At 68.4% G+C, this 56,622-nt stretch carries 53 protein-coding genes, 1 pseudogene and 1 riboswitch; of the genes and pseudogenes, 37 read left to right on the plus strand and 17 right to left on the minus strand.

Going from position 1 to position 56,622, the window contains the following annotated elements:
- Positions 1-219 precede the first annotated feature (219 nt).
- Positions 220-633: a DUF5319 domain-containing protein gene (locus AB0H71_RS29870; RefSeq protein WP_011207424.1), complete on the minus strand. Its 414-nt coding sequence runs from the start codon at positions 631-633 to the stop codon at positions 220-222.
- A 276-nt stretch (positions 634-909) separates the two neighbouring features.
- Between AB0H71_RS29870 and guaB the strand changes: the two genes are divergently transcribed.
- Positions 910-2,454: an IMP dehydrogenase gene (gene guaB / locus AB0H71_RS29875; RefSeq protein ID WP_084505111.1), complete on the plus strand. Its 1,545-nt coding sequence runs from the start codon at positions 910-912 to the stop codon at positions 2,452-2,454.
- A 253-nt stretch (positions 2,455-2,707) separates the two neighbouring features.
- Positions 2,708-3,868 (plus strand): GuaB3 family IMP dehydrogenase-related protein, encoded by a 1,161-nt coding sequence (locus tag AB0H71_RS29880; protein ID WP_357027440.1) that lies wholly within the window; start codon positions 2,708-2,710, stop codon positions 3,866-3,868.
- Here AB0H71_RS29880 and AB0H71_RS29885 read toward each other — a convergent pair.
- Complete coding sequence (locus AB0H71_RS29885) at positions 3,828-4,652, minus strand: alpha/beta hydrolase (protein ID WP_357027443.1); 825 nt, start codon at positions 4,650-4,652, stop codon at positions 3,828-3,830. The genes AB0H71_RS29880 and AB0H71_RS29885 overlap by 41 nt on opposite strands.
- Positions 4,653-4,718: 66 nt before the next feature.
- Here AB0H71_RS29885 and guaA point away from each other — a divergent pair, with 66 nt between their 5' ends.
- A complete protein-coding gene (gene guaA, locus AB0H71_RS29890; protein WP_357027446.1) occupies positions 4,719-6,275 on the plus strand; it encodes a glutamine-hydrolyzing GMP synthase in 1,557 nt (518 codons plus the stop codon).
- 52 nt (positions 6,276-6,327) lie between these two features.
- Here guaA and AB0H71_RS29895 read toward each other — a convergent pair whose 3' ends face one another.
- Both AB0H71_RS29895 and AB0H71_RS29900 read right to left on the minus strand, forming a co-directional pair.
- Complete coding sequence (locus tag AB0H71_RS29895; protein ID WP_357027449.1) at positions 6,328-6,555, minus strand: hypothetical protein; 228 nt, start codon at positions 6,553-6,555, stop codon at positions 6,328-6,330.
- Complete coding sequence (locus tag AB0H71_RS29900) at positions 6,548-8,083, minus strand: PspC domain-containing protein (protein ID WP_357027452.1); 1,536 nt, start codon at positions 8,081-8,083, stop codon at positions 6,548-6,550. Before AB0H71_RS29900 ends, AB0H71_RS29895 begins: the two co-directional genes overlap by 8 nt.
- A 116-nt stretch (positions 8,084-8,199) precedes the next feature.
- Here AB0H71_RS29900 and AB0H71_RS29905 point away from each other — a divergent pair.
- Positions 8,200-9,429, plus strand: a pseudogene (locus AB0H71_RS29905) (PspC domain-containing protein); the annotation flags it as partial.
- A 376-nt stretch (positions 9,430-9,805) separates the two neighbouring features.
- Positions 9,806-10,441: a response regulator transcription factor gene (locus tag AB0H71_RS29910; protein WP_357027905.1), complete on the plus strand. Its 636-nt coding sequence runs from the start codon at positions 9,806-9,808 to the stop codon at positions 10,439-10,441.
- 3 nt (positions 10,442-10,444) lie between these two features.
- On the opposite strand, the gene AB0H71_RS29915 is transcribed toward AB0H71_RS29910, so the two are convergent.
- Positions 10,445-11,593 (minus strand): serine/threonine-protein kinase, encoded by a 1,149-nt coding sequence (locus tag AB0H71_RS29915; RefSeq protein WP_357027454.1) that lies wholly within the window; start codon positions 11,591-11,593, stop codon positions 10,445-10,447.
- Between the two features lie 335 nt (positions 11,594-11,928).
- Here AB0H71_RS29915 and AB0H71_RS29920 point away from each other — a divergent pair, with 335 nt between their 5' ends.
- Positions 11,929-13,491 (plus strand): DNA polymerase Y family protein, encoded by a 1,563-nt coding sequence (locus AB0H71_RS29920; protein WP_357027457.1) that lies wholly within the window; start codon positions 11,929-11,931, stop codon positions 13,489-13,491.
- A 26-nt stretch (positions 13,492-13,517) separates the two neighbouring features.
- Here the strand turns inward: AB0H71_RS29920 and AB0H71_RS29925 are convergent, their stop codons facing one another.
- Positions 13,518-14,438 (minus strand): SDR family NAD(P)-dependent oxidoreductase, encoded by a 921-nt coding sequence (locus tag AB0H71_RS29925; protein WP_357027459.1) that lies wholly within the window; start codon positions 14,436-14,438, stop codon positions 13,518-13,520.
- An 85-nt stretch (positions 14,439-14,523) separates the two neighbouring features.
- On the opposite strand from AB0H71_RS29925, the gene AB0H71_RS29930 reads away from it, so the two are divergent.
- The 6 genes from AB0H71_RS29930 (at position 14,524) to AB0H71_RS29955 (ending at position 21,433) form a co-directional block, all read left to right on the plus strand.
- Entirely contained in the window at positions 14,524-14,958 is a 435-nt protein-coding gene (locus AB0H71_RS29930) for a MarR family transcriptional regulator (protein WP_357027462.1), read from the plus strand.
- Positions 14,958-16,148, plus strand: coding sequence for an epoxide hydrolase family protein (locus tag AB0H71_RS29935; RefSeq protein ID WP_357027465.1), 1,191 nt, complete (start codon positions 14,958-14,960; stop codon positions 16,146-16,148). Before AB0H71_RS29930 ends, AB0H71_RS29935 begins: the two co-directional genes overlap by 1 nt.
- Before the next feature lie 79 nt (positions 16,149-16,227).
- On the plus strand, positions 16,228-16,680 hold the full coding sequence (locus AB0H71_RS29940; RefSeq protein WP_357027468.1) for a hypothetical protein: 453 nt from the start codon (positions 16,228-16,230) through the stop codon (positions 16,678-16,680).
- A 3-nt stretch (positions 16,681-16,683) separates the two neighbouring features.
- Positions 16,684-20,148: an error-prone DNA polymerase gene (locus tag AB0H71_RS29945; protein WP_357027471.1), complete on the plus strand. Its 3,465-nt coding sequence runs from the start codon at positions 16,684-16,686 to the stop codon at positions 20,146-20,148.
- 21 nt (positions 20,149-20,169) lie between these two features.
- On the plus strand, positions 20,170-21,249 hold the full coding sequence (locus AB0H71_RS29950; protein WP_357027474.1) for a DUF4349 domain-containing protein: 1,080 nt from the start codon (positions 20,170-20,172) through the stop codon (positions 21,247-21,249).
- Positions 21,209-21,433 carry a DUF167 domain-containing protein gene (locus AB0H71_RS29955; protein WP_357027477.1) on the plus strand — a complete coding sequence of 75 codons (225 nt, stop codon included), beginning with the start codon at positions 21,209-21,211 and terminating at the stop codon, positions 21,431-21,433. Before AB0H71_RS29950 ends, AB0H71_RS29955 begins: the two co-directional genes overlap by 41 nt.
- On the opposite strand, the gene AB0H71_RS29960 is transcribed toward AB0H71_RS29955, so the two are convergent.
- Positions 21,430-21,894 carry a tRNA (cytidine(34)-2'-O)-methyltransferase gene (locus tag AB0H71_RS29960; RefSeq protein ID WP_357027480.1) on the minus strand — a complete coding sequence of 155 codons (465 nt, stop codon included), beginning with the start codon at positions 21,892-21,894 and terminating at the stop codon, positions 21,430-21,432. The genes AB0H71_RS29955 and AB0H71_RS29960 overlap by 4 nt on opposite strands.
- Before the next feature lie 22 nt (positions 21,895-21,916).
- Between AB0H71_RS29960 and AB0H71_RS29965 the strand changes: the two genes are divergently transcribed.
- From AB0H71_RS29965 to AB0H71_RS30000, 8 genes are all read left to right on the plus strand, one after another.
- A complete protein-coding gene (locus tag AB0H71_RS29965) occupies positions 21,917-23,554 on the plus strand; it encodes a recombinase family protein (RefSeq protein ID WP_357027483.1) in 1,638 nt (545 codons plus the stop codon).
- 90 nt (positions 23,555-23,644) lie between these two features.
- On the plus strand, positions 23,645-23,917 hold the full coding sequence (locus tag AB0H71_RS29970) for a hypothetical protein (protein ID WP_357027486.1): 273 nt from the start codon (positions 23,645-23,647) through the stop codon (positions 23,915-23,917).
- Between the two features lie 230 nt (positions 23,918-24,147).
- Positions 24,148-25,005: a hypothetical protein gene (locus tag AB0H71_RS29975; protein WP_357027489.1), complete on the plus strand. Its 858-nt coding sequence runs from the start codon at positions 24,148-24,150 to the stop codon at positions 25,003-25,005.
- Positions 25,006-25,609: 604 nt separating this feature from the next.
- Positions 25,610-26,455: a hypothetical protein gene (locus tag AB0H71_RS29980; protein ID WP_357027492.1), complete on the plus strand. Its 846-nt coding sequence runs from the start codon at positions 25,610-25,612 to the stop codon at positions 26,453-26,455.
- Between the two features lie 1,244 nt (positions 26,456-27,699).
- Positions 27,700-27,912 carry a helix-turn-helix transcriptional regulator gene (locus AB0H71_RS29985; RefSeq protein ID WP_357027495.1) on the plus strand — a complete coding sequence of 71 codons (213 nt, stop codon included), beginning with the start codon at positions 27,700-27,702 and terminating at the stop codon, positions 27,910-27,912.
- A gap of 1,544 nt (positions 27,913-29,456) precedes the next feature.
- Positions 29,457-29,621, plus strand: coding sequence for a hypothetical protein (locus AB0H71_RS29990; protein ID WP_357027498.1), 165 nt, complete (start codon positions 29,457-29,459; stop codon positions 29,619-29,621).
- Between the two features lie 606 nt (positions 29,622-30,227).
- Entirely contained in the window at positions 30,228-30,749 is a 522-nt protein-coding gene (locus AB0H71_RS29995) for a hypothetical protein (RefSeq protein WP_357027501.1), read from the plus strand.
- A 195-nt stretch (positions 30,750-30,944) separates the two neighbouring features.
- Complete coding sequence (locus AB0H71_RS30000; protein ID WP_357027504.1) at positions 30,945-31,112, plus strand: hypothetical protein; 168 nt, start codon at positions 30,945-30,947, stop codon at positions 31,110-31,112.
- A gap of 8 nt (positions 31,113-31,120) precedes the next feature.
- Here AB0H71_RS30000 and AB0H71_RS30005 read toward each other — a convergent pair whose 3' ends face one another.
- From AB0H71_RS30005 to AB0H71_RS30030, 6 genes are all read right to left on the minus strand, one after another.
- Positions 31,121-32,191: an LPO_1073/Vpar_1526 family protein gene (locus AB0H71_RS30005; protein ID WP_357027507.1), complete on the minus strand. Its 1,071-nt coding sequence runs from the start codon at positions 32,189-32,191 to the stop codon at positions 31,121-31,123.
- Positions 32,192-32,222: 31 nt separating this feature from the next.
- Positions 32,223-33,263: an LPO_1073/Vpar_1526 family protein gene (locus AB0H71_RS30010; protein WP_357027510.1), complete on the minus strand. Its 1,041-nt coding sequence runs from the start codon at positions 33,261-33,263 to the stop codon at positions 32,223-32,225.
- A gap of 45 nt (positions 33,264-33,308) precedes the next feature.
- Positions 33,309-34,388, minus strand: coding sequence for an LPO_1073/Vpar_1526 family protein (locus AB0H71_RS30015; RefSeq protein WP_357027513.1), 1,080 nt, complete (start codon positions 34,386-34,388; stop codon positions 33,309-33,311).
- Positions 34,389-34,533: 145 nt separating this feature from the next.
- On the minus strand, positions 34,534-34,827 hold the full coding sequence (locus AB0H71_RS30020) for a hypothetical protein (RefSeq protein ID WP_357027516.1): 294 nt from the start codon (positions 34,825-34,827) through the stop codon (positions 34,534-34,536).
- A 911-nt stretch (positions 34,828-35,738) separates the two neighbouring features.
- Entirely contained in the window at positions 35,739-36,251 is a 513-nt protein-coding gene (locus AB0H71_RS30025) for an endo-1,4-beta-xylanase (protein WP_357027519.1), read from the minus strand.
- Positions 36,244-37,407 (minus strand): hypothetical protein, encoded by a 1,164-nt coding sequence (locus AB0H71_RS30030; protein ID WP_357027522.1) that lies wholly within the window; start codon positions 37,405-37,407, stop codon positions 36,244-36,246. Before AB0H71_RS30030 ends, AB0H71_RS30025 begins: the two co-directional genes overlap by 8 nt.
- Before the next feature lie 209 nt (positions 37,408-37,616).
- Here AB0H71_RS30030 and AB0H71_RS30035 point away from each other — a divergent pair, with 209 nt between their 5' ends.
- The 3 genes from AB0H71_RS30035 (at position 37,617) to AB0H71_RS30045 (ending at position 39,205) form a co-directional block, all read left to right on the plus strand.
- Positions 37,617-38,399 carry a helix-turn-helix domain-containing protein gene (locus tag AB0H71_RS30035; protein WP_357027525.1) on the plus strand — a complete coding sequence of 261 codons (783 nt, stop codon included), beginning with the start codon at positions 37,617-37,619 and terminating at the stop codon, positions 38,397-38,399.
- Between the two features lie 129 nt (positions 38,400-38,528).
- On the plus strand, positions 38,529-38,885 hold the full coding sequence (locus tag AB0H71_RS30040) for a VOC family protein (RefSeq protein ID WP_357027528.1): 357 nt from the start codon (positions 38,529-38,531) through the stop codon (positions 38,883-38,885).
- Between the two features lie 74 nt (positions 38,886-38,959).
- Entirely contained in the window at positions 38,960-39,205 is a 246-nt protein-coding gene (locus AB0H71_RS30045) for a DUF3017 domain-containing protein (protein WP_084505157.1), read from the plus strand.
- On the opposite strand, the gene AB0H71_RS30050 is transcribed toward AB0H71_RS30045, so the two are convergent.
- Together AB0H71_RS30050 and AB0H71_RS30055 are read right to left on the minus strand one after the other, a co-directional pair.
- On the minus strand, positions 39,202-40,329 hold the full coding sequence (locus AB0H71_RS30050) for a homoserine O-acetyltransferase (RefSeq protein WP_357027531.1): 1,128 nt from the start codon (positions 40,327-40,329) through the stop codon (positions 39,202-39,204). The genes AB0H71_RS30045 and AB0H71_RS30050 overlap by 4 nt on opposite strands.
- Entirely contained in the window at positions 40,326-41,642 is a 1,317-nt protein-coding gene (locus tag AB0H71_RS30055; protein WP_357027533.1) for a bifunctional o-acetylhomoserine/o-acetylserine sulfhydrylase, read from the minus strand. The genes AB0H71_RS30050 and AB0H71_RS30055 overlap by 4 nt, the downstream gene beginning before the upstream one ends.
- A gap of 12 nt (positions 41,643-41,654) precedes the next feature.
- Positions 41,655-41,765: riboswitch (SAM riboswitch) on the minus strand.
- 401 nt (positions 41,766-42,166) lie between these two features.
- Between AB0H71_RS30055 and AB0H71_RS30060 the strand changes: the two genes are divergently transcribed.
- The 9 genes from AB0H71_RS30060 (at position 42,167) to AB0H71_RS30100 (ending at position 50,064) form a co-directional block, all read left to right on the plus strand.
- Positions 42,167-43,384, plus strand: coding sequence for an NADP-dependent isocitrate dehydrogenase (locus AB0H71_RS30060; protein WP_357027536.1), 1,218 nt, complete (start codon positions 42,167-42,169; stop codon positions 43,382-43,384).
- Between the two features lie 149 nt (positions 43,385-43,533).
- On the plus strand, positions 43,534-44,232 hold the full coding sequence (locus AB0H71_RS30065; protein WP_357027539.1) for a hypothetical protein: 699 nt from the start codon (positions 43,534-43,536) through the stop codon (positions 44,230-44,232).
- Positions 44,222-44,533: a hypothetical protein gene (locus AB0H71_RS30070; RefSeq protein WP_357027541.1), complete on the plus strand. Its 312-nt coding sequence runs from the start codon at positions 44,222-44,224 to the stop codon at positions 44,531-44,533. The genes AB0H71_RS30065 and AB0H71_RS30070 overlap by 11 nt, the downstream gene beginning before the upstream one ends.
- Positions 44,530-45,423 carry a hypothetical protein gene (locus tag AB0H71_RS30075; RefSeq protein ID WP_357027544.1) on the plus strand — a complete coding sequence of 298 codons (894 nt, stop codon included), beginning with the start codon at positions 44,530-44,532 and terminating at the stop codon, positions 45,421-45,423. Before AB0H71_RS30070 ends, AB0H71_RS30075 begins: the two co-directional genes overlap by 4 nt.
- Positions 45,424-45,443: 20 nt before the next feature.
- Positions 45,444-45,974, plus strand: coding sequence for a hypothetical protein (locus tag AB0H71_RS30080; RefSeq protein ID WP_357027547.1), 531 nt, complete (start codon positions 45,444-45,446; stop codon positions 45,972-45,974).
- 127 nt (positions 45,975-46,101) lie between these two features.
- The gene (locus AB0H71_RS30085) at positions 46,102-47,247 is read left to right on the plus strand and encodes an MFS transporter (protein WP_357027908.1); all 1,146 of its coding nucleotides are present in this window, start codon (positions 46,102-46,104) and stop codon (positions 47,245-47,247) included.
- Positions 47,248-47,256: 9 nt separating this feature from the next.
- Positions 47,257-47,889, plus strand: a complete 633-nt coding sequence (locus tag AB0H71_RS30090; RefSeq protein ID WP_357027550.1) for a TetR/AcrR family transcriptional regulator — start codon at positions 47,257-47,259, stop codon at positions 47,887-47,889.
- Positions 47,890-47,983: 94 nt separating this feature from the next.
- A complete protein-coding gene (locus tag AB0H71_RS30095) occupies positions 47,984-49,213 on the plus strand; it encodes an acyl-CoA dehydrogenase family protein (RefSeq protein WP_357027553.1) in 1,230 nt (409 codons plus the stop codon).
- An 11-nt stretch (positions 49,214-49,224) separates the two neighbouring features.
- The gene (locus tag AB0H71_RS30100) at positions 49,225-50,064 is read left to right on the plus strand and encodes an SDR family oxidoreductase (protein WP_357027556.1); all 840 of its coding nucleotides are present in this window, start codon (positions 49,225-49,227) and stop codon (positions 50,062-50,064) included.
- Here AB0H71_RS30100 and AB0H71_RS30105 read toward each other — a convergent pair whose 3' ends face one another.
- Positions 50,065-50,997, minus strand: a complete 933-nt coding sequence (locus tag AB0H71_RS30105; RefSeq protein ID WP_357027559.1) for an alpha/beta hydrolase — start codon at positions 50,995-50,997, stop codon at positions 50,065-50,067.
- Positions 50,998-51,462: 465 nt separating this feature from the next.
- On the opposite strand from AB0H71_RS30105, the gene AB0H71_RS30110 reads away from it, so the two are divergent.
- The 5 genes from AB0H71_RS30110 (at position 51,463) to AB0H71_RS30130 (ending at position 55,889) form a co-directional block, all read left to right on the plus strand.
- Positions 51,463-52,287 carry an exodeoxyribonuclease III gene (locus AB0H71_RS30110; protein WP_357027562.1) on the plus strand — a complete coding sequence of 275 codons (825 nt, stop codon included), beginning with the start codon at positions 51,463-51,465 and terminating at the stop codon, positions 52,285-52,287.
- 19 nt (positions 52,288-52,306) lie between these two features.
- A complete protein-coding gene (locus AB0H71_RS30115) occupies positions 52,307-52,780 on the plus strand; it encodes an NUDIX domain-containing protein (RefSeq protein WP_357027565.1) in 474 nt (157 codons plus the stop codon).
- A 593-nt stretch (positions 52,781-53,373) separates the two neighbouring features.
- Positions 53,374-54,594 (plus strand): helix-turn-helix domain-containing protein, encoded by a 1,221-nt coding sequence (locus tag AB0H71_RS30120; protein ID WP_357027567.1) that lies wholly within the window; start codon positions 53,374-53,376, stop codon positions 54,592-54,594.
- Between the two features lie 372 nt (positions 54,595-54,966).
- Positions 54,967-55,437 (plus strand): ribonuclease domain-containing protein, encoded by a 471-nt coding sequence (locus AB0H71_RS30125; RefSeq protein ID WP_357027570.1) that lies wholly within the window; start codon positions 54,967-54,969, stop codon positions 55,435-55,437.
- On the plus strand, positions 55,437-55,889 hold the full coding sequence (locus tag AB0H71_RS30130) for a barstar family protein (protein ID WP_357027573.1): 453 nt from the start codon (positions 55,437-55,439) through the stop codon (positions 55,887-55,889). The genes AB0H71_RS30125 and AB0H71_RS30130 overlap by 1 nt, the downstream gene beginning before the upstream one ends.
- Here AB0H71_RS30130 and AB0H71_RS30135 read toward each other — a convergent pair.
- Positions 55,879-56,517, minus strand: coding sequence for a TetR/AcrR family transcriptional regulator (locus AB0H71_RS30135; protein WP_357027576.1), 639 nt, complete (start codon positions 56,515-56,517; stop codon positions 55,879-55,881). The genes AB0H71_RS30130 and AB0H71_RS30135 overlap by 11 nt on opposite strands.
- Positions 56,518-56,622 lie beyond the last annotated feature (105 nt).

Raw genomic sequence — 56,622 nt, forward strand, 5'->3', positions numbered from 1 at the left:
TTTAACGCCCCGCGGGCGGGGGGGGGTTTTGGGGCACTTGGGGGTCCCGCGTCGGCCGCCCTCTCCCCCGTGCTCCCCCGCATTGCTTCGGCCGCCGGACGCGGGACGGGCCGCAAACCCGGTGTGGGCTCGTCTGCGACGTCGTGGAGTTAGGCGGGGTGTGCGTGGCCCGCTTCGGAGTCGGCGCGCTCGGTGGGCGCGCCGTTGGTGTTTCTCGTCTCAGCTGTCGAAGCCGTCGAACCCGTCGCCGTGGAAGGCCTCGTTCATCGAGGCGTCCGCGTATCCCCGGCAGTAATCCCAGGTGACGTAGGCCTCCGGGGTCGGGTCGTAGGCGGGCTCGTGCGGGCGGACGGTGCCGTCGACGAGCAGTTGCAGCAGATTCGCGCGGAGCATGTCCCAGTCGTGGTAGTGATCCTGCCTGCAATCCTCGCAGCTGACCACGAGTCCGCGGATCCCGCGGTGCGCCAGCAGGGCTTCGTAGACAGCGAGGTCGGCGAGATCTTCCTCGACCGCGAGGCGCTCATGGGGATCCAGCGGCTCGCCGGGCTCGATGGCATCGAGCGCGGCGGACGGGTCGGAGGGGTCTCCGGCGAAGGGATCCGGCGGCAAGCCAGGTGGTAGATGGTCACGCACATCCCCACGGTACGCAGAACAGGTGGGTCTGCGCCAGCGGTGCGCCGGGCAAGTTTCCCGGGCGGACCGACTGGAACATCGCGTTCACCCGACCGATACCATAGGCGAAAGGCACTGGCGAACCCCGCGCAGCTCGGCGTATTTACGGAAGCCGTCCGTATCGCCCGCCGCATCCGGGGCGTCCGGCGCCGCTACCGTCCATCCGCTTCACACCGCCGCGGCGCCGGTTCCGACCCGGCTCCCGGTGCCTTCGACGTCCAGGAGGGGTCGATCCGAATGAGTAATCCCGTACCGGGCGAACGACTCGCCGCTCGCCCTCATACGGGGGGTGACGATCCGAACAAGATCGCCATGCTCGGTCTCACATTCGACGACGTGCTGCTGCTGCCCGCGGCGTCGGACCTCATTCCCAGCTCGGTGGAGACCTCGAGCAGGCTGTCCCGCGAGATCCGGCTGCGCACTCCGCTGGTCAGCTCGGCGATGGACACCGTCACCGAGGCGCGGATGGCGATCGCCATGGCCCGCGCGGGCGGGATGGGCGTGCTGCACCGCAACCTCTCCGGCGCCGATCAGGCCGCCCAGGTGGAGACGGTCAAGCGCTCCGAGGCGGGGATGGTGACCGACCCGGTCACCTGCCGCCCGACCGACACCCTCGCCGAGGTGGACGCCATGTGCGCCCGCTTCCGGATCTCCGGCCTTCCCGTGGTGGACGAGCAGGGCGCGCTGGTCGGCATCATCACCAACCGCGACATGCGGTTCGAGGTGGACCAGAACCGCAGGGTCGCCGACGTCATGACCAAGGCGCCGCTGATCACCGCGCAGGAGGGCGTCACCGCGGAGGCGGCGCTCGGGCTGCTGCGCAGGCACAAGGTGGAGAAGCTGCCGATCGTGGACGGCGGCGGCAGGCTGCGCGGCCTGATCACCGTGAAGGACTTCGTCAAGACCGATCAATATCCGAACGCCACCAAGGACCGGGACGGCAGGCTGCTGGTCGGCGCCGCAGTCGGCGTCGGTGAGGATGCCTGGTCGCGCGCCATGACGCTGGCCGACGCCGGGGTGGACGTGCTGGTGGTCGACACCGCGCACGGCCACCAGGCCCAGGTGCTGCAGATGGTGACCAAGGTGAAGACCGAGGTCGGCGAGCGAATCCAGATCGTCGGCGGCAATGTGGCGACGCGGGCGGGCGCGCAGGCGCTGGTCGACGCGGGCGCGGACGCGGTGAAGGTCGGCGTCGGCCCCGGCTCGATCTGCACCACCCGCGTGGTCGCCGGCGTCGGCGCCCCCCAGATCACCGCGATCCTGGAGGCGGTGTCGGTCTGCGGCCCCGCCGGTGTGCCGGTGATCGCCGACGGCGGCATCCAGTTCTCCGGCGATATCGCCAAGGCCATCGCCGCGGGCGCCTCCACCGTCATGCTCGGCTCGCTGCTCGCCGGCACCGCGGAATCCCCCGGCGAACTCATCCTGGTCGGCGGCAAGCAGTTCAAGAGCTACCGCGGCATGGGCTCGCTCGGCGCCATGCAGGGCCGCGGCCAGGCCAAGAGCTTCTCCAAGGACCGCTACTTCCAGGACGACGTCCTCGCCGAGGACAAACTGGTCCCCGAGGGCATCGAGGGCAGGGTTCCTTTCCGCGGCCCGGTGAACCAGGTGATCCACCAGCTCGTCGGCGGCCTCCGCGCCGCCATGGGCTACACCGGCTCGCAGAACATCCCGCACCTGCAGAACGCCCAGTTCGTCCAGATCACCGCGGCCGGGCTGAAGGAAAGCCACCCCCACGACATCACCATGACCGTCGAGGCCCCCAACTACACCGGCCGCGGCTAAGCTCTACCCCGGTCTTCCGCAAAGGCCGGGGTAGAACCATGTCCGCCCCCGCCACACCCCCCCGGGGCGGCACCCCCGGGTCAACATCCGGATCCACGGCGACGTCGTAGACGAGCCCACAACGGGTTTGCGGCCCGTCCCGCGTTCGGCGGCCGAAGCAATGCGGCGCAGCCGCGAGTCTCGGCCGCCGAACGCGGGACCCCGAAGGGCCGCAAACCCCGCCCGCGCCAGCGGGCAGAAAGGCACAGCACTTATGCGCGACATGGTGGAAATCGGCATGGGCCGGACCGCTCGCCGGACGTACGACCTGGACGACGTCGATATCGTCCCGTCGCGGCGCACCCGGTCGTCCAAGCAGGTGTCGCTGCACTGGCAGCTGGACGCCTACCGCTTCGACATCCCCGTGGTCGCCCACCCCACCGACGCCCTGGTCTCGCCGGAGTTCGCGATCGAGCTCGGCAAGCTCGGCGGCCTCGGCGTGATCAACGGCGAGGGGCTCTGGGCCAGGCACGCCGATGTCGAGGCCAGGATCGAGCAGCTCACCGAGCTGGCGTCCGACGGCCCGTCCGACCGCGCCGTCGCCCTGCTGCAGGAGCTGCACGCCGCCCCGATGCAGCCGGACCTGCTGGCCGCCGCGGTGGCGCAGGTGCGCGCGGCGGGCGTGACGGTCGCCGTCCGGGTGAGCCCGCAGAACGCCCGCGCCCTCACCCCCGCGCTGGTGCAGGCCGGGGTGGACCTGCTTGTGGTGCACGGCACCATCATCTCGGCGGAGCACGTGAGCGAGGGCGAGCCGCTCAACCTCAAGACCTTCATCGCGGAGCTGGACGTCCCGGTGGTGGCGGGCGGGGTGAGCGATCATCGCACCGCGCTGCACCTCATGCGGACCGGCGCGGCGGGCGTGATCGTCGGCTACGGCTCGTACCCGGGCGCGACCACGACCGGCGAGGTGCTGGGGATCGGGGTGCCGATGGCGACCGCGATCGCGGACGCGGCGGCGGCCAGGCGGGACTACCTGGACGAGACCGGCGGCCGGTACGTGCACGTGATCGCGGACGGCGATGTCTCGACCTCCGGCCAGCTGGCCAAGGCGATCGCCTGCGGCGCGGACGCCGCGGTGCTCGGGGTGCCGCTGGCGCTGGCCGCGGAGGCGCCGGGCCGCGGCTGGTACTGGCCGTCGGCGGCGGCGCACCCCTCGGTGCCGCGCGGCGCGCTGCTGGATGTGGACGACCCGTGGGACGCGGGCGGCGCCGATCCGGAGCGCGAGCGGCCGAGCCTGCACCGGGTGCTCTTCGGCCCGTCGGACGACCCGTTCGGCTCGCTGAACCTGGTGGGCGGGTTGGCCCGGTCGATGGCGAAGGCCGGGTACTCCGATCTCAAGGAATTCCAGAAGGTCGGGCTGACGGTCCGGGCCTGAGCGCGGTGTGTGCCCGGAGGAACCGGCCGAGCGCGGTGTTCACCGGCTCCGGGTGGGTCATGGTGACGGCGAGCCGGGCGCCGTCGATCTCCAGGTAGGTGGAGCGGGGCAGCCCGAGCGCGAGTTCGCGGGCCCGCGCCCTGGTGATGCCGCTCTCGGTGGCGTGGATCACCAGGGCGGGGCAGGTGATCTCGCCGAGCCGCTCGGCGACCGAGTCGCGGGCCAGCACGCAGCCCGCGGCCACCTCGATGTCCCTTCGGCCCTGGCCGAGCCAGCGCCTGGTCCAGATGGCGCGGTACCAGTCGTCGTCGCCGATGAGCCAGCGGGCGAGCTGCTGCGCGGCCCGCTCCCTGGATGCCTCGTCGTACCAGAGGTCGAGGAAACGCAGTGTGGCGATGGACTGTTCGCGGCTGAGGCCTCCTGCCTCGGTGCTGATCAGCACCAGCCCGGCCACCCGCTCCGGGGCGAGCAGCGCGGTGCGCAGCGCGATGAAGCCGCCCTGCGCGGTGCCGCCGACCACCGCGCGCTCCACCCCGATGTGGTCGAGCACGGTGAGGGCGTCGCGGGCGGCGGTCCAGAAGGTGAAGGGAAGGTGCTGGTCACGGGTGCGGCCGTGGCCGCGCGCGTCCCAGCAGACGATGCGGAACTCCGGGGCGAGGGCGGCCTGCTGCGCGGCGAACATCGTTCGGTCCATGAAGAATTCGTGCGCCAGCAGAACGACCGGCCCGGTGCCCCCGCTGTCCTCGTAGTGGATGTCGGCGTCTATCGCACGGGCGAACGGCACGCCGATGAGGATAGCCAGCGGCGCGGGGGTGCACGGGGCGATTCGCGCGCTCACTAAACTGGGCGGGTGGCAGATACCCAGAGCCCTGTTCTCGTCGTCGACTTCGGCGCGCAGTACGCCCAGCTGATCGCCCGCCGGGTGCGCGAGGCGCGCGTCTTCTCCGAGGTGGTTCCGCACACCATCACGGTGGCGGAGATCGCCGAGAAGAAGCCGGCCGCGGTCATCCTGTCGGGCGGCCCGTCCAGCGTGTACGCCGACGGCGCGCCGCGGCTGGATGCCGGGCTGTTCGACCTCGGGGTCCCGGTCTTCGGCATCTGCTACGGCTTCCAGGCGATGGCGCAGGCGCTCGGCGGCACCGTCGCGCACACCGGGACCAGGGAGTACGGCCGCACCGAGCTGAATATCGACGGCGGTGTGCTGCACGGCGGGCTGCCCGCGGTGCAGCCGGTCTGGATGAGCCACGGCGACGCGGTGACCGACGCCCCCGACGGCTTCACCGTCACCGGGACGACGGCGGGCGCGCCGGTCGCGGCCTTCGAGGATCGGGCGCGGCGGCTGGCCGGGGTGCAGTACCACCCCGAGGTGCTGCACTCGCCGCACGGCCAGCAGGTGCTGAGCCGGTTCCTGCACGAGCTGGCCGGGATCCCGGCGGGCTGGACCCCGGCCAATATCGCGGAGTCGCTGATCGGCGCGGTGCGCGAGCAGATCGGCGACGGCACCGCCATCTGCGGCCTCTCCGGCGGGGTGGACAGCGCGGTGGCGGCGGCCCTGGTGCAGCGGGCCATCGGTGATCGCCTGACCTGTGTCTTCGTCGACCACGGGCTGCTGCGGGCCGGGGAGCGCGAGCAGGTGCAGCAGGACTTCGTCGCCTCCACCGGCGCGAAGCTGGTGACGGTGGACGCGGTGGACAAGTTCCTCGGCGAGCTGAAGGGCGTCACCGACCCGGAGGAGAAGCGGAAGATCATCGGCCGGGAGTTCATCCGGTCCTTCGAGGACGCGGTGACCGGGATCGTGGCGGATCAGGGCGGGAGCGTGGAGTTCCTGGTGCAGGGCACGCTCTACCCGGACGTGGTGGAGTCCGGCGGCGGCAGCGGCACCGCGAACATCAAATCGCACCACAATGTCGGCGGGCTGCCGGACGATCTGGAGTTCGCCCTGGTGGAGCCGTTGCGGCTGCTCTTCAAGGACGAGGTGCGCGCGGTCGGGCGCGAGCTCGGGCTGCCCGAGGAGATCGTCGGCCGCCAGCCCTTCCCCGGCCCCGGCCTCGCCATCCGGATCGTCGGCGAGGTGACCGGCGACCGGCTGGCCACGCTGCGCCAGGCCGACGCCATCGCCCGCGAGGAGCTCACCGCGGCCGGGCTGGACGGGCAGATCTGGCAGTGCCCGGTGGTGCTGCTCGCGGATGTGCGCAGCGTCGGTGTGCAGGGCGACGGCCGCACCTACGGCCACCCCATCGTGCTGCGCCCGGTGACCAGCGAGGACGCCATGACCGCGGACTGGACCCGGCTGCCGTACGAGGTGCTGGAGCGCATCTCCACCCGGATCACCAACGAGGTCGCCGAGGTGAACCGGGTCGTGCTCGACGTGACGAGCAAGCCGCCGGGCACCATCGAATGGGAGTGACGCGGAACGGGCGCCGCCCCCGATAGGAGCGGCGCCCGTCTCCGGCGCTGCCTCAGTCCTTCTTGTTCCGCCCGCGCGGGAGCACCAGCAGGATGCCCGCCACGATGGCCACGGTGACCGCCGTCCAGCCGAGCGGGATGATGTCCGCCGCGCTCGCGGCGCTCGGGCCGGCGAGCGCCCAGATGCTGATCGCCAGCGCGATCAGCCCGGACACCAGCATGGACATCGACAGCCCGCCGCGGCGCCGCCTGCGGCACGGAGCCTCGGTGTGATCAGCCACGGCGCACCTCCACGTTTCCGGCGACGATATCGATATTCAGGTCGAGCACCGGCGCGCCCGGGGTGGCCGGGCCGCTGATGCCGGGGACGCAGTTGGACTCGCCCATGGTGGTGGCGCAGGTCATGTTCACGGTGAGGTCGGCCGGGAGCAGCACCTCGGCCTCGCCCATCCGCACCTCCAGCGCCACCGCGCGGTTCTCGGTGAGCGCGAGTTGGCGCAGGTCGAGCGTGGCATTGCCCATGTTCACCCGGTAGGCGGGTTCCAGGGCGCTCGCCGAGGCGGCGCTCCAGGCGTGCTCGCCCATGGCGGCGCGGTCGAACTCCATCGGGCCGATGAGCGAAGCCAGCAGGACGAACCCGGCCACCGGGACCGTCACCAGGAAGAGGCCGTAGCCGCGGCGCAGGAAGGCACCGACCACCAGGCCGACGCCGAGTACCGCCAGCGCGGCGGCGCCGATCCGGGCCGGGGTCATCCACTCGGCGCCCGCCGCCGCGACGGCGCCCGCCGCGCCCGCGGCCAGGATGGCGAGGCCGATGGTGACCGGGGTGAGGCGGGAGCGCGGGCGGCGCTCGGGGGTGACGACCGGTGCCTTGGCCGGGGTGGGTTCGGGGAGGTCCCAGGCGAGGGGGGCGACGCCGAGCGGGTCCCAGGAGGGGGGAACCGGGGTGGTGAAGGGGTGGGCGGCCGCCGGGGTCGGCTCCTTGGTGAGGTTCGGGCGGGCGGTGCTGCTCGAGGAGCCGGTCGCGCTGTCCGCGGGCTCGCTCGAGGGAGTCCCGGCTTCGCCGAAAGCCGTGCCCGCCTTGCCGCTGGCCGTGTCGGCCTCGCCGTCGGCGATCCCGGCTTCGCCGGTGCCGGTGCCGGACTGCCCGGGGGCGTCCGCGTCGAGCCGCTCCTCCGGCGCCTCCGCGCGCAGCGGCGTGGTCCGCGCCGCATCGGGCTCCGGCGCGTAGAACTCCGGGAGCTTGGTGTACGGGCTGTACGGCCCCGGATCGGCCCGGAACATGTCACCGACCGAACGCAGCGGCGCCCCCGCCGGGAACACCCCGGGATACCCGGTGGCCGGGAAACCACCGAGCGCGGACTCGGGCCCGGGCAACCCGAGCGGCGGCTCCGGCTGCCGCAGGTGCAGCAACCACCACCCGCCGAGCATGAGCGCCATGCTGATCAGCCCGGACCCCCCGAGCCCGACGCCGATCGGCCCCATGGTGCTCACCGCGATGGCGAGCGCGACGATCAGCACCACCGTCTTGGTCTGCGACTGCGACTTGTCCAGCAGCGAGCGCGGGGGCACGCCCGGGTCGCCCGCATCGTCGAGCATCAGCCAGGCCAGCAGGTAGAGCACCACACCTGCCCCGCCGAAGAGCGTCGACACCACGAACGCGATCCGCACCAGGACCGGGTCGATGTCGTAGCGCCTGCCGAAGCCGGCGGCGACGCCGGCGACCGGGCCCTGGCGCGACATCCGGACCGGCCGGGTCTGCCACAACTGCTGGAGCTGGTCTCCGATGCTCGTCTTCATGCTTTCCATGGTGGCGAGACCTGGGCTTTCGCGCATCGGGGGTAACCCTGAATCGCTGCCCGGAGCCGGGGCATCAGGGTGTTTCCCGATGTCGCGGCGCCCGGCGGCGTGCCACCATCGGAACCATGTCACCCGCCACCGCCGCCCCCGTGCCCACCGAGCGGCAGTCCCCGCCGCGGCTGGTGCGGCGCACCGGCGGCCGGGTGATCGGCGGGGTCGCGGGCGGCATCGCGGACCACCTCGGCATCCGGGTCTTCCAGGTGCGGATGGCCTTCGTGCTGCTCTCCGCGCTGGCCGGGGCCGGCATCTTCGGCTACGGCCTGCTCTGGCTCTTCACCCCGGCCGGGGCGGACACCGAGGAGGCCTCCGGCGAGGAGCGGCGGCAGGCGGTCGGGCTGGTGCTGCTCGGCATCGGGCTCGCGGTGGCGGTGTCCTGGCTGTTCAGCGGGCGGGTCGCGGGCATCGTGGCGCCCATCGTGGTGGTGGCGGTCGGCGCCGCGCTGGTCTGGCGCGAGTACGACGCCGAGGGCAGCGGCCCGCGCTCGCTGCTCGGGCTGCCCGCCAAGCCGACGGTGATCACCTGGTCCCGCATCATCTCGGGGGTCACCCTGGTCGTGGTCGGGCTCGGCGTCGTCGTGCTGGCCCGGATCGATCTCGGCTCGCTCGGCCCGGCGCTGCTCGCGGTCGGGGTCACGCTGGTCGGGGCCGGGCTGCTCACCGTCCCGCTCTGGCTCAAGACGGTGCGCGCGCTGAACGCCGAGCGCGCCGCCCGCATCCGCAACGAGGAGCGCGAGGAGATCGCCTCGCACCTGCACGACTCCGTGCTGCAGACGCTCGCGCTCATCCAGCGCCAGGCGGCCGACCCGCAGGAGGTGCTGCGGCTGGCCCGCAGCCAGGAGCGGGAGCTGCGGCGCTGGCTCTTCGAGGACGCGGGCCCGGCGCAGTCCAGCCTGGCCGCCGCGCTGCGCACCATCGCGGGCGAGGTGGAGGATCAGCACGGGGTGAAGGTGACCCCGGTGACCGTCGGCGACGTCAGCATGGATGTCGGCGAAACCGGGAGCGGGCTGCCCAAGGAGCACTTCACCGCGCTGCTCGGGGCGGGCCGGGAGGCGCTGGTGAACGCGGCCAAGCACGCGGGCGTCCCGGAGATCGACCTCTTCGCCGAGGCGGAGCCGCACCAGGTCAGCGTGTTCGTCCGGGATCGGGGCGTCGGCTTCGACCCGGACGACGTCCCGGCCGATCGGCAGGGGCTGGCGCGCTCGGTGCGCGCCCGGATCGAGCGCCGCGGCGGCACCGTCGAGGTGCGCTCCACCCCCGGTCGCGGCACCGAGGTGCGGATCGTCATGCCGCGCAGCGATTCCGGGGTGGCGGCGGAGGGCGAGCCCGGCGCCGGGTCCGGCGATGCGGTAGGGGGCGCCACAGTAGCGGGCGCCCCGGCGGCGCATGCCTCGGGCGCGGGAACACCTGGGCACGCGGGTGCCTCGGCGGCGGATGCCCCGGTGCCGGATGCCCCCGTGCCGGATGCCCCGGCGCCGGACGCCTCGGCCGCCGATGCCGCCACCGCACGGTTCCCGCTGCGCGCGGATGGGGCGGCCGAGACCACGCCGTTCCCGCTGGGCGCGGCGGCGCCGGACCCCGAGCGGGCGGTCCCGTTCCGGCCCGGCCCCGCGGCCCGGCCGTGAGCTCCCCGGTGCATGATGGCTCCGTGACGAGGAGGAGTAACCGGTGAGTGTGCGCGTCTTTCTGGTCGACGATCACGCCGTTTTCCGGTCGGGGGTCCGGGCCGAGCTGGGGCGGGAGGCCGATATGGAGGTGATCGGCGAGGCGGGCGGCGTCGCCGACGCGGTCTCCGGCATCAATACCGCCAGGCCCGATGTGGTGCTGCTGGATGTGCACATGCCGGACGGCGGCGGGGTCGCGGTGCTCAACGGCATCGACGACGGCCCGGTCTGCCTGGCGCTCAGCGTCTCGGATGCCGCCGAGGACGTCATCGCGGTGATCAGGGCCGGTGCCCGCGGCTACGTCACCAAGACCATCTCCGGCGCCGAGCTCGCCGCGGGCATCCGCCGGGTGGCCGGCGGCGACGCCGTCTTCAGCCCGCGGCTCGCCGGGTTCGTGCTCGACTCCTTCACCGGCCGCTCCCCGGTCCCGGAGCCGCCGCTCGACCCCGAGCTGGATTCGCTCACCCCGCGCGAGCTGGAGGTGCTGCGGCTGCTCGCCCGCGGCTACACCTACCGGGAGATCGCCGAGGCGCTCTTCATCTCGGTGAAGACGGTGGAGACGCACGCCTCGAACGTGCTTCGGAAGACCCAGCAGTCCAACCGCAACGCGCTGACCCGCTGGGCGCACCGCCGCCGGATCGACTGACCCCTACAGCGCGACGATGATGATCGCGATCACCAGCACCAGCCCGATGAGCAGCCCGGCGGCGACCGCGAGCGGCGCGCCGGGGTTGCTGGTGAAGCCGCTGCCGCCGGTGGTGCCGGTGCCGAGCCGCTGCTGGTGCTGCGGCGCCGCCTGCGCCCCCGCGTGCTGCCGGTGCGGGCGGGGCAGCGGGGCGGAGTGCGGGCTGCGCAGCCCGGAGGCCGAGTTGCGGGCGGCCCAGGCCGGAATGGTGCCGTCCTCGGTGCGCACCGGCGCGCCGAGGATGTAGGGGGCGGTGCCGGGGCCGAAGGCGGCGGTGAGGATCTCGTCGCGCGCCTCGGCCATGCTCGGGCGGCGCTGCGGGGCGGGCTCCATCATGTGCAGCAGCGCGTTGGTGAGCACGCCGCTGCGGGTGGGCGGGATGATCTGCGCCATGGCGGCCCTGGCCACGACGGCGTCGCTGTCGTCGTCGAAGCCGAAGGGCGGCTGGCCTTCGATGGCGGTGTAGAGCGTCGCGCCGAGCGAGAAGACGTCGCTCGCGGTGGTCGGCGCCGCGCCGCGCGCCACCTCGGGCGGGAGGTAGGCGGGGGTGCCGGTGATGATGCCGTCCTGGTGGTCGGCGGGGTCGCCCGCGCCGCTGGAGATGCCGAAGTCGCTGAGCTTGGCCTTGCCCACCTCGGGGCCGCGGTCGGCGACCAGGATATTGCCCGGCTTGATATCGCGGTGCACGATGCCCGCCGCGTGCGCGGTGGCCAGCGCGTCCGCCACCTGCGCGCCGATCTGCGCCACCTCCACCGGGGGGAGCGCCTCCACCAGCGCCAGCGCCCGCGCGACGCTGCGCGAGGGCAGGTGCTCCATCACCAGCCAGGGCTCGCCCGCCTCCAGCACCACGTCGTAGACCGCGATGGCGTGCTCGTGCGAGAGCTTCGCCGCCACCCGGCCCTCGTGCATGATCTGCTCCCGCACCTCGCGCGCCGTCGCCTCGTCCAGCCCCGCCGTCGTGAGCACCTGCTTGATCGCCACATCGCGGTTCAGCAGCCGGTCGAGCGCCAGCCACACGGCGCCCATCCCGCCGCCGCCGATCTTCGACTGGAGCCGGTATCGGCCGGCCACCAGGTAGTCCGGGCCGATGATGGGGCGGGGGCGATCGATCATGGTGTGCAGGGTAGTCGAAAGCTCTGGTAGGCGACCTGATTCGGGGTCGGGGTGCAGTGGGCGTCCGGTTCGGGCAGCGGAGCCGACCCGGGGTCCGCTTCCCCCCGGCGCCACTCGAACGTATATTCGATTGCGGATCGATAGCTGGCAACCGGAGGTGAGCGTTACATGGACAGTTCCCGCCACCTCTGGCCACGTTTGCTCGACCCCGCCCCGTTCGGTTCGCGGCCCGTCTCGCGTCCGGCGGCCGAAGCAATGCGGCCCAGCCGCGAGTCTCGGCCGCCGGACGCGAGACCCCGAAGGGCCGCGAACCCGGCCCGCCGGAGGCGGGCCCAATGAAACACAGACAGCTTGCGCTGTGGTGTCCCGACTGGCCCGCTGTTGCCGCGGCCTCCGTGGCCGGGATTCCGGCGCATCGGCCGGCGGCGGTGCTGGCCGCGAATCGGGTCGTCGCGTGTACCGCGACCGCAAGGGCGGCCGGGGTCCGGCGCGGCCTGCGCCGCCGCGAGGCCCAGGCCCGCTGCCCGGAGATCTTCCTGGCCAGGGAGGACCAGGACCGCGACGCCCGCCTCTTCGAGCCGATCGTCACCGCGGTGGAGGCGACGGTGCCCGGCGTCGAGGTGCTGCGCCCCGGCCTGCTCGTGCTGGCCGCCCGCGGCGCCGCCCGCTACTTCGGCTCCGAGGAGGCGGCGGCCGAGCGGCTGGTGGACGCGGTGGCGGCGGCGGGTGCGGAGGCCGCGGCCGGCATCGCCGACTCGCTCTCCACCGCCGTGCTCGCCGCCCGCCGCGGCGCCATCGTCGCGCCCGGCGGCGGCGCCGAGTTCCTGGCCCCGCTCCCGGTGGCCGAGCTGGCGGCCGAGCCGGGCGCCGACGCGAAGTACCGCGCCGACCTGGTCGACCTGCTGCACCGCCTCGGGCTGCGCCGGATCGGCGATTTCGCCGCGCTCACCCCGGCCGAGATCGCCTCCCGCTTCGGCGCCGACGCCATCGCCGCGCACCGCTGCGCCCGCGCGCTGCCGGAGCGCACCGTCTCCGCGCGCCGCCCGCCGCCGGAGTTCACCGTGGTCTACCGCTGCGACCCGCCGATCGACCGGGTGGACGCCGCCGCCTTCGCCGGCCGCATGCTCGCCACCCGGCTGCACGCCGCGCTCGCCGCGGCGGGCACCGCCTGCACCCGCCTGGTGGTGAGCGCGGAAACCGAAGCGGGCGAGGAGCTCTCGCGGGTCTGGCGCTGCGCCGAGCCGCTCACCGCCGCCGGGACGGCGGACCGGGTGCGCTGGCAACTTGACGGCTGGCTCACGCACCGCTCCCGCCCCACCGGCCCGATCACCGTGCTCCGGCTGGAGCCGAGCGAGGTGGTGCCCGCCGGGGCGCTGCAGCTCGGGCTGTGGGGCGGGTCGGGGGAGACCGAGGGGCAGGCGCGGCGCGCGCTCATCCGGGTGCAGGGGCTGCTCGGCGGCGAGGCGGTGCAGTTCGGGGTGCTCAGCGGCGGCCGCGGGCCGGGGGAGCGGGTGACCATGGTGGCGCTCGGCGACGAGCGGGTGCCCGCCGCCGATCCGGCGCTGCCCTGGCCGGGCCGGCTGCCCGAGCCCGCGCCCGGTGTCGTGCTCGTCGATCAGCCCGCGGTGCTGCTGGAGGCGGCCGACGGCGCCGCGGTCGAGGTCACCGAGCGCGGCGTCTTCAGCACCGCCCCGGCCCGGCTGCGCTGGGGCAGCCGGGAGTGGGCGCTGGCGGGCTGGGCCGGGCCGTGGCCGGTGGACGAGCGCTGGTGGGCGCCGGGCTCGGCGACGGTCCGCGCCCGCGCGCAGGTCCGGCTGGACGGCGAGCCCGCCGAGGCCAGGGTGCTGCTGCTCGCCTACCGCGACCGCGGGTGGTGCGCCGAGGGCGTCTACGCCTGACGCTTACAGCCCCGCCGAGCGCCGGATCACCAGTGCGTGCCCGGCACCCAGCGCCCGACCCGGCGCAGCGCGGTCCCCGTGACCCGCAGCGGCGCCGAACGCGAGCGCGCGGGCTCGGCCCACCCCGAATCCTGCTCCGGCGCCTCGCCGTTCTCACCCTTGGCGGCGGGCGAATCGGGCAGCGCCCGGTAGTACCTATGCAGAATGCGATCCCGCAGCTTGGGGGTGAGTAGCGCCCCGTACTCGGCAATGGTGCCGAGCGGCACATCGATCCGCCGCGGCCGCTCGACCAGCGCCCGCACGATGGTCGCGGCCGCCCACTCCGGCGTCTCGGCGGGCCCCTGGTTCCCGCTCGGCGCGATCATCGGGGTGCGCACCAGCGGCATGTGGATGGTCGTGAAGGTGACCCCGTCCGCCATCGTCTCCACCGCCGCCACCTCGGTGAACTTGTCCAGCGCCGCCTTGCTGGCCAGGTAGGCGGCGAAGCGCGGGGTCGCCACCTGCACCCCGGCGCTGCTGATGTTCACGATGTGCCCGAAGCGCCGCTCGCGCATCTGCGGCAGCAGCGCGAGGGTGAGCCGGAGCGCGCCGAAGTAGTTCACCGCCATGGTGCGCTCGAAATCGTGCAGCCGGTCGGTGGAGCGGTGGATCGCCCGCCGGATGGAGCGGCCCGCATTGTTGACCAGCATGTCCACGTGGCCGTGGTCGCGCTGGATGGCGAAGACCGTGCGCTCCACCGACTCGGTCTCGGTGATGTCGCAGGGGTAGCCGTACGCGTCGCCGCCGGCCGCGCGCACCTCGGCGACCGCCTCGTCCAGCTCGTCCGCGCGCCGGGCCAGCAGGAACACGGTCGCCCCCTTGGCCGCGACGGCGAGCGCGGCGGCCCGCCCGATCCCGGAGGAGGCCCCGGTGATGAGCACGTGGCGGCCGGTCAGAGTTTCACCCATGGGCTGAACTTACTCCCAAGTAAGATGCCCTGCCAAGAACAGATTTCAATGAGAAACTTATATAAGTTTCTGCTAGAAAGGGGGCGTGCCCGACCTCGACCCCGCCGAGCTGACCGCCGTCATGGAGCAGTTCACCCGGATGTTCATCCGCCTGCCCGAGGTGCAGCAGCGCAGCTTTACCACGCTCTCCGTGCTGCACACGCTGGCCGGGCGCGGCCCGCAGCGGCTCTCCGCGCTCACCGCGGGCGAGCAGGTCACCCAGCCCGCCATCACCCAGATCGTGGCCAAGCTGGAGCGCGACGGCCTGGTGGCGCGCGACCCCGACCCCAGCGACGGCCGCGCGGTGCTGGTCCGGATCACCCCGCGCGGCGCGGCGGCGGTGACCGGCAGGCGCACCGCGCGGGTCGCGCGGATGGCCGAGCTGGTCGCCCGGCTGGAGCCGGAGCACCGCGCCGCGCTGACCGCCGCGCTCCCCGCCCTGGCCCGGCTGGCCGAACTCGACGACGAACGGAGCCGGTGATGGAGAGCACCCCCATCCACGTCCCCGACGCGGTGCTCGACGACCTCGGGCAGCGGCTCGCCCTGACCCGCAGGGCCGCCGTCCCCGGCGACGGCTACGGCGTCTCCGGTGACTACCTGCACGAGCTGTGCGAGTACTGGCGCACCGAGTACGACTGGCGCGCCGCCGAAACCGCGCTGAACCGCTACGACCACCATCGGGTCACCATCGACGGCGTCCCGGTGCACTTCCTGCGCAGGCCGGGCACCGGCCCCGCGCCGAGACCGCTGATCCTCACGCACGGCTGGCCGTGGACCTTCTGGCACTGGTCCCGTGTGCTGGAGCCGCTGGCCGACCCCGGCGCGCACGGCGGCGACCCGGCCGACGCCTTCGACCTGATCGTCCCCTCGCTCCCCGGCTTCGGCTTCTCCGGCCCGCTCGACCGCGCCGACCTCAACTTCTGGAAGATCGCCGAGCTCTGGCACACGCTGATGACCGAGGTGCTCGGCTTCGAGCGCTACGCCGCCGCCGGCTGCGACGTCGGGGCACTGGTCACCGCGCAGCTCGGGCACCGCTACCCGGACGAGCTGTACGGCATCCACATCGGCTCCGGGCAGCCGCTCACGCTCTTCAACGGCGACCGCGGCTGGGACGTCAGCGGCGGCAGGCCCATCCCGGACGACCTGCCCGCCCCCGCCTGCGACCGGCTCATCGCCCTCGAGCACCGCTTCGCCGTGCACCTGGCCGCGCACACGCTGGCCCCGGACACCCTGGCGCACGCCCTCGCCGACTCGCCCGCGGGCATGCTGGCCTGGATCCTGGAGCGCTGGACCTCGTGGAGCGACTGCGGCGGCGAGGTCGAGCGCGCCTTCCCGCGCGACGACCTGCTCACGCACGCCACGATCTACTGGGTCACCAACTCCATCGGCACCTCCATGCGCACCTACGCCAACAACAACCGCTACCCCTGGACACCTACGCACGACCGCAGCCCGGTGGTCGGGGTGCCGACCGGGGTGACGCTGGTGGCGCACGAGAACCCGCCCGGCGTCTCCACCGCCGAGCGCGCCGCCTGGTTCCGCGCCACCAGGGCCGAGTGGTACTGGCTGGAAGAGGTCACCGTGCATCCGCGCGGCGGCCACTTCATTCCCTGGGAGATCCCCGGTGAATGGGTCGCTGACCTGCGGCGAACCTTTCGGCGGGCGCGCTGATGCGCGGATAGCCGCGACGTTGCGAACAGATGTTCGATCTGCACTCGAAACGTTCGAACACATGTGCGATACTCGGCGCATGGCGGACGATCGGATGGCGGATATCTACGCCGCGGTGCGGCTCGGAGGTGTGGACCGGGTGGCAGCGCGACGCGCGCTCATGGAGGTCTGGGAGGAGCTCGGCGAGGACGGTGATCCCGTGCAGCGGTGCGTGGTCGCGCACCACCTCGCCGACGTCCAGGACTGCGCGGAGGACGCGCTGTACTGGGATCAGCGGGCGCTGGCGGCGGTCTTCGCCTACGGCGTCCCGCTGGACGAGGGGCTACGCGGCTTCCTCCCCTCGCTCTACCTGAACCTGGCCGACAGCCAGCGCCGGACCGGCGATTTCGAGTCGGCCCGGATGCAGCTCACCATCGCGCGCGGGCATCTCGACGTGCTGGCCCACGACGCGTACGGCGACATCATCCGGTCCGGGCTGGAGCACGTGGAGCAGGCGCTCGCGGCCGGCTCCACCGAGCGGCTCTCGGCCTGAGCCGTGGGCTGGGATCACGGCCCGCCCAGCTGGGCGGAGATGGAGCGGGTGCTCTCCGGGCGGTCGGGGCGCACCGACCCGGCGGCCATGTACCCGGGCGACGGCGGCGACAGCCCGGCGTGGTCGCGCCGGCGCGGCGAGTACCGGGCCGGGCCGGCGGCGCCCGCGGGCGCCGCGGTGCCCTACGCGGAGCTGCACGCGCACTCGGCGTACAGCTTCCTGGACGGCGCCGTGCACCCCGAGGAGCTGGTGGAGGAGGCCGTGCGGCTCGGCCTCTCGGGGCTCGCGCTGACCGACCACAACGGCTTCTACGGCACCGTGCGCTTCGCCGAGGCGGCCAAGGAGTGGGGGCTGCCCACCGTCTTCGGCGTCGAGCTCTCGCTCGGCTCCGCGCCGGAGCGGGGGCGTCCCCCGGTCGCCGGCTGCGGCGCGCGGCGCAGCGACCGCTCGGGGGGTGGCCCCGCCCTGCGCAGCCGCGGCGCGCGGGGTCCGGCGGTCGAGGCCGCGCCGACCGGGGGAGCGGTCGGCGGGCACGCGGACGCCCCCGATTCCGCGCCGCGCACCGGCGAGCCCGACCCGGCCGGCCCGCACCTGCTGGTCCTGGCCCGCGGCGCCGAGGGGTACCGCAGGCTCTCCCGCGAGGTCGCCGCCGCGCACCTGGCGGCGGGCGAGAAGGGCATCCTTCGCTACGACCTGGACGCGCTCACCGCCGCGGCGGGCGGGCACTGGCACATCCTCACCGGCTGCCGTAAAGGCACGGTGCGCCGCGCCCTCTCCCTCGACGTGCTCGCCCGCGACACCCGCACCCCGCGCGCCGAGGCCGCGCTGCGCGACCTGGTGGAGCGCTTCGGCGCCGATCGGGTGAGCGTCGAGCTCACCCACCACGGCATCCCGGAGGACGACGAGCGCAATGCCCTGCTCATCGCCCTCGCCGACCGGGTGGGGCTCCCCGTGCTCGCCACCACCGGGGCGCACTTCGCCGCCCCCGCGCACCGCCGCCGCGCCATGGCGCTGGCCGCCATCCGGGCCAACCGCGGGCTGGACGAGATGGCGGGCTGGCTGGCCGCGGCGGGCGGTGCGCACCTGCGCTCCGGCGCCGAGCTGGCCGAGCTCTTCGCCGACTGCCCGGCCGCGGTGGCGCACGCCGCCGAGCTGGGCCGCGAGTGCGCCTTCGACCTGCGGCTCATCGCCCCCACGCTGCCCCCCTTCGAGGTCCCGCCCGGCCACGACGAGCTGTCCTGGCTGCGCGAGCTGAGCTATCGGGGGGCGGCGCGGCGCTACGGCCCGCGCGCGGGGAACGAGCCCGCCTACGCGCAGATCGAGCACGAGCTGGCGGTGATCGGCCGGATGAAGTTCCCCGGCTACTTCCTGGTGGTGCACGACATCGTGGATTTCTGCCACCGCAACGGCATCCTCTGCCAGGGCAGGGGCTCGGCGGCGAACTCCGCCGTCTGTTACGCCATCGGCATCACCAATGTCGACCCGGTCGGCAACCACCTGCTCTTCGAGCGCTTCCTCGCCCCCGAGCGGGACGGCCCGCCCGACATCGACCTCGATATCGAGTCCGACCGCAGGGAGGAGGCCATCCAGCACGTCTACGCCAGGTACGGCCGGGAGAACGCGGCGCAGGTGGCGAATGTGATCACCTACCGCGGCAAGTCGGCGGTGCGGGACGCCGCGCGGGCGCTCGGCTTCTCCCCCGGCCAGCAGGACGCCTGGAGCAAACAGGTGAGCCGGTGGTCCGGGGTCGCCGCCGAGACCGGCACCGACATCCCCGCCGACGTGCTCGAGCTCGCCGCCGAGCTGGAGGGGCTGCCCCGGCACCTCGGCATCCACTCCGGCGGCATGGTGATCTGCGACCGGCCGATCGCCGACGTCTGCCCGGTGGAGTGGGCCCGGATGGCGGGCCGCAGCGTGCTGCAGTGGGACAAGGACGACTGCGCCGCCATCAACCTGGTGAAGTTCGACCTGCTCGGGCTCGGCATGCTCTCCGCGCTGCACTACATGATCGACCTGGTGCGCGAGCACATCGGCGAGACCGTGGAGCTGCACGCCATCGACCTCGGCGAGCCCGCCGTCTACGCCATGCTGACCAGGGCCGATTCGGTGGGCGTCTTCCAGGTGGAGTCGCGCGCGCAGATGGCGACGCTGCCCCGGCTGAAGCCGCGCGAGTTCTACGACCTGGTGGTCGAGGTCGCGCTCATCCGCCCCGGCCCGATCCAGGGCGGCTCGGTGCACCCCTACATCCGCCGCCGCAACGGCGAGCCCTACGAACTCGACCACGAGGCGCTGCGCCCCACCCTCGACCGCACCTACGGGGTGCCGCTCTTCCAGGAGCAGCTCATGCAGCTCGCCGTCGACGTCGCCGGGTTCACCGCCGCCGAGGCCGACGAGCTGCGCCGGGCCATGGGCTCCAAGCGCTCCAGGGCCAGGATGGAGCGGCTCAAGGATCGGCTCTTCGCCGGAATGCGGAAGCAGCACGGCATCACCGGCGAGGTGGCCGAGCGGATCTACGAGCAGATGTACGCCTTCGCCAATTTCGGCTTCCCGGAGAGCCATTCGCAGAGCTTCGCGGCGCTGGTCTTCTACTCCGCATGGTTCAAGCTGCACTACCCGGCGGCGTTCTGCGCCGGGCTGCTGCGCGCCCAGCCCATGGGGTTCTACTCGCCGCAGTCGCTGGTCGCCGATGCCCGCAGGCACGGGGTGGCGGTGCACGGCCCGGACGTGAACGCCAGCCGCGCCGAGCCCACCCTGGAGCAGCGCGGCACCGAGGTGCGGCTGGGGCTGGCCGCGGTGCGGCACATCGGCGACGAGCTGGCCGCCCGGATCGTCGCCGCCCGCGACAGCGACGGCCCCTACACCTCCTTCACCGACCTCACCGGCCGCGTCGAACTCACCGTGCCGCAGGCGGAGTCGCTGGCCACCGCGGGCGCGCTCGGCGCACTGGCCGGGCCGCGCCGCTCGGCGCTCTGGGCGGCGGGCGCCGCGGCGGGGGAGCGGCCGGACCGGCTGCCCGGCATCGGCGCCGCCACCGCCGCGCCCTCGCTGCCCGGCATGAGCGGGCTGGAGCTGGCCGCCGCCGACGTCTGGGCCACCGGCGTCTCCCCGGACAGCTACCCCACCGAGTTCCTCCGCGCCTACCTGGACAGCCTCGACGTGCGCCCCGCCGCCGGGCTGCTCGCGGTGCGCGACGGCACCCGGGTGCTGGTGGCGGGCGCGGTGACGCACCGGCAGCGCCCCGCCACCGCGGGCGGGGTGACCTTCATGAACCTGGAGGACGAGACCGGCATGGTGAACGTGGTCTGCTCGGTGGGGCTGTGGCAGCGGCACCGCCGGCTCGCGCAGAGCGCCTCCGCGCTGATCGTGCGCGGCCTCGTGCAGAACGCCGAGGGCGCGGTGAGCGTGGTCGCCGAGCATCTCCAGCCGCTGGACCTGCGGATGGCATCGAAGTCGCGGGACTTCCGATAGCGGCCCGCTACGCTGCCGGTCATGCGGAAGGTTGCGGTGTTCTGCGCGGGGCTGCTCGGGCTCGCCCTGCTCGTCGGTTGCGGTGCGGACGGGTCCGAAAGTGGTTCGGGCGCCCCCGATTCCTCGATCGCCGGGCCCGCCGTGAGCCCGCCGGGGTTCCGTGAGCAGGGCGCCCCGGCGCCCTCCGACAACGAGCAGGCGCCGGACACCGCGCGCAAGGAGGTCGTCACCGGCGACGTCGCGCTGGTCGCCGACGACCCCATCGCCACCGCCGGGGTGATCGCCGACCGGGTGCGCGCCCTGGACGGCCGGGTGGACAGCCGCACCGAGCAGCCGCGCACCGACGAGAACGACTCCGGCTACCGCCCCGTGCCGCAGGGGCCGAGCGCCTCGCTCACCGTCCGGGTGCCGAGCGACCGCACGGACGCCTTCGTCGACGGCCTCGGCCAGGTCGGCCGCGTCACCCGGGTCAGCCTGAACCGCGCCGATGTCACCATGCAGTGGGAAGACCTGGACGCCCGCATCCGCGCTCTGCAGACCTCGGTCGACCGCCTGCGCGCCCTCATCGCCGGCGCCACCAACACCGCCGACCTCATCGCCGCCGAGCAGGCGCTCTCCTCCCGCCAGGGCGAGCTGGACAGCCTCGTCTCGCAGAAGCGGCTCCTCGACGATCAGGTCGCGCTCTCCACCCTGAGTATCTCGGTCACCACCCCCGCGGCGAATCCGGCGGCGGACGACGAGCCGACCAGCTTCTGGGGCGGGATCGTCGCCGGGTGGAACGGTCTGGTCGACTGGCTCGGCGACGCGGTCGTCTTCATCGGCAAGGCGCTGCCCACCCTCGCCTTCCTCGCGGTGCTCGGCGGGCTGATCTTCGCGGTGGTCCGCGCCGCCCGCCGCCGCCGTCCCGCGGCCCCGCGCCCGGGCAACGACCCGGCGCCGGGCAGGGCATGGGCCGAGCCCGAACCGGCCGCAGCCGGATCGTCCACCGGCGCGACTTCGGCGAAAGCCGAGCCGCCCCAGCCGGATTCCACCCCTGCCAAGCCCGCCGAGGACACCCCCGATGCCGACCGTCCACGCGACGATCACCCCGAACAGCCGTAGAGGCCCCCTGGTCGAGCAACTCGACGACGGCACCCTGAAGCTCTACGTCCGCGCCCCCGCCACCGAGGGCAAGGCCAACCGCGCCGCCATCGAACTACTCGCCACCCACTTCGGCGTCCCCAAGTCGGCGGTCCGCCTGACCGCGGGCGCGACCTCCCGCCACAAACGCTTCGAGATCACCTAGACCCCGCCGGAAAACCCCTGCTGCCGCCACGCCTCGTACACCGTCACCGCGGCCGCGTTCGACAGGTTCATCGACCGCCGCCCCGGCACCAGCGGAATCCGCACCCGCGCGGTCACCCGCGGATCGGCGAGCACCTCCTCCGGCAACCCCGTCGGCTCGGTCCCGAACAACAGCACATCCCCCGGCTGATAGGCGACATCCGTATACCGCACCTCCCCCTGCGTACTGAACGCCCACACCCGCTCCGGCCGGATGAACCCGAACGCCGCCGCCAGATCCGCATGCACCCGCACCGACGCCAGATCGTGGTAATCCAACCCCGCCCTCCGCAGCTTCGCCTCGGAGAGATCGAAACCGAGCGGCTCGATCAGATGCAGCTCACACCCGGTCCCCGCGACCAGGCGGATCGCATTGCCGGTATTCGGCGGAATGCACGGCTCGTGGAACATCAACCTATACACAACAGTGGGGTACTTTCAGATCATGGCAGCGACCAGCGGAAACCTTCGAGTACTGGGCAGGTTACGCCTGTCTCGGTCGACCGAGGAATCGACCAGCATCGAGCGGCAACGCGAAATCATCCAACAGTGGGCCGATGCCAACGGGCACACCTTGGTCGGCTGGGCAGAGGACATCGACGTATCCGGATCGATCGATCCCTTCGAAGCTCCGAAGTTGGGGCCGTGGCTCAACGAACGGCACCCGGAATGGGACGTTCTTGCAGCCTGGAAGCTCGACCGGCTCGGGCGAAACGCAATCCAGCTGAACAAGCTCTTCGGCTGGTGTCTCGAGAACGGCAAGACCTTGGTGTCTTGCTCGGAGTCCATCGACCTGAGTACCTGGGCCGGGCGGATGCTTGCCAACGTCATAGCCGGACTCGCCGAGGGCGAATTGGAGGCCATCAGAGAGCGTCAGCGCGGGTCGAGGCGGAAGCTCCGTGACTCCGCGCGCTGGGCGGGTGGTCGCCCTCCATTTGGCTACGCGAAGTACAAGCGCGGTGAAGGGGAGGGGTGGGGGCTCCGAGTGGACACTACTGCCGCTGATTTGGTTCGCCGGATCGTTGACGAGGTGGTGGACGGCAAGGCCATGAGCCGAATCGTCTCGGACTTGAACAGTGACGGCGTTCTCACACCGGTCGGCTACTACGCCACGGTGAAGGCCGGAGCGCCGACCATTCTTCGTGCCGATATCGAGCCTGGAGCCTTGAAGAAGAACGCGCCTGCGAAGTGGTCCCTGACCGCCCTGCGGAACATGCTGCGAAGCGATGCGCTCCGCGGCTACGTACACCACGGGGGCGAAGTAGTCCGCGACGACAGCGGGATGCCGGTTCAGTTGGCCGAGCCGCTGGTTTCGGCTGACGAGTGGGAGCTGATCCAAGCGACCTTGGATCGTCGGAAGGCCGCTGCCCGCGGTCGCCGTCAGAGCCGACTCAGCCCGCTTGCCGGTGTTGCTCACTGCCTGTCCTGCGGGCTGTCTCTCCACCACTCCCGAAAAGTGGCCCGCGACATCGAGTATCGGTACTACCGGTGCGAGAACAAGGACACCAGCGACATCCGCGCCGACTTCGCAGAGATGATCGTGGAAGAACTGGTGTTAGACGTCATCGGAGACGTGGAGATCATGGAACGTGTTTGGGTGCCGGGGGATTCGAAGGAAGCTGAACTTCGGGAAGCAATCACGGGCATCGACGAATTGACCCGCGCACTCCAGCGAGCAGCCTCCGCTACCGTCCGGGAGCGCATCCAAGGCCAGATCAGCGCGCTGGACACGCGGATTGTCGAGCTGGAAGCCACGCCATCGCGTGAAGCGCGATGGGACTACCGGCCTACGGGAGGTACCTACCGCGCCGCTTGGGACGGCTCCGAACCGGATGAGCGACGCGAACTCTTGAAGCGCTCCGGCGTCGAGGTCTTCCTCTGCCTTTCCGGCATCGAAGGCAAGCGCACTACTGACAACCCAGGTTGGCTCGACTATGCCGTCGTCTTCCCGGAGGCACTGATGGAGAACTTGGGCCACCCGACGGGCAAGCATCCTTGGCAGACCGTCAGCGGGCGGATCTCTTCCTCGTTCTCTCGCCGGAGGCAATCGGAGATAGTCAGAGTCGGAGAGCCGAGCAAGTGATTCCGCAGAAACCGGGGAGCTGCGCGAACAGCTCCCCGGCGAGCGAGAACCCCCGGAACACTGTCGTGCCAGACCACCAGGAGACCCACCGTGGCCGATCGTAACGCCACCTCCGCCCCGGCCTTCGAGCTGGAGGTGTTCCCGTACCTGCAAGCCGATATCATTCGGGACGGCGCTATCGCCGTCCTGGTGGTGCTCCGCTCCGCCCTGATCGAGGAGACCGGGTACCTGTACCGGCCGGTGGCCGACTACTTGGCGGCGCATGAGCAGCGGGTGATCTCGACCCGGGATATTTCCGACTCGGACATGTTCAAGTCTGCGGCTGTGCAGACCATGTGCTGGATTGGCAGCAGAGCGGCCTAGCCGCTCTGTAGGCAGACGAAAACACCCGGGGGCGGGTGTAGACATCCCCCGCCCCCGATACAACTGGAGATAGAAAATGAGCGTAGAGCTTGATTCGCGCTGGGACTCCCGGAGCGGAAAGAAGCGATACCGGGTCACGCTGAGCGGGACCAGTAGATTCCTACTGTTCGACGGAGACGAACTCCGCGAACTTCATACCTTGATCACTCGAACTATAGAGAGTCCCAACGTTGAACCCACAAGCCAATAACCGATTCGAAGTCAAGCACTACGGCACTCTCGGCGAGACGCCGGAAGGTGCTCGTGTGTACGCCTCTGTCCCGATAGAGCTTGCCCGCGACAAGCGGGTATCGACCGCCGGGCGAGCGGTCGCGGTGTACGTCTGGTCCCACACCGAGGGCTACCGGCAGTCGGCGGCTGCCGTGGTGGAAGCGCTCGGCATGAGCGCGGAGGCCGTGAGAGCGGCTCTCGGCAGCCTTCAAGCGAACGGCTGGCTCGTACGGCAACCACACGTCAAGCCGGGCAACACGCGGCAAAGCTTCGAGGTCTGGCACTTGCAGATGACGAACACTCCATTCACCCCTGAGCGGGTGGCGGAGCTGTCGGCATCGGTCCCGCCTCCGGCGGACCCTACCGGTAAAGCCGGTACCGGGGTACCGGAAAAAGCGGTATCCCTCAACCGGGAAAACCGGCACCTAAGTAGTCAATTTAGAAGTGCACCTAGAAGTGCACTTCCTAATGAAGTACCTATAGGGGAGAACGGCCTTCGGCCGGACCGGGAAGTTCGGCCGGAGGGAGTCAATCGGCTTTCGCCTATCGGCTCAGCCTCCGCGGAACCGGCGAATACCCGGTTCCGGTGGGTGGTACGGCCGGATGCTCCGGCCGATATCGAAGGGGACGAAAACGACCCCTTTGGTGCCTGGGATACGAAGAGGAACCGCGCGAAGCGGTTCATCCTTGAAGAATGTCAGGGCATGGACCTTGACGAGACCTTCAATGCCGTTTGGTACGGCTTGAAGTTCGACATCCGGTCCGAATTGCGTCCCGGGAAGTATCTCGACCAAAGGGTGAAACTCATCGAGGAATAGCAGAGGTCATTCCGGCCTGCTATCTGCCTCGCTGAGCGAGTTTCGGCCTCCGCCCTACCTGAGAGTAGGGCGGGGCATTAAGGCTCGGCAGAAACGCAAATGCGGCCACGGGTCCGGCAATACCCGATAAGCGTGGCCGAGCCTTCTCAATCTTTCACCGAAAAGGGATCTCATGCTTTCGCAATTCGATGCACGGAAGGGCTATGCCTTCCTCCGGGAGCGATTGGGCGCTCCCGGCCCGGTCCTGCTCTTCGTCAACGAGATCGGTGCCGTCCACATCACCGATGAAGACGGCATGGTCCTCCTCCCGCGGTAGGGCGCGCCGGCGAGCCATTCGGGCTCGAGGTGCAGCGGGCTGGAGGCATGCGCCGTGGTGGTGCCGTCGGTCGGGGATCTGAGGCCGGGGCGGGGCTACGTAGCGGCGCTACGGTTGTGGGGTGTGGTGGTTGCTGGCGGCGGATGCGCGGCGGGCGCTGGAGGAGTAGCAGGGCGTGAGGGTTGGCGGCAGGCAGCGCCACAACGACGTACCCGGGCCGGTTGAATTTGAACCGTGCGCTCAGCGCGCGCTCTGGCCAGATCAGGGTTCGCGGTGGATAATTGGAGCATGTCTGAGCGCGAAACGTACGAGCGCAGGTTGCACGGGGTCGATACTTTTGCTGTATTGCAACAACGACTCAACACAGTTCGAATGGAAAAGGGTCTCTCCGTGAGATTTCTGACGCAGGAGAACAATCTGACATTCTTGCGCGCTGACCAGATTTTTGACGGGATACGCGTCCCGTCAAGGGAAGACTTTGCGGTCATACTAAATGGCCTGGGCATCCACGGAGACGACCAACAGCCGTGGAAAGACGCTTACATTCGCGCCGAAAGGCAGCGACCAATCGTGAATGTCGGAGGTCGCAATAACATAATTACTGTTCAAAGCGGCGGCAACCAGACAATAAATCAAGATACTAATCCTACTACGTCTCAGCAGCGTCAGGCATTCTTCTTCAAGTTTCTGAATTCATCTCTGCGCCTCACGACCACGACGTTCGTTCTCGCACTGCTGTTCACCTCGGCAGCGGCTATTGTCACCCTCTGGGGTGCAGTACTTATGGTCGCAAATATAGGCGGCACGTTCGATTATGCGCCGCTCTTGACTACTTTGAGCGGTCTCGTTGTCGCCGCCGGAGGCGGGGCGCTCACAGTGCACGCGTATAAGGCCCGCAACCACATAACGGCAGAAGCGAAGGAGGTGCGGCAGGATATTCGAGATGATACCGCGTTCGAGCGCGCAACCAAACTAATCGCTCTAGTGCAAGATCCGCAGCTTAAAGATCATCTACTCTCTCTAACTGCGGCGAAAGAACTCGGCCTGGCCCCGTCCCCGATTGAGATGAGCGACTTGCCGCAACCGAAACGGATCGAGGTTGAGCGCGTCCATCGACCCGACGAGTCGCCGTAAAAGCCTCAGAATGAGTGTCTGCGGCAAGCGCTTAGAAGCAGTGGCGACCTCCCGACGCCCAATAATCTTCGCCTATCGGGAGCTAAGCCGAATGCCGCTGGCCGCTACTTCGAGGAACCGCGCCCGCGTAGTCATGAGCGTTTCGCGGACCTCGCGCGGTTCCGGCTTGGGAGACCGGAACCATCGGCCGAGTGCGGTATTGAAGTTGTTCCATGCTTCGTCGTACTCCCTCAGCGTCCGCTCTGGAGGTGTCTTGCTCGGCTCCGTCGTGCTGGTGGGGGTGGTCGAAGGTGGCATATTCGACTCCGGTTCGGTCGTCGTTGTCGTTGGGGTAGAGGGCCAGCGCACAGAGCGTCACCAGGCCGAGGACGAGAAGCGCGAAGGTCCAGGGCTCGAGGTAGCTCACTCCGAGCCCTGCCCTTCGGGCACGTTCAGCGCGGCGAGCGCTTCGCGGGCTCTGTCCAGCGCATTCACCGTGGGGCCGGTCTCGGGCTCTCCGGCCCCGTACCAAGCGGCCTGAGCCGCACGCATGTTCTCGCGCGCTCGGCGTTCCTCCGGACACCGGAGCGCCGTCCGTTGGGCTCACAGGAGATACAACCTTTCGTTCGGGAGCCGCCGAAGGTCGGCGCTCGGATTGCCGCTCAGTGCGGCGCACATGTCGGTGCGGCCTGTCATCTCACGTAGGAATGCCGTTGCGGCGGTGACGCAAGCGCGGTACCGGAGTTCGACGCTCCCGAGTCCGGTACCGACCATTACCGAGATACGAACGTCCGGCTCGCCAGGAGCCGGCGACTGCTCGGCGGTCACCGCGCCATCTCCAGCGCTTCGCGCAGAGAGACAGGAGTCGTGAACTCCCCGGGTGAGCGAGTCCGGCTCAACTCACCCGGGGAGGGCTCGGGGGTGTCGGCCCACTCGCGCAGTACCGCGGCGAAGTGGACCAGCACGGGAAGCGGTAGCGCCCGGCTCTCGCTGGTCTGCCGCGGGAACGGCGATCGTTGCGGCAGTGCGCTGGACATAGACATTCCTCCCTGGTCTGGCACTCCCTACGGCCCCCGACTGCTCGCCGTAGGGGTGCCAATCCAGTACAACCCAAATTCGCGGTCTATAGACTGCTCAACGAGGATGTTCCACCGAATATGTTGGGCGTCCAGCCAGGGACGGTCCACCAAATACGGGTCCGTCGCGGGGCGGTCCGTCACGACCCGGCCCGTGGTGGACCTACTCTGTGTAGGGAGGGAAGACGGATGGCAGGCTCAACGCTTCCGAGACGGGCACTCGGTCGGATCTTGCGGGATCTGCGGGACGGTTCGGGGAAGAGCCAGCTCGCAGCGGGCTTGTGTATCGAGGTGTCCAAGCAGACGATCGGCAGGGTTGAGGATGGGAAACTGGCGCGGATCAGCACCGCTCAGTACCGAGACCTGCTCGACTTCTACGGTGCCAGTGACAGCGTGCATTAAGAAAAATATCGAGTGACTTCGCTCACGCGAATTCTGCCGAACTGCGGAAACGCTCGAATTCTTCGGAGTTGTAACACCCATAGGATTAATAGAGGGGGTAGAGCGCCGTGCCTCACTTCCACCGATTTCCTGTGACTTCGATCACCGCATTTCCGGCGACCTGGGGAAACGCCGAGATTCTTCCGGGGTGTAACAGGCATAGGATATATGTAGGGGAAAAGCTCGGGTTCCGCCACGAAAAGCGACACGCCGATCGGGCGACACGCTGAAAGCGGTTCCCGTTTTCGCAGGTCATGAAAATACTTCCTATGACCTTCGTCACGCCATAAGAGGCGACCTGGGGAAATGAGTGAAAATATCCGGGTTGTAGAACCCATAGGATAGGTAGAGGGGTAAAACCTAGACGCTCTTCGCGAACCCGGTCCACGGACACCGCGGACCGGGTTCCCCTCTCATTCTCGGCACCGTTCCGTACCGGTGCCGTGCACGGTTGAGACTCTGCGGCTCATAGCTCCGCTTCTGGCTCCCGTGCCTACGGGTGGACACTCGTTGCCTTCTCCTCTCCGAGTGTCCACCCTTCAACTCTGAATCAAGGCATCCCGTGTGGGGTGCCTTCTCTTTTTGCGGTCATTTGACCGTGCTGTCAAAGTCCACGAAAGGGGACCAGATGAACATGTGCCGTGCCGGTCACCCGATCACGGGACCGGGGTCTAGATATTCTTCGGGTCATTGCCGCATGTGCAAACGCGCCAATGACTCCCGCTACCGACGTAACTGTGCCGCAGCGCTTCGAATGGTTAGAGCCGTCGAGGGAGACGAGTTCGATTTCTCGTGACACGAAGGCGTAGGGGGTTGCGTAGACCCCCCGGACTCGATAACCGGGCGTACCGGCAGAAGCGGGACCGCCTTCGGGCGCGGTCCCGCGTGTGCTGGTTATGTGGGCTCGAAATCGACACGACATTGCCATACACCGATCCGATGTCGTGGACAGCGGATCACGTAATACCGCGGTCGAAGGGAGGTCACCTTCTCGGAGAGCTAAAAGCTGCCCATCGGCGCTATAACTCAAGCCGCGGAAACCGGACCGAACACAAACCACAACCGCTGCCGACTTCTCGGCAGTGGCTATAGGAGAACTCAAGTGACTAGCTGGCTAGCTGAACACAAGCGAATTTCGAAACTGTCCGAGGAACAGCAACGCGCAAGGTTCGCGCAGTGGTACGACTCTCAACAGCAGAAGGAACTTCCCGAAGAGGAAATCGAAGACGAGTGCAAGATTCTCCCGTTCGATGAGTCTTGGGAAATCTTCCGTCAGCGCTACAAGCGAGTAGGCCAGTCCGATACAAGCCGACTCCCTGAACCGTGGGGTAATCGCTCGGCCGCATAGTCGAACTATCGAAGCGCGGTATACGCGCTAGCGCACAAGCGCAATCTTTGCCGTCCAGCGTCCACGCTGGCGGACTCAATCCCTATTTCCCGCACTCGGGTAGGGGTAAATCGTTAGAAGCCATTTCCGGGCTTCTTTGCCATGTCGAGGAGACACCATGAATGACAACAAGACGGCCGATACTTCGGCCAAGAAACGTCAAGTGACGACAACCGCTCCGAACGTCGGAAGGCAGAATTCAGTACAGCCCGGACCAATGTTCGGTGAGTGGTGGGCCGTGGACGTTGAAAGCGTCCAGGCCGTGAGGCTCAGCGGCTACTGAGTCAGGGCCCTACCCCTGGGGAGGAGTCCCCCCACCGGCCCCGAATGTCACTCTCGGGCAAACGGGCCTCACGCAGCGATGACCCGGGGGTGGGGGTACCACAGAGATATACCCCGGGCCGGAGAAAGGCCGTCAGAATCGAAGATAAGCGGCAATACGGGCGTGCCTGAATAAAGGCGTGCCATTACTAGGAGATAGACAACCAATGAATAAGAAGAGCGGCACCGGAGTGCCGACTATCGCGGTGAACTTCGCGAGTTCGCCCGTCCTGCGAAATTACACCCGGGACAACCTGATCATGACCGAGCTGTACGCGGTCCCCGGCTTCACCGAGTCCGCGAAGGTGCTCAGCACCGCGGATCAGATGTTGGCGGACCTCAACAGCCGACAAAGCGAGCACGGTCCCGTGCTGGACATGGACGCCATTTTGGAGTCCGGGCAGGTGCCCGGCGGCTGGCTCGACTCGATCCGGACCGAGTACACGGAGCGGCAGGCGCTTGCCGCTCAGCTCGAAGCGGTGAACACGCTCCGGGCAGAGGCAACCGCCCGGCTCGACTACTCGCTACCGACTCCACCGACGACATTCTGTCCGGCCTGGGCCGACAGATGGACGAAGTTGTTTCGGCCGTCCGCGTGGCCGTCAGCGGCCTGGAGGGCGCAGCCACAGCCGCAGAGGCGGTCGACCGCGGCAAGGCTGTTCAGTGGGCGGCGTTGGCCGACGCCGGGAAGCGGTACGAGGCGCTTCGGTCTGCTCAGACCAAGCTCATGCTCACAGGTCATGCCGATCTGTGGCAGAGCGCTCGAGCGGGCAAGAGTAACGACCGCACCGCTTCTTACGCGGTGCTCAAAGACCTCGACTCGCTACACCCCCGGTTCGGCTACAGCGATGCTCTGCCGTGGCCTGCCGACACGGCCGAGTTCCTTGCTTGGACGGCTCGGAACGGCGCGGTGGTCTGGCTGCCGACCACAAAGGATCTGTCGGCGCTGGTCTCGGAGCGAGCGGCCTACTTCCGTGACGAGACCGAGCACTACACCTACCTTGACCGCTCCGCGCTGGTGGGCGCGGTGAACTCGGGTGCGGTTCACCCGCACGTTCAGTTGCAGCTCAGAGAGCGCGGGCGGGTCTGACGTGTCCCGAGACGAACCGGGCCGTTGGCCGGTCGTCGTCACTTTCACCGATCCGAGAAGCCCACGAAGTAGGCACGGGGACGTGTGCCGTCAGGACGGGCGTGTGCCGGTGTGGAGATGGCGCGATGACCTATTTCCCAAACGACCTCGGCCAAAGGGCCGGGGCGAATCCAACCTGAAGAGGAAGAAACAAGCATGGATACCGATGTGACAGAGGACAAGAAGCCGGAGATGACCGCTCGTCAGCGCGGAGAGCTAGAGGCGATCCGTCGTGGCTGGCTCAAGATTCCATCCGGCGACAACACAAGAGACGCAAAGGCGAAGGCAATCAAATGGATGCGTCAGCAAGGATGGAAAGCATAGAATACGGGTCATTGCGATGCACGAATCTTGTCGATCGTAGTTTTGTTGGACAGCCGGCCCATCACCGATTCTATATGAGTGTGGGCTATAACTGCGCCGACAACTGACAACTCAAAACCGTCGAAAAGGTTGAAACAATACGAGTGAACTAACTTCGAGTTGTCAAGGGGGCCCGCCAAATCCTCCTTGCAAAGACTTTCCAGTATCGGATTTCCTTTGAGTATCCGGATAGCTTCTGCCGGTAACGAGTGGTAAGGGCTGATTCCATGCTCGGGCAATAACGCTAATTCTAATTGCCGAAGCAGCTCATCGGTGTCAACAGCTTTAAGTTGATACAGTTTCGGGTTGCGGATAGCTGGCATGATTAGATCTTCATCCCGAATCCACCTAGGAATTTCTCGAAGCTTGTACCCATTGGTAAACAGCCCGGGCAGCTGTTCGCATATCTGCTCACCGAAGAATTTACCCGAAATGTCGAACGATCCAGCGCCAATGCTTGCTAGGTGAAGTAAGTCGCTTCTGTCAACGTCCAGCTTTGCAAAGAATGGTTGCCATGATCTAGCTATTTCTAAGCGCATCTGCGCTAGGTCTTCCCATTGATACTCAACGTTCCTGACAAAGTAGACAAATGCCATAGCGTCTAGCTGATTGGTCGTTACTTTCGGAGCCAGAGCTACGGCTTCCGCGATAGCAATCGCATAAAAATCTCTCGGCTGTACCCGAGAAAGCTCTACCAGCAAATCAACCAATACCTGACCCAGGTTTTCGTCGCCGCAGCTAGTAAAGCTAATCTGTGCCGACTGCAATGTCCGCTGCATATCAGGACGTTTGAGAGATTCGACAGATTCAGGCGCAACTCTGGACTGTCTCATCATGTAGTTTTCGAGGAATTCGAGTGACAGGCGCTCGACTTCCGTTCGAGCTGTTTGCGTGAAGCGGTCCAATTCAGCTCGGATTAGCTCGTGTGAAATCCGTACAACTTCATCAGGCTTCACGCCTTCGCTGATATATACATTCTGTGCTGCCTGAATCTGACGGGAGTAGTCGCCCCCTGTCTGCCCTTGACGGAACCAGGTCACTCCGACACCCCTCTCTCGATTGAACCGAACCTCAGAACGGCATTATGGCTGCATCGGGAACCTTCGACCGCAAGTTTGCCTCGGCGATGATGAGCCCCGTAGTCGATAGCTCGATACGACTGATCTTTGTCCTCTTCCAGTAAGAGGCTAAGTGTGCCATCTGCCGGTTCTCGGACATCAACTCCTTGAGTACTTCTTCGACAGAGAAGATGTTGAGTCCCTGTGCTCGTCTCACGGCCTCTCCTTGTTCGGGCGTGAGGCCAACCACGTTCATTTCCAGCGCTTGCGTAAGGTGCCGAGACGAGAAGACAGATATCTGTAATCTCTTCGGGTCGCGAAGCGCTGGCTGCAACAGCCCCCCGACTTCTGGAAAGTCTGGGGGCAACTCATGTCGTTCAAACCCCCTAGTGAACAAGCCGGGATACTTCTCAAGAAACATAGTCTCGACACTGAGATTTCCTCCATCTGTCATCCAACAGACGCCATGACCAACCATATGTGAGTAGTCGAGTATGCTTTGCGGTAGATAGTCAAGGAAGGGGACAACCTCACGTCGGATTGCCTCGTGCATCTCAGCTGGGCTGGGCCAAACAAAGATTTTTGAATGGATGCGATCGACTACGGTGAGCGCATTCATCTGCTCACTGGTTAGTTTCGGTGCGATCTCTAGTGCGGCCTGCAAGCTCGTTCCGTACATAGACCGATTCTCTTGTTTAGAAAGGTCTACGAGCAGATCGACAAGAACCGCCCCTAGGTCCGGATCGCCCGCGCTGACGTACTCGATTTGAGCGGTCTGAACCGCACGTTGCATGTAAGGTTGCTGCATGGCCGATGCGTGCTGAGGAGCAGCCTCAGCCTGCCGTATCATGTAGTTCTCAAGGAATTCTCTGGCTCGCTCGTCCACCATCGTGCGAGCCGTAAGTGAGAACTTCTCGAATTCTGACCGCATTGACTCGGTGCATATTTGGACTACTTCGTCGGGGCGTATCCCTTCATTTATGTAGACGTTCTGTGCTGCTTGGATCTGGCGAGAGTAGTCGCCTCCTGCTTGTCCTTGTCGGAACCATGACATCCAATCCTCCTACCTGGATATGCAGTGTAAATGCGGGTGCGTGGACTACTGGGGAATGTACACGTTAAGTGGCACGGGCGCTTTAGACTTCGCTTGTAAATTGGCATGGCCGATGGCAAATCCGGTTGAGGTGAGGTCAAATTCGTGCATGTTGGATGTGTGTCGCCACGCGTGAAGCAAAGATCTCATGGCAGGCACTCGTCTTTCGAATTCCTCTTTCACCTCAAGCTCAGACATCAGGTTCGTGCGAATGATTGCTGAAATTCTGCGACCCTGCTCGTCGGTAAAATTTCCTTCTTCCACATGCGCATCTACAGATCCCTGCGAGGTTATAGCGAGTTGCACCTTCCTCTCATCGCGTAAAGCGGGTATAATCCGCACTTTATTTGCAATATCAGTCGGAATATCTCCGAAATTAATTCCTTTTGTGAAAAGCCCGGGGTACCGAGCGAGAAACATTGCGCTGACTTCACCCTCGCTCATGCCGAACCAGCCTAGCCCGAGACCTTGCATGTGTCGGTAGCCGAGACCACCATCCGAGTACTCATTTGCTAGAGGTGCGACTGTCTCCGATAGTGAGCCGTACATCTCATGAAAAGAATTCCATGCATTATAGATAGTGCAACGTAGTGCGACGATTACTGACAAAGTGTTCAAGTGCTCTTGTTTCAATTTCGGCACTATTTGAATCGCGTCTCTAAGTGCGATTGCCGACAGCGACGATCGCTCTCGGTTAGATAATTGCACTAACAGGTCCACTAACACTTGACCGAGGTCTTCTGAACCGGAAGTTGCAAACTCGATCTGAGCATCCCTCAGACTTCTTTGCATGAAAGGATCTTCAAGCGATGAGAGGCCGTCCGGGTCGACGGACGACTGTCGCTCGAAATAGTTAACGAGGAACTCGTCAACTCGCTGGTCAATCTTAGTGAATGCCGCTTCGGTGTATCGTTGGGCATCTGCCCTTGAAAGTCGCGCATACAGGTCGATTGCATCTTCCATACTCAAGCCGGTATGGTTGTGGACGTGGTATTCGATTCGCTCTCCTTGAATTTGTTGGGAGTTTTTACCTGCCCGCTGGCGCTTTGATGTCTTTCTCCATTTCCATCCGCTTCCTTCTGCCATATGCCTTCACCTAAATCCAGTAGGGGTATCGCAATAGCGGCATGTCGCTTGTGCAGTGCAGCCGCATACTCTACGTCGGAAAGCGCGATGAGGTGGCTCGCACGTCTCCGTTGATGTTGGCGTATTGCATTTGCCGATTGGGTGATTAGTTACTATTTCCCTGCTTGCCTTTGTTCTTGAAGTTCCCGCCTACTTGCGTCTGCGTCGAGTTGTCACCCCCTTTTTGAGTTTGCCGAATTCGAATTCGCTTGCTCTGCCCTGCATCACTTGAGCTCCCGCCAATTCCCCAAGGAAAGGTCATAACGGAGGCGATAAGTGCGATTACTCCCACTGCAACGAAAACCCAGCGAGGCCAACTGTCAATGAAAGGCACCATGCCGATGACAAGAGCGACGATGGCTAGAATCGTCGTTCCAAACCACTTCAGGTAGGCGGCCATGATCAATCACCTTACGGTTCGGACGCTTGCTGGTTGAAGCGTTTGCTAGAGCATACGCGGCAGCTGCGACACCTCATTCACGACGAGTACGGCGGACAGATCACCCGCCGTGGGCTCGTAAATTCGGTTCCGAAAAGAGATCGCACCTTGCGCGACTTGTTGTCACGTGACGATGCGAGCTTCAGTCTGGAGTTTCGTGCTCTGTAACCTTCATTTCGAAGTTGGCACCTCAACCCCGAATGATCATGCCCCTTGCCAGGATCGGACTAGCCGTCCGGAATCCGCGGGCAACCGGGGTGCTCGGCCGACACCACAAGGTGTCAGCAGAGAACAGTCGGAGCGGGCACCGTTAGCCAGACCGAGCCTGACCGTGAAAATCGTGGGGTGGGTCAGGGTTTCCGCGCGTACCCCTCCGAGTCGAATCGGCAAGCTGGGTACACAAGCGGAGGTGAGGCCGGGGAAGGGTGTCGGTTCGATCGACACCCTTCCGGTCGTCGCCGGGGCTCCCCGGCCGTACGAGACACTGACTCCGTGGATTGGCAACCGACACGGCGCGTGTCCGCCGAAGAGATCGACGCGGCGAAGACTCCCGCCGGGGGATGGACCCGGGCACAGCTCGCACAGTGGGGTGTCCCGTGGCCCCCGCCGAAGGGATGGCGACAGCGTTTGTCAGACCACCGCGGCTAACGCCTTTAGCACCGCCGGACGCTCCGGCCCCGGAAGCCCGTCCAGCGCTTCGCGAACAAGCCGAACCTTGGTGCGTACGACGGCGCGGGGTAGTGGTCCATTCCCCCTCCGGACACGACCAGTACGCCAACCCGCGCAGCTACGGGTTGGCTTCTGTTGCCAGAACCACTTGAGCAGCGACACGCCGCTACTCGGAAAGGCTCAATCAAGAACGGTGGCGGCGTCTACTCGTCACATGGGCCGAACTTCCAGCCCTTTTTCTTGGCACGGTCGAGGAGTGCCTTAGCCGCGAAGTCGTACGCACCGCGATCGGACGGCGGCAAGTTGTCGTAGTCGATGTGGCCGTGGGTGTCAGGGATGTGGTCGTTCATCGAGTCGTCCCACACGGTCAGCGGTCGACGCGGCTCTGATTCCTCGGGCGATTTGATTTCGATGGACTCGACGTCCTCGACCGTTACCGCCAACACGCCTACCGGCGCGTGGTAGGGCTTGCCGTTGTCGTCGCACCGCTTCTTGACCGCAGCGGCGCGCTCGTTGTAGGCATCCTCAGCGGTTGTGTCGCCGTGCGCGATCGAGAGCCGGTTGGAGTCTGCCTTGTCGGCGGTGCTGAGCTTGAAGGCTTGCGGCGTGACGTCACCGTTGGGGGCCCAAGCGCGGATGATGGGGCGAAACAATACCGTCTCGCGCTGAGTGATTGGCTCGCGAACGGTCTCGGCTACCTCGGTCTCGTCACCCATCGGTCACCTCCGAAAGCCACGAGTCAAGCGTGTCGACGAGATTGATGACGTCGGGCGCGATCTTGTCGTCGGCGAAGGTACCGGCGGCCAGGTTGGTCGTGTGGACGTAGAGCGCGCAAGTCGGCTCGACCTCGATCGACAGTTGGTTCTCGGCGTCAGGCCAGAAGAAGCTCACGCCACCATCCTCTGTGGGGACGACGGTTCGGGTGATGTTGCTCAGCGCGATCATCGCGTCGATCACCGCGTTCCCGCGCTCGATTACGGCTTGTGTGATCGCCTCACCAGACTCTCCGTCAACCCATCCGTCGTTGAGATCGGCGAGCGCGTCGAGAGAAGCGCGCACCACGCGGGCATCCTCGGTGACATCGGTGACGTCAAGGGAAATGACCGTGATGAGCTTGATCAGCCGACCGTCCGCATTGAACTCGCCTACGCCTTCGGCGACGCACTCGAATAGCTGTTTCGCGGAGTCAATGCTTGCTGAGAGTCCTGATTCCAGGTACGGAATGGGGATGTCGCCCTTGTGTTCTCGATCGCGGACGACTAACCGCCCCGTCGAGACGTTGAAGTCGATTACCTGGCCCTCGACGGTGACAGGTCGCGTGAAGTTGCCGATGAGGGTGACGAGGGCGTTCCGTCGGGCGTCGGGGGTGTATCGGGTGATGGTGTCCCATGAATCGGGGACGGTAGCGGCGACCTGGATCGCCTCACCCTTGCGAATTGTCTGCCCGAACTTCTTCATCTTGTTGGACGGTAGGCGGCGGATATCGGTGGGAATCCGCCCTTTGTCGCTATAGCCGTAGTTGACGAATTGCTCAAGCGTATCGATTGCTCTGGCGAAGTCCTGCTTGATCTCGTACGGGCCGAACAAGTCGTTCGCCCGCAGCGTCGAGTCATGTTCGAGAACCGGAACGGCCGAACCGTCGCCAATAGCAGTGAGCCGAAGGGTTATCTCGTCGTCATACCCCTTAGGCATGCGCTTCCGGCCGGGGTGGCGATCGTGCCAGTAGAGCCGGACCAGAGATCGGAGTATGTCCTCAAAGGCAGCGATCTCGACGAGCGCGTCAGCGGGCATGCCATCGGAGTTGAACCGTGCCCCGCTCAGGCGCATCACCGCGATAGTGCGGGAGTCCGCATCGGGGGTGGGTCCGGTCATGGCCAGCAGATTAGCCGAGACCAGCGACCCGAGGGGCTTGAACCCTAGGGACTACGCCGTTCCGCGGAGTAGGCGAGCCACCGATGCCGAAGACCATACGGTCTGTCTGCTATGTTGTGTGGAACAAGATGCACGGCTCGTGGAACATCAGATGAAACACAGGGGTAGTCAACCAGGTGCGACGGGCGCAAATGGCGCAGGATGGGGGGATGGGCGTGAGCTCGTGGGAGACGGCGGCGCCGCATCCGGCGCTCACCGGGCTGATCGGTGAGTACGCCGAGTTCCGGGAGCGTTCCGGCGGGCCCGTGGTGCGGTACGAGCCGGCGAATGCCGGGGCGGTGCTGGTGGTGGAGTTCGCGGATCCGCTGATGGTGACCGACGTCGCGGATCCGGGGGTGGCGCGCCCGTGGCGGGCGTTCGTGGCGGGGCCGAGCCGGGGGCCGACGCGGACCGAGCATGCGGGGGTGCAGCACTGCGTGCAGGTGCGGTTGACGCCGCTCGGGCTGTATCGGGTGGCGGGGGATGTGGCCGAGCTGGCCGATCGGGCGGTGGGGCTGACCGAGTTGTTCGGGCGGGAACTGCCGGAGAAGGTTGCGGCGCAGCGGGATACGGTGGGCCGCTTCGCCCTGCTGGACGAGCTGTTCGGACGGGCCGCGCTGGACGGGCCGGAGCCGGACCCCGAGGTCGCGTACGCCTGGCGCACCCTGCGACGCACCGGCGGGACCGCGGGAATCGGCGCGATCCTCACCGAGATCGGCTGGAGCCGGGCCCGGCTGGCACGGCGCTTCCGCGCCCAGATCGGGCTCACGCCGAAGGCGGCGGCGCGGGTGCTCCGCTTCGAGCGCGCCACCGCGCTGCTCCGCGCCGCGAACCCGCAGCCGCTCAGCGCCATCGCGCTCGCCTGCGGCTATGCCGACCAGGCGCACTTCACCCGTGACTTCCGCGAGTTCGCCGGCCGCCCGCCGAGCGCGTGGGCCGCCGCCCACGAGTGAAGGCGAGATCCCCCGCCGCGCACCCCGCATGGGACCCACCTCCGCCGCGCGGCGCGAACATTCGTTCAAGACCGCGCCGCGACCGCGCACCTAGGGTCGGGAACACCGACGACCCGGAGGGAACCACCGATGACCGGTGAACCGAGCTTCTTCGAGATCGGCGTCCCAGACGCCACCCGCGCCCGCGCCTTCTACGAGCGACTCCTCGACTGGAAGACCCACGAGACCGAACCCGGCGGCCCGGCCTGGCTGGAAACCGGCGGTGTCCGCGGCGGCGTCCACCGGGGCGACGAGGACCGCCGGATCGATATCTTCTTCCGGGTCGACGACATCGAGGCCGCGGCCAGAAGAGTCCGTGACCTCGGCGGCGAGGCCGAGGAGCCCGGCCCGGAGACGAAGGGCTTCGGCCGCTTCGCCTTCTGCCGGGACGACCAGGGCGTGCGATTCGGGCTGCACCAGCCGGGTCTGTCACAATCGCAGGCGTGACAGACCCGACCGTACCGCGGCAGGAATCCGGAGGCGGCAGCTGGGGCGCGCAGTTCCTGCGCTGTCACCTGCCGATGGTGCTGGTCGGGCTGGTCGTGTTGGTGGCGATCGTCTTCGTCGCCTCCGATCGCTGGCGCCGCGGCGCCTTCATCTTCGGCAGCGCGGCGCTGCTCGCGGCCGTGTTCCGGCTGTGCCTGCCGACGGTGCGGGTGGGGCTGCTCGCGGTGCGCGGCAAGCCGTTCGACGTGGCGGCGCTGAGCCTGCTCGGCAGCACCATCGTCTTCCTCGCGGCCACCATCAACACGCTCGGCGTCGGTTAGCGGTTGGCCCGCGCCAGCTCCGCCGTCCTGGTCAGCAGGGTGGCGATCTGCTCGGCCTCGGTGAGGAAGCCGTCGTGGCCGTCCCTGGAGTGGATGACCTCCAGCCCGGCGCAGCCGGGGAGCAGCTCGGCCAGCTCGCGCTGGGTGCGCAGCGGGTACAGCCGGTCCGAATCCACCCCAGCGACCACGCACGGCACCGGGGTCGACCCCAGCGCCGCCGCGACCCCGCCGCGGCCCCGGCCCACGTCGTGCCGGTTCATGGCCTCGGAGAGCAGCACATAGGTGGCGGCGTCGAACCGCGCGACCAGCTTCTCCGCCTGGTGCTCCAGGTAGCTCTGCACCGCGTACCGGCCGCCGTGCCACGGGTCCTCGCCGTCCTGCGGCAGGTTCTCGAAGCGGTGGTCCAGCTCGGCCTCGGTGCGGTAGCTGAGGTGCGCGATGCGCCGGGCGACGGCGAGCCCGGTCACCGGGGCGCTGCCGGTGCCGTGGTACTCGCCGCCCTGCCAGGCCGGGTCGCCGACGATGGCGGCGATCTGGGTGGTCTGGGTGCCGATCTGATCAGCCGTGGCACGGGCGCCGACGGCGAGCACCAGCGCCGCCGCCACCCGCTCCGGGGTGCCGACCATCCACTCCAGTACCCGCATGCCGCCCATCGACCCGCCGATCACGGCGGCCAACCGCTCGATACCGAGCAGGTCGGCCAGCGCGACCTCGGCAGTCACCTGGTCGCGGATGGAGATGTCCGGGAACCGGCTGCCCCAGGGCTTCCCGTCGGGCGCGGGGGCGGCGGGGCCGGTGCTGCCCTTGCAGCCGCCGAGCACATTGGTGGCGACGACGCACCACTCGTCGGTGTCCAGCGGGGCGCCGGGGCCGACCATCCCCTCCCACCAGCCGGGGGCCGGGTTGTCGGGGGCGCCGGCGACGTGCGCGTCGCCGGTGAGCGCGTGCTCGACCAGGATCACATTGTCCAGCGCGGGCGAGAGCTCGCCCCAGCGCTGCACGGCCAACCGCACATCGGGGACGACGGCGCCGTTCTCCAGCTTGACGTCGCCCACCGGGATCACGCCGTAGGTGCCGTCCGGCGGTGGTAGCCGGACGGTGCGCGCTTCGATACCCACGGTCACGACGCCGCGTCGAAGCCCGCGCGCAGGTCGGTCAGGATGTCTTCCAGCCCCTCGATCCCGACGGCCAGCCGGACCAGCCCCGGCGTGACGCCGGAGCTCGCCTGCTCGTCGGGGGTGAGCTGGGAGTGCGTGGTGGAGGCCGGGTGGATCACCAGCGAGCGCACGTCGCCGATATTGGCGACGTGGCTGTGCAGCGTCAGCGCGTCCACGAACTTCTTGCCCGCCTCGACGCCGCCCTTCAGCTCGAAGGCGATCACCGCGCCCGCGCCCTTCGGCGTCAGCTCCCTGCCGCGCTGGTACCACGGCGAGGTGGGCAGCCCGGCATAGGCGACCGAGGTGACCGCCGGGTGCGTGGCCAGGAACTCGGCGACCGCCTGCGCGTTCTGCACGTGCCGCTCCATGCGCAGGCTCAGCGTCTCGATGCCCTGGCTGATCAGGAAGGCGTTGAAGGGCGAGACCGCGGAGCCGAGGTCGCGCAACAGCTGCACCCGCGCCTTGAGCGCGAAGGCGGGCGCGCCCAGGTCGGCGAAGATCGCGCCGTGGTAGCTGGGGTCCGGGGTGGTGAAGCCGGGGAAGCGGTCCTCGCCGGACTCGGTCTTGCCGGTCCAGTCGAAGGTGCCGCCGTCCACGATCACGCCGGCGATGGCGGCGCCGTGGCCGCCCAGGTACTTGGTGGCCGAGTGCACCACGATGTCGGCGCCGTGCTCCAGCGGCCGCAGCAGGTAGGGCGTGGCCACCGTGTTGTCCACGATCAGCGGGACACCGGCCGCGTGCGCGACGGCGGAGATGCCGGGCAGGTCGAGGATGGCGCTGCTCGGGTTGGCGATGGTCTCGCCGTAGAAGGCCTTGGTGTTCGGCCGGACGGCGGCGCGCCACTGCTCCAGGTCGTCCGGGTCGTCCACGAAGGAGACCGTGATGCCGAGCTTGGGCAGGGTGTAGTGGAAGAGGTTGTAGGTGCCGCCGTACAGGTGCGGGCTGGAGACGATGTGGTCGCCCGCGTTCGCGAGGTTCAGGACGGCGAAGGTCTCGGCGGCCTGGCCGGAGGCGACGACCAGCGCCGCGACGCCGCCCTCCAGGGCCGCGATCCGCTGCTCCACCACGTCCTGGGTGGGGTTCATGATCCGGGTGTAGATATTGCCCGGCTCGGCGAGGCCGAAGAGCGCCGCGGCGTGCGCGGTGTCGCGGAAGGTGTAGGAGGTGGTCTGGTAGATCGGCAGCGCGCGGGCGCTGGTGCTGCCGTCGGGGGCCTGGCCCGCGTGGATCTGCTTGGTCTCGAAGGACCAGTTCGCGGTGGGATCGGTCGTCTCGGTCACGTGTTACCTCCAGGAGAGCGCTTGCTCCCGGCCGTCGGGAGCCGGGTCATCACCCGGAGCACCCCGCCGCTGCTGGAGGGTTGCCGGCCAGCGAGCCGGGGCTTCGCGCTGGCACTCATGACCTGTTCGACATCGTAACCGGACCGAGGTCTGCCGATCGAACCCGAGTGCCGGGCTATCCACAGGTGGCCGCTGTGAATGCGATCACAGGGGGTTCGCGACCGCTCTGAGCGGGTGGGTGCTGCGCCGCTCCCGGCTCTCGTCGTACGCTCGGATGGTGAGCAAGGGGCGTGTCCTCGGTCACGCCGGACCTACTCGCGGGTAACGAGTCGGGGTCTCCGCCAGGGCGACCCTCGCCGTGCAATGCGAGGTCGGGCAGCAGTACGCTTGTCTTGTTTGCACCACAGGGTCTCGCCGACCAAGCGGGACATAGACGTTGTCTGTTGGACAGCTGGGGTCCGCTCACAAGCGTGTTCGCCTGGCCGTGCAATGAGGGCACACACCCTAGGAGGACACGAAGATCCATGTCCAAGATCAAGGTTGAAGGCACCGTCGTAGAGCTCGACGGCGACGAGATGACGCGGATCATCTGGCAGTTCATCAAGGACAAGCTGGTCCACCCGTACCTCGACGTGAACCTCGAGTACTACGACCTCGGCATCGAGTACCGCGACAAGACCGACGACCAGGTCACCGTGGACGCGGCCGAGGCGATCAAGCGGCACGGCGTCGGTGTCAAGTGCGCCACGATCACCCCGGACGAGGCGCGGGTCGAGGAATTCGGGCTGAAGAAGATGTGGCGGTCGCCGAACGGCACTATCCGCAACATCCTCGGCGGCACGATCTTCCGCGCGCCGATCATCATCTCCAATGTCCCGCGGCTGGTGCCGGGCTGGACCAAGCCGATCATCATCGGCAGGCACGCCTTCGGCGACCAGTACCGCGCCACCGACTTCAAGGTGTTCCAGCCCGGCACGGTCACCCTCACCTTCACCCCGGAGGACGGCAGCGAGCCGATCGTGCACGAGGTCGTGAAGATGCCCGAGGACGGCGGCGTCGTCATGGGCATGTACAACTTCAAGAAGTCCATCGAGGATTTCGCGCGGGCCTCGTTCAACTACGGCCTGCAGCAGAACTACCCGGTGTACATGTCGACCAAGAACACCATCCTCAAGGCCTACGACGGCATGTTCAAGGACACCTTCCAGGAGGTGTTCGACGCCGAGTTCAAGAGCCAGTTCGACGCCGCCGGGCTCACCTACGAGCACCGGCTCATCGACGACATGGTCGCCTCCTCCATGAAGTGGGAGGGCGGCTACGTCTGGGCCTGCAAGAACTACGACGGCGACGTGCAGTCCGACACCGTCGCGCAGGGCTTCGGCTCGCTCGGGCTGATGACCTCGGTGCTGCTCACCCCGGACGGCCAGACCTGTGAGGCGGAGGCCGCGCACGGCACCGTCACCAGGCACTTCCGCCAGCACCAGCAGGGCAAGCCGACGTCGACCAACCCGATCGCGTCGATCTTCGCCTGGACCCGGGGGCTGGAGCACCGCGGCAAGCTGGACAACACCCCCGAGGTGATCGGCTTCGCGCAGACGCTCGAGGACGTCGTCATCAAGACGGTCGAGGGTGGGCAGATGACCAAGGATCTGGCCGCGCTGGTCGGCGGGGACCAGGGGTACCTGAGCACCGAGGAGTTCCTCGGCGCGCTCGATGCCAACCTGGCGCGCGCGCTGCGCTGATCGTCGTCTCGACAGCCCCCGTTCCGCTGATCGCGGAGCGGGGGCTGTCGTCGTTGGTGCCTGGATCGTTGCGATTGACATCAATCTGCTGAAGCGGAAGAGTTGGCTCGGTTGCTCGATCGGGCAGCGCGATACGGGGGAGTGCGATCATGGGGGCGGGGTTCTACAACCATGTGGATGATCCGGACGAGTTCTGGGACGACGAGCCGTTGGTGCCGCGCGCGGTAGCCGCGCCACCCGCCCCGCCGCCGCGAATCTCGGTCGGCTCGTCGTTCGTCACGATCGAGGTCGACAGCGGCTGCCTTCCGGTCCGGGTTTCGCCGAACTCGCAGTGGCGTAGCCAGGTCGCACCGAACGAGGCATCCGCCGAGCTCATGGCGGCCTATCGGGCCGCGGTGTCGGAGCGGGTCGAGCGGTTGTGCGCGGGGGGCACCTGGCCGACCGCGCAGCAGATCTCGGACGCCGCTACGCCCGACGCCAGGACCATCGCGACAGTGCTGCTCGAAACCCGGACCTGGGCGGAGTACACGGCCCTGTCCAGCGCGATGATCGGCAGCAGCAGATATCAGGGTTCCGGCCAGGCGGTGATCTACGGCGCGTCGGCGGTCACGGTGATTGCCGACGGCACCCAGCTGCGCGCGATCGAGGTGCGGAGTGGGTGGGCCGCGACGGCCGATCCCGACGAGATCGGCGACGAGCTGCTGCGGTGTGCGGACATGGTCCGCTCGGCACGGCCGACCTTCACGGTTCGTGGCGACTATTCGCGCTATTCGGACGCGGATCTCGAGCACGAACTGGACCGACACAGACTGCGACTCCTGGAAGCCGAGGTGCACGGTGAGCGATAAATTGACGGTGAGCCTGGCGGCGATGCGCTTGGCCGTCCGAAGCTGGCAGGAAGCCGCGGTCGTCCTCGGCGAAGGCGCGGCGCTGACATCGAAACTGGAGATCACCGCTACGCAGGCCGGAACATTCGCGGAAGCGCTCGACAAGTACAGCCCGGCTCCCGGCTATTTCCGGGACAGGTTGAACGAGGGGGTCACGGTCTTCGGTGATATCGCCGCGGTGCTGAACTCGGCCTGCAATGCGTACGAGAGCGAAGAGCGTGCCAGTACGGGGCGGCTGACCAAGCTGGAGAACGAAATATGAGTGACCCGGAACAGGATCGGATCAGTCTGTACGACAAGATCTCGTTCATCAGGGAGCGGAAAGATCGGATCGGCGATCTCCCGGCGAAGGTCGACGACTACGCCGGCATCCTGGTGATGCACACCCGATCCAGCGGCTACGGCGGCGCTGTCACGAACCCGATCGGGGCCTTCACCGTGGAGGACACGGTCGACCAGATCTGGAGCGAGCGGGATAAGATCAACACAGCCATTCGGGAGACGTGGGAGAAGCTGAAGAAGCTGGACCCCGATCTCGAGGTGCCGGTGAAGTTCATCGATGTCGCGAACGAGTGGCGGGGACTCCGCAACAAGCTGCTCGTAGCCGGGAACTACTACAACGACACCAACCTCGCCAGCGAGTGGCAGGGTGATGCCGCGACCAGGTACGCGGAGCTGCGGTTGCGACAGAAAGACGCGCTCGACAATCTCCCTCTGGAATTCGACAAGATCGCGACGAGCCTGGAGATACTGGCTACCTCGGAGCTGACGCTGTACGGCGATCTCGCGGTGAAATGCCAGGACCTCATCGTCAAGGTCGAGGAGACCACGGTCGACTACCTGAAGGCACTGCTCGACTTCTTCTCGCTCGGCGGCGCGCTGGCGCAGATCAAGGCGCTCACGTCGGCTGTCGAGGCCGCGAACACCTTCATCCTCGCGGTCGTGAAGAGCTTGGCCGACGCCGCGAAGAACAACATGATCGAGGGGAACAAGCTCGCCGAGGCGGTGGAGGTGCAGAAGGGGCTCCCCGGCAACAAGTGGCCGAGCGCGGTGAAATCCTCCTACGGCTCAGGTAAAGCGGGAATCGAAGAGGCGATAGGGGACGGATCGACGGCGGACGGCGATAAATCGGATTGGGCGGTAGCGAAATGAGGAAGGGGCTCACAACCGCAATGGCTACCGCGCTGCTGGCGGTGGCAGGATGCACGACCACGACCCCGTCGGAGCAGCCACCTGTTTCGACGCCGACGCGGCCTGCGGTGACGAACGGGGCGCTGTGCGACACGGTGGCCGCCTTCTTCACCGACGAATTGCACGCCGTCGATGTGCGGGCCGTGCCCGCCGCGGGCGCGAATCTGAACGTTGGCAGCAGCACAGTCTGTGAGGTCACCCAGGAGCGCAACACCGTGGGGTACTACTCCGCCCGGAGCGCGCGGAATGATCCGGATCCGACGGATGGCATACGCGGGTTCGTCGCCGCCCCCGCGCTCGGCGAGGCGATATGGCTGTACGACCTGCGCGCGGACGCAGCCAATCCGTCTACGCGGGTCCGATTCGCCACCCGCATCGGCCACTGGAATGCCACCCTCGAGATCCGGGACACCGAGACGCGCGTCGCGAGCGGCGAACTGCACATCACCGACGAGGACAAGCGCAAGGCCGTCGGCTTGCTGGAGGAGCTCACCAGAAGTATCGCCGACTGACTGCCGGGGGTGGCCGATCTCACCCCGCCCCCGGGAACCCCGCGCCGGTGCGCCGGGGTTGCACGAAAGCGTGACTTCTACCGCGACCGCCGTCGAGACCCCGCGCACCAGCTGGCACCTGCCCGCCATGCTCGCCATGGCGCTCGGCGGGTTCGGGATCGGCACCACCGAGTTCGTGACCATGGGGTTGCTGCCCGATATCGCGGGCGCCATGCACGTCTCCGAGCCGACGGCCGGGCACGCGGTCTCCGCCTATGCGCTCGGCGTGGTGCTCGGCGCGCCGGTGATCGCGGCCGCCTTCGCGCGGATGCCGCGCAAGAAGCTGCTGGTCGGGTTGATGGTGGCGTTCACCGTCGGCAATCTCGCGACGGTGCTCGCGCCGAGCTACGGGACGCTGGTGGCGGCGCGCTTCGTGGCTGGGCTGCCGCACGGCGCCTACTTCGGCGTCGCCTCGCTGGCCGCCGCGACGCTGGCGCCCGCCGGGCAGCGGGCCAAGGCGGTGGCGGCGGTGATGCTGGGGCTCAGCGTGGCCAATGTGGTCGGGGTGCCCGCCGCGACCTGGCTCGGCCAGGCGTTCGGCTGGCGGGCGGCCTTCGTCGTGGTGGCGGTGATCGGGCTGGCGACGGTCGCGGCGCTGCTCCGCTTCGTGCCGCCGCTCACCGGGATCGTCACCACCAATCCGCTCACCGAGCTGAGCGCGCTGCGCAGGCCGCAGGTGCTGCTCACGCTGGCGGTCGGGGCCGTCGGCTTCGGCGGCATGTTCGCGGTCTACACCTACGTCGCCACCACGCTCACCGATGTGGCCGGGCTCGGCGCCGGGCTGGTGCCGCTGGTGCTCGCGCTCTTCGGGGTCGGGATGGTGATCGGCAATATCCTGGGCGGGTTCCTGGCCGATCGCGGCGTGGACCGCTCGATCTTCCTCGGCATGGGCGCCATGGTGGTGATCCTGGCCGGGTTCGTCGCCGCCGCGCACAACCCGGTCACCGCCGCGATCGGGGCGCTGCTGGTCGGGGCATCGGGCGCCGCGCTCGCGCCCGGCCTGCAGACCCGGCTCATGGATGTCGCCGCCGACGCCCAGACGCTCGCCGCCGCGCTCAACCACGCCGCGCTGAACATCGCCAATGCCGCGGGCGCCTGGCTCGGGGGGCTGGTGATCGCCGCGGGCTACGGCTACACCGCGCCCGCCGCGGTCGGCGCCGCGCTCGCCGTCACCGGCGTCGTCCTCTTCGCGATCACCGTCGCGCTGGCCAGGCGCAACGCCGCCCGCGCGTAGAATCCGCTGATGGCCAGCAGCGTCGCCGGCGGCCGCCGCACCCAGCACGAGCGCAGCAGCGCCATGCGCGAGCGGCTGCTCGACGCCACCGTCGACTGCCTGGTCGAGTACGGCTACGCGGGTACGACCACCCCGCGCATCGCGGCGCGGGCCGGGGTCACCCGCGGCGCCCAGGTGCACCACTTCGGCGCCAAGGCGGACCTGGTGGTCGCCGCGGTCCGGCACCTGGCGCAGCGCCGCTCCGAGGTCGCGGTTCGCGAGCTGGACCGCGCCACCACCAGCGCCGACCCGCTCGGCGTCGCGCTGGAGCTGCTCTGGGAGACCCACCAGGGCCCGCTCTTCGCCGCCTCCGCCGAGCTCTGGATCGCCGGCCGCACCGACCCGGTGCTCGCCGCCGCGCTGCGCGAGGCCGAGCCGGTCATCGACGAGATGGTCCTGGCCACCGTCGCCCACCTGCTCCCCGCCGACCGCGACGCCCGCCCGCTGCGCGACCTGCTCTACACCGCCATGGACGTGCTGCGCGGCATCCTGGTCGCCGATTTCGTCGGCACCGATCCGGGAAGGGCCCGCCGCCGCTGGCTCCGCGCCAGCACCGAATTGCGCCGCACGCTGCCGGAACAGCCCCCCGGCGTACCCCGCTGACCCCGGTTCGGAGCGAACCCGCCCGCCCCCGCGGACCCGGCGGTATGGTCACTTCCATACAAGCGTGCACGCATGTGTACCGGGAGGAACAACGATGTTCGAGTGGTCCGAGACCGACCTGATGATCCGCGACGCGGTGCGCGGTTTCGTGGACAAGGAGATCCGGCCCAAGCTGGACGAGCTGGAGAGCGGCGAGCTGCCGCCCTACCCGGTGATCCGGAAGCTGTTCGCGCAGTTCGGCATCGACGCCATGTCGGACGAGGCGGTGCGCAAGTCGCTGGCCCGCGAGCGGGCGGGCGAGAGCGCGGGGGCGAGCGAGGAGAACTCGCAGGACTCCATGATGGCGGTGCTCATCTCCGAGCTCTCCGGCGTGAGCCTCGGCCTGGTCAGCGCGCTCGGCGTGAGCCTCGGGCTGGGCGCGGCCACCATCAGGGCGCGCGGCACGCTGGCGCAGAAGGAGCGCTGGCTCGCCGACCTCATGACCATGCGCAAGGTCGCCTCCTGGGCGATCACCGAGCCCGACTCCGGCTCGGACGCCTTCGGCGGCATGCAGACCACGGTCCGACGGGACGGCGACGACTACATCCTGAACGGCCAGAAGACCTTCATCACCAACGGCCCGTACGCCGACGTCGTCATCGTCTACGCCAAGCTGGACGACGGCACCACCGCCAAGCGCGACCGCAAGGTCCTCACCTTCGTGCTCGACTCCGGCATGCCCGGCTTCACCCAGGGCAAGCCGTTCAAGAAGATGGGGCTGCACGCCTCGCCCACCGGCCAGCTCTTCTTCGACGACGTCCGGCTCGGCCGCGACCGGCTGCTCGGCGAGACCGAGGAGCACAGCAGCGGCGACGGCAGGGAGAGCGCGCGCTCCAGCTTCACCGCCGAGCGGGTCGGGGTGGCGTTCCAGGCGCTCGGCATCATCGAGGAGTGCCTGCGGCTCTCGGTCGACTACGCCCGCGCCCGCACGCTGTGGGGTCAGGAGATCGGGCGCTTCCAGCTCATCCAGCTCAAGCTGGCGAAGATGGAGGTGGCCAGGATCAATGTGCGCAACATGGTCTTCAACACCCTGGAGCGCGGCCGAGCCGGGAAACCGCCGAGCCTGGCCGAGGCGTCGGCGATGAAGCTGTACGCCTCGGAGGCGGCGACCGATGTGGCCATGGACGCGATCCAGCTCTTCGGCGGCAACGGGTACATGCAGGAGTACCGGGTGGAGCAGCTCGCGCGGGACGCGAAGTCGCTGATGATCTACGCGGGCAGCAATGAAATCCAGGTCACCCACATCGCCAAGGGGTTGCTCGCCGACTCCGCCACCAAGCGCTGAGAGGAACCGACATGGCCACGGCAACCACCATCGCGGGCAAGGTCGTCGTCATCACCGGCGGCGCGCGCGGCATCGGCTTCGCCACCGCGAAGCACCTGCGCGACCAGGGCGCCCAGGTGGCGATCGGCGATATCGACGAGCCGAAGGTCAAGGAGGCGGGCGCCGACCTCGGGCTGGAGGTCTACGGGAAGCTCGACGTCACCGACCCGGACTCCTTCGCCGCCTTCCTCGACCAGGTGGAGCGGCAGCTCGGCCCGGTGGACGTGCTGGTCAACAATGCCGGGATCATGCCGGCGGGCAGCTTCGACGCGGAGCCGGACCGGGTGAGCCGCCGGATCATGGACATCAACGTGCACGGCGTGATCGTCGGCAGCAAGCTGGCGGTGCAGCGCATGGCGCCGCGGGGCAGCGGGCACGTCGTCAATATCGCCTCGCTGGCGGGCGAGGCGCCGACCCCGGGGCTGGCCACCTACTGCGCCAGCAAGGCGGCGGTGCTCGCGCTCACCGACACGCTGCGGGCGGAGTACCGGGAGCGCGGCGTCGAGTTCTCCGCGGTGTTGCCGACCTTCACCAATACCGAGCTGGTCTCGGGCACCGCGGGTGCCAAGGGCATGAAGAACGCCGAGCCCGAGGACATCGCGGCGGCGGTCGCCGGGCTGATCTCCAAGCCCAAGCGGCGGGTCGCGGTCACCAAGCTGGCCGGCGCGCTGGTCGCCTCGCAGTACTTCCTGCCGACCAAGGTGAGCGAATACCTGGCACACGCCTTCGGGCTGGAGAAGGTCTTCCTGGACGATGTCGACACCGCCGCGCGCAGCGCCTACGAGCGCCGCGCGCGTGGCGAGGACGAGTAGCTACAGGGCTTTGAGGCGGCTCCGGCTGGCGTAGACGTGCTCGGCGATGAGCGTGGCGATCCGGTCCGGCGCCTCCAGCATGGGGACGTGGCCGACGCCGTTGACCAGGATGCGGTCGGCGGAGTCGGGGAGTTCGGCGAGGTAGCGGCGGGCGTAGACGCGGTTCGGGATCACCCGGTCGTACTCCGCGAGCAGCAGCCGCACCGGGGTGGTGAGGGTCGAGAGGTCGGGCTGGGCGGGGTGGCGGGCGCCGCCGAGCAGCAGCGGAACCATGGCCGCGCACTGCAGGACGGCCTGCACGGCGGCGCTGGAATCCCGGTCAGCGATCCGGCCGGGGTGCTTGGCCAGCGCGTACCCGGCCAGCCTGCGCACCACCGGGTTGTCCATCGGCCGCACCCCGATTCGCTTGCCCGCCTCGGCCAGCGGCACCAGCGCGAGGAACTTCAGCCCGACCCGGAACTGGGTGAGCGAGGGCGAACCCCAGCCGCCCGCCGGGGCGATCAGCGTGAGCGTGCGGGCCCGGCCGCGCCGCGCCAGCTCGGCGCCGATCCAGCCGCCCAGCGAATTGCCGGCGATATGGCAGGTGCGCCAGCCCTTCTCGTCGAGCATGCGCTCGATCTCGTCGGCCAGTTTCCCGACATCGAGCGGGCCGGTTGTCGGTTTGCCGCCCCAGTGGCCGGGGAGGGCGGGGGCGAAGACTTCGCAGCGGGCCGCCATTCGCACTGCCACCTGTTCCCAGCAGTGCGGGGAGAGGAGGAAGCCGTGCAGGAGCAGGAGGGGGTCGCCGGAGCCGAGGTGGAGTGCGGCGATCGGTTGCGGGCGGGCGGCGACGGGACGCTTCGGCTTCGGTGTGGGGTCCGGGGCGCGGCGTACCGGGAGTGTGGTCACCCGGCGGGTGCCGGAGGGGCGGGTCAGTGGCTCTTCCGTGGGCACGGCTGCCGGGGCGTCCGGTAGGCCGGTGCTCGCGCCAGAGGGGAACGTACCCGTGACGGGCAGGGGGATGCCCGCGCCAGGCAGGTCGGCGTTCGTGCAGGGCAGGCTGGTGTTCGTGCAGGGCAGGCTGGTGTTCGTGCCAGCGGAGGTGAGGCCGGCGGGAGCAGGGAGCGGCTCGCCCGCGGCGGGGGCCAACTGCTGCGCGTCCGCGACGGAGGCGTCGATTCTGCGGCGGCGGACGAAGGTAGCGCGCGGGAAAGTGCGGCGGAAAGAACCGGTGTCGGACGACATCGTCGGCACCCCTTCCTGGGCGGCGACGGCGGTGTCGCGACGCCCGGGGGTCGTTCGCCGGAGCCGGTCGGCCCCGGGGTTGCGGAGCCCTCCGGTGCGGTGGGCCCCCGCGGACGCCCTGCGCCGGGTGTGGCGCCGGAAACGTACGTGTGACCAGCATTGTACGGTTTTTCGGTGCCAGGAATCATCACAACCGTGAACGTCAACGGCGTCCGCGCGGCAACCGGCAAGGGGCTGCTCGAGTGGCTGGCCGCGACCGACGCCGACGTGGTCTGTCTGCAGGAGACCAGGGCCACCGACGCCCAGACCCGCTCCGCGCTCGCGCTCGACGGCTGGCACCTGGCGAACGCCGAGCCCGGCGCCAAGGGCCGCGCGGGCGTAGCGATCCTCTCCCGGCCGGAGCCCTCGGCGGTCCGAATCGGCTTCGGCAGCGTCGAATTCGACGGCTCCGGCCGCTACGTCGAGGCGGACTTCGACGGCCTCACCGTCGCCAGCGTCTACGTCCCCTCCGGCGACGTGGGCACCCCGCGCCAGGACGAGAAGTACCGCTTCCTCGACGAACTCGGCGCCCATCTGGCTGCTCGCGCCGGTGCGATGGTGGTGGCCGGGGACTGGAACATCGCGCACACCGAGCGGGACCTGAAGGGGTGGAAAGCCAATCGCAAGTCGTCCGGATTCCTCCCCGAGGAGCGCGCCTGGATCGACAAAGTGCTGGCCGGCGGCTGGGTGGACGTCGTGCGCGCCCTGCACCCCGATGCCGACGGGCCGTACTCCTGGTGGTCGTACCGGGGCCGGGCGTACGACAACGACACCGGCTGGCGGATCGACGCGCTCTTCACCACCCCGGATATCGCGCGGTTCGCGGAGTCGGCCCGGGTCGAACGGGCGGCGACGTACGCCGAGCGGTGGTCGGATCATGCCCCGGTCACGGTCGGGTTCAGCGCACTCCCCGGGATCACCGATTCCCGCACTGCCTCGGCGCTGGCGGGCACTTCCTAGATTCTGCGAAAATCCGCGAATGGGCGCACGGCGAGACTACTACCGAGATCCGGACGCGCCACGGCCGAACTCGCTCAGACCGGGTGCATCGGCGCTGGTCACCGATGAGGACGGGCGGGTATTGATGCAGCGGCGTGGTGACTCGGGCAACTGGTCGCTTCCCGGCGGGATCATGGAGACCGGGGAGACGCTCGGAGATTGCGCGGTCCGGGAAACCCACGAGGAGACCGGACTCGACATAGCGATCACGGGCCTGCTCGGAATCTATACCGACCCCGAGCATGTGATCGCCTACACGGATGGAGAGGTTCGGCAGGAGTTCGCCGTCGTGTACTACGGCCGGGTGATCGGTGGGGAGATCTCGGTGTCCCACGAGTCGACGGAAGTGAGATTCATCGCCCCCGTGGATCTGGAGGAGCTGCCCGTGCACGAGACTGTCCGGCTTCGATTGCGGCATCATGCCGAAAAGCGGCGGCGCCCCTATCTGGGTTGAGCCCAGCTCTTACAGCAAGTACAGCCGCTCGTTCGGTAGACGGCCGAACCGTGGGACGCAATCGGTGTCCACGCGCACCGCGTCCACATACCGACGTTCCGCGTGCTCCTGCACGAAGATCAGTGCGGCGGTCACGCAGGCGACGTAATCCAGCGGTATCCCACCGAGCCGAATGCTGAGATGCACATCCGGTTCGTCCGGTGCCGGAGAGCCAGGCATCGGCTACCAGTCCCGACTATCGGCGAGCTCGAGTGCTTCATGCAGCGATATCGGCGACACGGGACGCTCTCGCCGCTCAGGCGGCGGTCCGTCCCAGGCGCGGAGCGCTATCGCGAGCGCTTCCAACGTCCGCACCGACACCGTGCGGTGCTGCTGCTGTGCCCGCGGAAACCGAACTCGTTGCGGTAGTGATTTTTTCACCCGTTCCCCCCTTTTTTGCTTGGTTCGCGCTCGACACCGGGAACGGACACCGGTGCCGAGCGCTGGGGAAAGACGGTAGAAAACCTCTTCATCCACGCCGGGTACATTTCCTACCCCCTACGCAGCGGATACCCTTGATCTGACGAGGCGCTGGGCGAGAAGGTGGTCCCACGATGACAACCGACGAACTCCCGATCGGGACGCGAATCAAACGGCTCCGCACGCGGAGAGGCATGTCGAGACCGGTCCTGGCGGGCCTGCTCGGCCGGTCCGCCGAGTGGGTCAAAGCCGTGGAGAACGGCCGTATCACGACTCCGGGGCTGCCGATGCTGCTCCGCATCGCGCAGGCCCTGGAAATCAAGGACCTCGCCGAGCTGACCGGCGACGGACACGCGGTCCCGGTAGGCGTTTTCGCCGGCGCCCGGCACGCAGCGCTGACCGACGTACAACTGGCGCTCACCGATTACCGCATGCACGTCCCCCCACGACCGGAATCGGTGGGGCACTTGGCGGCGCGCCTGAATCAAGCGTGGACAGTTCGCCATTCCAGCCCGGACCACCGGACGCAGCTCGGTGCACTGCTGCCCGGCTTGATCAAGGACGCGCAGGGCGCGGTGCGAGCCGGCGGACCCGAGCGCCGAGCCGCGCGCCGGGTGCTGGCGGGCGTCTATCAGCTGGCGGACTTCTATGTCGCCTACCAACCGGCCCCGGAGCTGGTCTGGCTCGTAGCCGACCGGGCACTAAATGAGGGATACGAATCCGACGACCCCTACGTCATCGCGGGTGGCGCCTGGGCGATGGTGCAGGCACTGCGGGATTCGGGGCGCTGGGAGGAAGCGATCGGACTCGCCCGGACAGCGGGGGAGCGAATCGCTCCCTACCTCGATCGCGACAGCACGCCGGACGATTGGCGCGGCATCACCGGGGCGCTGAATGCCGAGCTGGCCTACGTCCACGCCCGCCGGGGCAGGCACGGTGAAGCCTGGGCGTATTGGGAGAAGGCCGATCGGATGGCCCGTGCACTCGGCGCCGATTACCGGCACGTCCAGACGTCGTTCTCGATGCCGGTCATGGCCGCGCACGCCACGACTCTCGGAGTGGAATTGCGACGCCCCGGCGAGGCGGTGCGAGCGGCGAACGGCTTCGACGCCGGCAGTATCGCGTCGGTGCCGCGACGATCCCGCCATTTCATCGAAGTCGCGCGGGCGCACACGCAGCGGGATGAGCACGTAGCCGCCTTCGCACTGCTGGAGAAGGCGGCGCAGACCGCGCCCGAGACGATTCGCTACAACGGGTTCGCACGGGAGATGTTGCACGGGCTACGAAAGGCCCCGCCATCGGGGCTGCGCGCCGACGTCCGGCGGTTGTGTGACGAGGTGGGCATCGCGGCGTAGGGCTCGCCGGGCACGCGTTCTGGAAACGAGGAAGGACGTCCTACCGTGCTCTACCTACAGCGTGATCCGCCGGACTGGGGCGCTCTGCTCGGCGAATGCCGGGTGGAGGCGTTTCACCTGGAGGTGCGGGACGTTCCGCCGCTTCCTCGAGGGCGAGCCGTCTACAACCTGGTAGGTGAAGACGGCATGCCGGGGGGCTGGCGGTGACCTCGGACCACGGAATCGAGAGGTACTGCCGAAGTGTGAAAGAGCGGCTGTGGACGCTGGCCATCCCCTATGGCGAGTACATCGGCCACGCCCGAGCTACCCCACGGGTGACGTAGATTCCTGTGTCATGACGAAAAGCCGCGCGACCGGCCTGGCGCAGTACCGATGAGCGAGGCACAGCAGGGCAGAGGCGCCCTCACCAAGGTACTGATCGCGCTCGGCGGACTCGTCGTCGTCATCCTCGTGGGACTCTTCGCCCGCGGCACCGACGACCCGGGCACCGCCACTCCGTCCGCGACCACCCAACCGGCGAAACCCGCGGCCCCGTCGACCGACCGGAAGGCCCAGGCGCCGGACATCCCGGCCCGCGCGTACGAAACGCTGAAAGAAATCGACGCCGGCCGCTGGCCCGACTCCGCCGACGCCCCCGGCACCAAGGGCGGCGACCGCTGGCAGAACCGCGAGGGCACCCTCCCGCGCACCGGCACCGACGGCAAACCCGTCACCTACCAGGAGTGGGACGTCAACCCGAAACAGCGCAACCGGAACCGCGACGCGGAACGCATAGTCACCGGCAGCGACGGCACCGCCTGGTACACCGGCGACCACTACGCCACCTTCACGAGGATGCGCTGATGGCCAGGCCGATAACCCTGGCTCGTTTCCTGACCCAGGAGCACCAGCCGCTCGGCTCACTGGCGGTCGACCCGGCCGAGTTCAGCGAGGTCAGATTCCGCGCCCCGGCCGATTTCACGGTGCGCGAACTGCGCGGCAGCCGGATGCGCACGATCCGAGGGTTGTTCGACGAGTTCGCCGCTGCCTTCCAATTTCCGTACTACTTCGGCGCCAATAAAGACGCTTTCGACGAGTGCCTGCGCGACCTGGACGAGAGCCTCGGCGCGGCCGCGGGCTACCTGGCGGTGATCAGGGACTCCACCGAACTGCTGGCCGAACAGCCCGCCGAACGCGCGTGGTTCGCCGAGGCCATGCGGGACGGCGCCGAGTACTGGGCGCGGAAGAACGTGCTCTTCCGGGTGGTGCTGCAGGGCGAGCCCGCCCCGGTGCGGGCGGTGCCGCTCACGCTCTGAAGCGGCGCGCCAGGTCCTCGCCGAGCAGCACGAACACCTCGGTGGTGTGCTCGATGAGCTGCTCCTTCGACATCGTCAGGTCGCCCTGCAGCCAGACCGTCAGGGTCTGCACCAGGCCGCCGACCAGGTAGGTGGCGCGGAAGTCGATGAGCGGGGCCGAGCTGGGGTCGGTGACGCCGTAGAAGTCGCCGCCCTGCGCCGCCACCAGGCGGGCGAAGGCCCGGACGGTGGCGTTGGTGCGGGCGCGCAGCTCGGGGGTGGCCATGCCGGCGATCAGCGCGACCTCGGCCTTGCGCGGGTCGTCGGTGAGCAGGTGGATGCCTGCCGCGATGGCGGCGTGCGCCTTGGCGCCGGGCTCGTCGGGGGCGGTGCGCAGCGCGGTGAGGATGGTGGCGGCGAGCTCCTCGGCGATGCTGTCGATGAGCGCGGTGAGCACGGCGTCCCTGCTGTCGAAGCTCTCGTAGTAGTACCGCTCGTTCAGCCCGGCCGCGGTGCACAGCCCGGAGACGGTGAGCTTGCCGAGGCCGTGCGTGCCGATGATCTCCAGCGCCGCCGTGAGCAGGGCCGATCGCCGCTGCGCCCGCCGCTCTTCGGCGGAGACGCCGCCGTAGGTTCGCTGGGCCGTCACGGTCTCGATTCTGACACGGCGGTATTCCGGCTCCGCGCGCTTGCCCCGCACCGCAATCTGGGGGATCATCTTGCCAGATATGACGAACGGAAGGCGGCACCCCCG

The sequence above is a fragment of the Nocardia sp. NPDC050697 genome, from assembly GCF_040654395.1.
Taxonomy (GTDB): domain Bacteria; phylum Actinomycetota; class Actinomycetes; order Mycobacteriales; family Mycobacteriaceae; genus Nocardia.

Coding starts and splice junctions, on each gene's coding strand:
- guaB (WP_084505111.1), top strand. CDS start 910: ATGAGTAATCCCGTACCGGGCGAACGACTCGCCGCTCGCCCTCATACG.
- AB0H71_RS29880 (WP_357027440.1), top strand. CDS start 2,708: ATGCGCGACATGGTGGAAATCGGCATGGGCCGGACCGCTCGCCGGACG.
- AB0H71_RS29900 (WP_357027452.1), bottom strand. CDS start 8,083: ATGGAAAGCATGAAGACGAGCATCGGAGACCAGCTCCAGCAGTTGTGG.
- AB0H71_RS29915 (WP_357027454.1), bottom strand. CDS start 11,593: ATGATCGATCGCCCCCGCCCCATCATCGGCCCGGACTACCTGGTGGCC.
- AB0H71_RS29920 (WP_357027457.1), top strand. CDS start 11,929: ATGAAACACAGACAGCTTGCGCTGTGGTGTCCCGACTGGCCCGCTGTT.
- AB0H71_RS29925 (WP_357027459.1), bottom strand. CDS start 14,438: ATGGGTGAAACTCTGACCGGCCGCCACGTGCTCATCACCGGGGCCTCC.
- AB0H71_RS29935 (WP_357027465.1), top strand. CDS start 14,958: ATGGAGAGCACCCCCATCCACGTCCCCGACGCGGTGCTCGACGACCTC.
- AB0H71_RS29940 (WP_357027468.1), top strand. CDS start 16,228: ATGGCGGACGATCGGATGGCGGATATCTACGCCGCGGTGCGGCTCGGA.
- AB0H71_RS29950 (WP_357027474.1), top strand. CDS start 20,170: ATGCGGAAGGTTGCGGTGTTCTGCGCGGGGCTGCTCGGGCTCGCCCTG.
- AB0H71_RS29955 (WP_357027477.1), top strand. CDS start 21,209: ATGCCGACCGTCCACGCGACGATCACCCCGAACAGCCGTAGAGGCCCC.
- AB0H71_RS29965 (WP_357027483.1), top strand. CDS start 21,917: ATGGCAGCGACCAGCGGAAACCTTCGAGTACTGGGCAGGTTACGCCTG.
- AB0H71_RS29980 (WP_357027492.1), top strand. CDS start 25,610: ATGTCTGAGCGCGAAACGTACGAGCGCAGGTTGCACGGGGTCGATACT.
- AB0H71_RS29985 (WP_357027495.1), top strand. CDS start 27,700: ATGGCAGGCTCAACGCTTCCGAGACGGGCACTCGGTCGGATCTTGCGG.
- AB0H71_RS29990 (WP_357027498.1), top strand. CDS start 29,457: ATGAATGACAACAAGACGGCCGATACTTCGGCCAAGAAACGTCAAGTG.
- AB0H71_RS29995 (WP_357027501.1), top strand. CDS start 30,228: ATGGACGAAGTTGTTTCGGCCGTCCGCGTGGCCGTCAGCGGCCTGGAG.
- AB0H71_RS30000 (WP_357027504.1), top strand. CDS start 30,945: ATGGATACCGATGTGACAGAGGACAAGAAGCCGGAGATGACCGCTCGT.
- AB0H71_RS30010 (WP_357027510.1), bottom strand. CDS start 33,263: ATGTCATGGTTCCGACAAGGACAAGCAGGAGGCGACTACTCTCGCCAG.
- AB0H71_RS30015 (WP_357027513.1), bottom strand. CDS start 34,388: ATGGCAGAAGGAAGCGGATGGAAATGGAGAAAGACATCAAAGCGCCAG.
- AB0H71_RS30020 (WP_357027516.1), bottom strand. CDS start 34,827: ATGGCCGCCTACCTGAAGTGGTTTGGAACGACGATTCTAGCCATCGTC.
- AB0H71_RS30025 (WP_357027519.1), bottom strand. CDS start 36,251: ATGGGTGACGAGACCGAGGTAGCCGAGACCGTTCGCGAGCCAATCACT.
- AB0H71_RS30030 (WP_357027522.1), bottom strand. CDS start 37,407: ATGACCGGACCCACCCCCGATGCGGACTCCCGCACTATCGCGGTGATG.
- AB0H71_RS30035 (WP_357027525.1), top strand. CDS start 37,617: ATGGGCGTGAGCTCGTGGGAGACGGCGGCGCCGCATCCGGCGCTCACC.
- AB0H71_RS30040 (WP_357027528.1), top strand. CDS start 38,529: ATGACCGGTGAACCGAGCTTCTTCGAGATCGGCGTCCCAGACGCCACC.
- AB0H71_RS30045 (WP_084505157.1), top strand. CDS start 38,960: ATGGTGCTGGTCGGGCTGGTCGTGTTGGTGGCGATCGTCTTCGTCGCC.
- AB0H71_RS30060 (WP_357027536.1), top strand. CDS start 42,167: ATGTCCAAGATCAAGGTTGAAGGCACCGTCGTAGAGCTCGACGGCGAC.
- AB0H71_RS30065 (WP_357027539.1), top strand. CDS start 43,534: ATGGGGGCGGGGTTCTACAACCATGTGGATGATCCGGACGAGTTCTGG.
- AB0H71_RS30075 (WP_357027544.1), top strand. CDS start 44,530: ATGAGTGACCCGGAACAGGATCGGATCAGTCTGTACGACAAGATCTCG.
- AB0H71_RS30080 (WP_357027547.1), top strand. CDS start 45,444: ATGGCTACCGCGCTGCTGGCGGTGGCAGGATGCACGACCACGACCCCG.
- AB0H71_RS30085 (WP_357027908.1), top strand. CDS start 46,102: ATGCTCGCCATGGCGCTCGGCGGGTTCGGGATCGGCACCACCGAGTTC.
- AB0H71_RS30090 (WP_357027550.1), top strand. CDS start 47,257: ATGGCCAGCAGCGTCGCCGGCGGCCGCCGCACCCAGCACGAGCGCAGC.
- AB0H71_RS30095 (WP_357027553.1), top strand. CDS start 47,984: ATGTTCGAGTGGTCCGAGACCGACCTGATGATCCGCGACGCGGTGCGC.
- AB0H71_RS30100 (WP_357027556.1), top strand. CDS start 49,225: ATGGCCACGGCAACCACCATCGCGGGCAAGGTCGTCGTCATCACCGGC.
- AB0H71_RS30115 (WP_357027565.1), top strand. CDS start 52,307: ATGGGCGCACGGCGAGACTACTACCGAGATCCGGACGCGCCACGGCCG.
- AB0H71_RS30120 (WP_357027567.1), top strand. CDS start 53,374: ATGACAACCGACGAACTCCCGATCGGGACGCGAATCAAACGGCTCCGC.
- AB0H71_RS30125 (WP_357027570.1), top strand. CDS start 54,967: ATGAGCGAGGCACAGCAGGGCAGAGGCGCCCTCACCAAGGTACTGATC.
- AB0H71_RS30130 (WP_357027573.1), top strand. CDS start 55,437: ATGGCCAGGCCGATAACCCTGGCTCGTTTCCTGACCCAGGAGCACCAG.